The organism is Acidithiobacillus ferriphilus, from assembly GCF_028215975.1.
Lineage (GTDB): Bacteria > Pseudomonadota > Gammaproteobacteria > Acidithiobacillales > Acidithiobacillaceae > Acidithiobacillus > Acidithiobacillus ferriphilus.
The window spans coordinates 2,573,037-2,629,848 of record NZ_CP116458.1 but is presented as its reverse complement, the minus strand read 5'-3'; the positions used below and the strand labels follow the sequence as shown (position 1 = coordinate 2,629,848).

56 protein-coding genes and 1 pseudogene (2 of these 57 only partly in view) are annotated in these 56,812 nt (G+C 59.5%); 46 read left to right on the top strand and 11 right to left on the bottom strand.

Annotated features, from left to right (window positions below):
• The 5 genes in view from PJU76_RS13260 to glcF are tightly spaced (at most 10 nt apart) and all read left to right on the top strand, a layout consistent with a single transcriptional unit that may run on beyond the window.
• On the top strand, positions 1-1,033 hold the 3' end of the coding sequence (locus tag PJU76_RS13260) for a phosphoketolase family protein (protein WP_271779896.1). Its footprint begins 1,187 nt before the window's first position; only the last 1,033 of its 2,220 coding nucleotides appear in the window; the start codon falls outside the window, past its left edge; it ends in the stop codon at positions 1,031-1,033.
• A 10-nt stretch (positions 1,034-1,043) separates the two neighbouring features.
• Positions 1,044-2,375: a four-carbon acid sugar kinase family protein gene (locus PJU76_RS13255; protein ID WP_271779895.1), complete on the top strand. Its 1,332-nt coding sequence runs from the start codon at positions 1,044-1,046 to the stop codon at positions 2,373-2,375.
• A gap of 8 nt (positions 2,376-2,383) precedes the next feature.
• Positions 2,384-3,850 (top strand): FAD-linked oxidase C-terminal domain-containing protein, encoded by a 1,467-nt coding sequence (locus PJU76_RS13250; protein WP_271779894.1) that lies wholly within the window; start codon positions 2,384-2,386, stop codon positions 3,848-3,850.
• Position 3,851: 1 nt separating this feature from the next.
• Positions 3,852-4,916: a glycolate oxidase subunit GlcE gene (gene glcE, locus PJU76_RS13245; protein WP_271779893.1), complete on the top strand. Its 1,065-nt coding sequence runs from the start codon at positions 3,852-3,854 to the stop codon at positions 4,914-4,916.
• 9 nt (positions 4,917-4,925) lie between these two features.
• Complete coding sequence (glcF, locus tag PJU76_RS13240; RefSeq protein ID WP_271779892.1) at positions 4,926-6,158, top strand: glycolate oxidase subunit GlcF; 1,233 nt, start codon at positions 4,926-4,928, stop codon at positions 6,156-6,158.
• A gap of 5 nt (positions 6,159-6,163) precedes the next feature.
• Here the strand turns inward: glcF and PJU76_RS13235 are convergent, their stop codons facing one another.
• The 5 genes from PJU76_RS13235 to PJU76_RS13215 all read right to left on the bottom strand — a co-directional run bounded on the left by PJU76_RS13235 (position 6,164) and on the right by PJU76_RS13215 (position 10,631).
• Positions 6,164-6,709, bottom strand: coding sequence for a methyltransferase family protein (locus PJU76_RS13235; protein ID WP_271779891.1), 546 nt, complete (start codon positions 6,707-6,709; stop codon positions 6,164-6,166).
• A 186-nt stretch (positions 6,710-6,895) separates the two neighbouring features.
• Entirely contained in the window at positions 6,896-7,810 is a 915-nt protein-coding gene (locus PJU76_RS13230; RefSeq protein WP_271779890.1) for a CorA family divalent cation transporter, read from the bottom strand.
• Positions 7,811-7,820: 10 nt separating this feature from the next.
• Positions 7,821-8,720, bottom strand: a complete 900-nt coding sequence (locus PJU76_RS13225; RefSeq protein ID WP_271779889.1) for a CorA family divalent cation transporter — start codon at positions 8,718-8,720, stop codon at positions 7,821-7,823.
• A gap of 9 nt (positions 8,721-8,729) precedes the next feature.
• Positions 8,730-9,671: a magnesium transporter CorA family protein gene (locus PJU76_RS13220; RefSeq protein ID WP_271779888.1), complete on the bottom strand. Its 942-nt coding sequence runs from the start codon at positions 9,669-9,671 to the stop codon at positions 8,730-8,732.
• Positions 9,672-9,701: 30 nt separating this feature from the next.
• Complete coding sequence (locus tag PJU76_RS13215) at positions 9,702-10,631, bottom strand: magnesium transporter CorA family protein (protein ID WP_271779887.1); 930 nt, start codon at positions 10,629-10,631, stop codon at positions 9,702-9,704.
• 83 nt (positions 10,632-10,714) lie between these two features.
• Here PJU76_RS13215 and moaB point away from each other — a divergent pair, with 83 nt between their 5' ends.
• From moaB to PJU76_RS13090, 25 genes are all read left to right on the top strand, one after another.
• The gene (gene moaB / locus PJU76_RS13210; RefSeq protein WP_271779886.1) at positions 10,715-11,320 is read left to right on the top strand and encodes a molybdenum cofactor biosynthesis protein B; all 606 of its coding nucleotides are present in this window, start codon (positions 10,715-10,717) and stop codon (positions 11,318-11,320) included.
• Positions 11,321-11,330: 10 nt separating this feature from the next.
• Positions 11,331-11,822: a copper resistance protein NlpE gene (locus PJU76_RS13205; protein WP_271779885.1), complete on the top strand. Its 492-nt coding sequence runs from the start codon at positions 11,331-11,333 to the stop codon at positions 11,820-11,822.
• Between the two features lie 7 nt (positions 11,823-11,829).
• On the top strand, positions 11,830-13,704 hold the full coding sequence (mnmG, locus tag PJU76_RS13200; RefSeq protein WP_271779884.1) for a tRNA uridine-5-carboxymethylaminomethyl(34) synthesis enzyme MnmG: 1,875 nt from the start codon (positions 11,830-11,832) through the stop codon (positions 13,702-13,704).
• A gap of 5 nt (positions 13,705-13,709) precedes the next feature.
• Positions 13,710-14,372, top strand: a complete 663-nt coding sequence (rsmG, locus tag PJU76_RS13195) for a 16S rRNA (guanine(527)-N(7))-methyltransferase RsmG (RefSeq protein ID WP_271779883.1) — start codon at positions 13,710-13,712, stop codon at positions 14,370-14,372.
• Between the two features lie 67 nt (positions 14,373-14,439).
• On the top strand, positions 14,440-15,201 hold the full coding sequence (locus tag PJU76_RS13190) for a ParA family protein (RefSeq protein ID WP_271779882.1): 762 nt from the start codon (positions 14,440-14,442) through the stop codon (positions 15,199-15,201).
• Positions 15,198-16,046 (top strand): ParB/RepB/Spo0J family partition protein, encoded by an 849-nt coding sequence (locus PJU76_RS13185; protein WP_271779881.1) that lies wholly within the window; start codon positions 15,198-15,200, stop codon positions 16,044-16,046. Before PJU76_RS13190 ends, PJU76_RS13185 begins: the two co-directional genes overlap by 4 nt.
• Before the next feature lie 63 nt (positions 16,047-16,109).
• Positions 16,110-16,508 carry a hypothetical protein gene (locus PJU76_RS13180; RefSeq protein ID WP_226817545.1) on the top strand — a complete coding sequence of 133 codons (399 nt, stop codon included), beginning with the start codon at positions 16,110-16,112 and terminating at the stop codon, positions 16,506-16,508.
• Positions 16,509-16,510: 2 nt separating this feature from the next.
• Positions 16,511-17,260 (top strand): F0F1 ATP synthase subunit A, encoded by a 750-nt coding sequence (atpB, locus tag PJU76_RS13175; protein WP_271779880.1) that lies wholly within the window; start codon positions 16,511-16,513, stop codon positions 17,258-17,260.
• A gap of 42 nt (positions 17,261-17,302) precedes the next feature.
• Positions 17,303-17,560: a F0F1 ATP synthase subunit C gene (atpE, locus tag PJU76_RS13170; protein ID WP_064219381.1), complete on the top strand. Its 258-nt coding sequence runs from the start codon at positions 17,303-17,305 to the stop codon at positions 17,558-17,560.
• 42 nt (positions 17,561-17,602) lie between these two features.
• Complete coding sequence (atpF, locus tag PJU76_RS13165; protein WP_271779879.1) at positions 17,603-18,082, top strand: F0F1 ATP synthase subunit B; 480 nt, start codon at positions 17,603-17,605, stop codon at positions 18,080-18,082.
• Between the two features lie 10 nt (positions 18,083-18,092).
• Positions 18,093-18,632, top strand: coding sequence for a F0F1 ATP synthase subunit delta (locus tag PJU76_RS13160; RefSeq protein WP_271779878.1), 540 nt, complete (start codon positions 18,093-18,095; stop codon positions 18,630-18,632).
• Positions 18,633-18,648: 16 nt separating this feature from the next.
• On the top strand, positions 18,649-20,193 hold the full coding sequence (gene atpA / locus PJU76_RS13155) for a F0F1 ATP synthase subunit alpha (protein WP_215849589.1): 1,545 nt from the start codon (positions 18,649-18,651) through the stop codon (positions 20,191-20,193).
• Positions 20,194-20,202: 9 nt separating this feature from the next.
• Positions 20,203-21,069, top strand: coding sequence for a F0F1 ATP synthase subunit gamma (atpG, locus tag PJU76_RS13150; protein WP_064219377.1), 867 nt, complete (start codon positions 20,203-20,205; stop codon positions 21,067-21,069).
• 41 nt (positions 21,070-21,110) lie between these two features.
• Positions 21,111-22,520 carry a F0F1 ATP synthase subunit beta gene (gene atpD, locus PJU76_RS13145; RefSeq protein WP_271779877.1) on the top strand — a complete coding sequence of 470 codons (1,410 nt, stop codon included), beginning with the start codon at positions 21,111-21,113 and terminating at the stop codon, positions 22,518-22,520.
• Between the two features lie 3 nt (positions 22,521-22,523).
• Positions 22,524-22,949, top strand: coding sequence for a F0F1 ATP synthase subunit epsilon (locus PJU76_RS13140; RefSeq protein ID WP_064219375.1), 426 nt, complete (start codon positions 22,524-22,526; stop codon positions 22,947-22,949).
• Between the two features lie 131 nt (positions 22,950-23,080).
• Positions 23,081-24,448 (top strand): bifunctional UDP-N-acetylglucosamine diphosphorylase/glucosamine-1-phosphate N-acetyltransferase GlmU, encoded by a 1,368-nt coding sequence (gene glmU / locus PJU76_RS13135; protein WP_271779876.1) that lies wholly within the window; start codon positions 23,081-23,083, stop codon positions 24,446-24,448.
• Positions 24,449-24,494: 46 nt separating this feature from the next.
• Positions 24,495-26,339, top strand: coding sequence for a glutamine--fructose-6-phosphate transaminase (isomerizing) (gene glmS / locus PJU76_RS13130; RefSeq protein ID WP_271779875.1), 1,845 nt, complete (start codon positions 24,495-24,497; stop codon positions 26,337-26,339).
• Between the two features lie 177 nt (positions 26,340-26,516).
• A complete protein-coding gene (locus tag PJU76_RS13125; RefSeq protein WP_271779874.1) occupies positions 26,517-27,347 on the top strand; it encodes a TnsA endonuclease C-terminal domain-containing protein in 831 nt (276 codons plus the stop codon).
• Entirely contained in the window at positions 27,344-29,512 is a 2,169-nt protein-coding gene (locus tag PJU76_RS13120) for a Mu transposase C-terminal domain-containing protein (RefSeq protein WP_271779873.1), read from the top strand. Before PJU76_RS13125 ends, PJU76_RS13120 begins: the two co-directional genes overlap by 4 nt.
• Positions 29,493-31,151: an ATP-binding protein gene (locus tag PJU76_RS13115; RefSeq protein ID WP_271779872.1), complete on the top strand. Its 1,659-nt coding sequence runs from the start codon at positions 29,493-29,495 to the stop codon at positions 31,149-31,151. Before PJU76_RS13120 ends, PJU76_RS13115 begins: the two co-directional genes overlap by 20 nt.
• An 11-nt stretch (positions 31,152-31,162) precedes the next feature.
• Positions 31,163-32,992, top strand: coding sequence for a TnsD family transposase (locus tag PJU76_RS13110; RefSeq protein WP_271779871.1), 1,830 nt, complete (start codon positions 31,163-31,165; stop codon positions 32,990-32,992).
• Positions 32,993-33,229: 237 nt separating this feature from the next.
• Positions 33,230-34,444: an ISAzo13 family transposase gene (locus PJU76_RS13105; RefSeq protein ID WP_271779254.1), complete on the top strand. Its 1,215-nt coding sequence runs from the start codon at positions 33,230-33,232 to the stop codon at positions 34,442-34,444.
• Positions 34,398-35,930: a hypothetical protein gene (locus tag PJU76_RS13100; RefSeq protein WP_271779870.1), complete on the top strand. Its 1,533-nt coding sequence runs from the start codon at positions 34,398-34,400 to the stop codon at positions 35,928-35,930. The genes PJU76_RS13105 and PJU76_RS13100 overlap by 47 nt, the downstream gene beginning before the upstream one ends.
• Before the next feature lie 313 nt (positions 35,931-36,243).
• A complete protein-coding gene (locus PJU76_RS13095) occupies positions 36,244-36,603 on the top strand; it encodes a hypothetical protein (RefSeq protein WP_248885783.1) in 360 nt (119 codons plus the stop codon).
• The gene (locus tag PJU76_RS13090; protein ID WP_141738605.1) at positions 36,542-37,144 is read left to right on the top strand and encodes a hypothetical protein; all 603 of its coding nucleotides are present in this window, start codon (positions 36,542-36,544) and stop codon (positions 37,142-37,144) included. Before PJU76_RS13095 ends, PJU76_RS13090 begins: the two co-directional genes overlap by 62 nt.
• Before the next feature lie 34 nt (positions 37,145-37,178).
• On the opposite strand, the gene PJU76_RS13085 is transcribed toward PJU76_RS13090, so the two are convergent.
• Together PJU76_RS13085 and PJU76_RS13080 are read right to left on the bottom strand one after the other, a co-directional pair.
• The gene (locus tag PJU76_RS13085; protein WP_271779869.1) at positions 37,179-39,203 is read right to left on the bottom strand and encodes a heavy metal translocating P-type ATPase; all 2,025 of its coding nucleotides are present in this window, start codon (positions 39,201-39,203) and stop codon (positions 37,179-37,181) included.
• 286 nt (positions 39,204-39,489) lie between these two features.
• Positions 39,490-39,753 carry an SHOCT domain-containing protein gene (locus tag PJU76_RS13080; RefSeq protein WP_077272684.1) on the bottom strand — a complete coding sequence of 88 codons (264 nt, stop codon included), beginning with the start codon at positions 39,751-39,753 and terminating at the stop codon, positions 39,490-39,492.
• A gap of 413 nt (positions 39,754-40,166) precedes the next feature.
• On the opposite strand from PJU76_RS13080, the gene PJU76_RS13070 reads away from it, so the two are divergent.
• The 14 genes from PJU76_RS13070 (at position 40,167) to PJU76_RS13010 (ending at position 54,096) form a co-directional block, all read left to right on the top strand.
• Positions 40,167-40,292, top strand: coding sequence for a hypothetical protein (locus tag PJU76_RS13070; protein WP_271779867.1), 126 nt, complete (start codon positions 40,167-40,169; stop codon positions 40,290-40,292).
• Between the two features lie 151 nt (positions 40,293-40,443).
• Positions 40,444-40,797 (top strand): hypothetical protein, encoded by a 354-nt coding sequence (locus PJU76_RS13065; RefSeq protein WP_271779866.1) that lies wholly within the window; start codon positions 40,444-40,446, stop codon positions 40,795-40,797.
• 93 nt (positions 40,798-40,890) lie between these two features.
• Positions 40,891-42,201 carry a TolC family protein gene (locus PJU76_RS13060; RefSeq protein WP_271779865.1) on the top strand — a complete coding sequence of 437 codons (1,311 nt, stop codon included), beginning with the start codon at positions 40,891-40,893 and terminating at the stop codon, positions 42,199-42,201.
• A complete protein-coding gene (locus PJU76_RS13055; protein WP_271779864.1) occupies positions 42,198-43,640 on the top strand; it encodes an efflux RND transporter periplasmic adaptor subunit in 1,443 nt (480 codons plus the stop codon). Before PJU76_RS13060 ends, PJU76_RS13055 begins: the two co-directional genes overlap by 4 nt.
• The gene (locus tag PJU76_RS13050; protein ID WP_271779863.1) at positions 43,633-46,743 is read left to right on the top strand and encodes an efflux RND transporter permease subunit; all 3,111 of its coding nucleotides are present in this window, start codon (positions 43,633-43,635) and stop codon (positions 46,741-46,743) included. The genes PJU76_RS13055 and PJU76_RS13050 overlap by 8 nt, the downstream gene beginning before the upstream one ends.
• A gap of 68 nt (positions 46,744-46,811) precedes the next feature.
• A complete protein-coding gene (locus PJU76_RS13045; RefSeq protein ID WP_271779862.1) occupies positions 46,812-47,507 on the top strand; it encodes an AIM24 family protein in 696 nt (231 codons plus the stop codon).
• 57 nt (positions 47,508-47,564) lie between these two features.
• Complete coding sequence (locus tag PJU76_RS13040) at positions 47,565-48,311, top strand: cytochrome b/b6 domain-containing protein (protein ID WP_271779861.1); 747 nt, start codon at positions 47,565-47,567, stop codon at positions 48,309-48,311.
• Positions 48,312-48,439: 128 nt separating this feature from the next.
• Complete coding sequence (locus PJU76_RS13035; RefSeq protein ID WP_271779860.1) at positions 48,440-48,802, top strand: copper-binding protein; 363 nt, start codon at positions 48,440-48,442, stop codon at positions 48,800-48,802.
• A 121-nt stretch (positions 48,803-48,923) separates the two neighbouring features.
• Positions 48,924-49,232 (top strand): hypothetical protein, encoded by a 309-nt coding sequence (locus tag PJU76_RS13030; RefSeq protein ID WP_271779859.1) that lies wholly within the window; start codon positions 48,924-48,926, stop codon positions 49,230-49,232.
• A 283-nt stretch (positions 49,233-49,515) separates the two neighbouring features.
• Positions 49,516-49,668: a transposase gene (locus PJU76_RS13760; RefSeq protein WP_077272686.1), complete on the top strand. Its 153-nt coding sequence runs from the start codon at positions 49,516-49,518 to the stop codon at positions 49,666-49,668.
• Positions 49,669-50,567: 899 nt separating this feature from the next.
• Complete coding sequence (locus PJU76_RS13025; protein ID WP_271779858.1) at positions 50,568-51,944, top strand: NRAMP family divalent metal transporter; 1,377 nt, start codon at positions 50,568-50,570, stop codon at positions 51,942-51,944.
• A gap of 10 nt (positions 51,945-51,954) precedes the next feature.
• Complete coding sequence (locus PJU76_RS13020; protein WP_271779857.1) at positions 51,955-52,170, top strand: hypothetical protein; 216 nt, start codon at positions 51,955-51,957, stop codon at positions 52,168-52,170.
• Between the two features lie 152 nt (positions 52,171-52,322).
• Positions 52,323-53,153: a transporter family protein gene (locus PJU76_RS13015; RefSeq protein ID WP_215880255.1), complete on the top strand. Its 831-nt coding sequence runs from the start codon at positions 52,323-52,325 to the stop codon at positions 53,151-53,153.
• Between the two features lie 739 nt (positions 53,154-53,892).
• Positions 53,893-54,096 carry a hypothetical protein gene (locus PJU76_RS13010; RefSeq protein ID WP_163057241.1) on the top strand — a complete coding sequence of 68 codons (204 nt, stop codon included), beginning with the start codon at positions 53,893-53,895 and terminating at the stop codon, positions 54,094-54,096.
• A gap of 500 nt (positions 54,097-54,596) precedes the next feature.
• Here PJU76_RS13010 and PJU76_RS13005 read toward each other — a convergent pair whose 3' ends face one another.
• From PJU76_RS13005 to PJU76_RS12995, 3 genes are read right to left on the bottom strand one after another with little or no spacing between them, the layout of a single operon-like run.
• Positions 54,597-54,842, bottom strand: coding sequence for a glutaredoxin family protein (locus tag PJU76_RS13005; RefSeq protein ID WP_014003716.1), 246 nt, complete (start codon positions 54,840-54,842; stop codon positions 54,597-54,599).
• A gap of 20 nt (positions 54,843-54,862) precedes the next feature.
• A complete protein-coding gene (locus PJU76_RS13000) occupies positions 54,863-55,069 on the bottom strand; it encodes a CopZ family metallochaperone (RefSeq protein ID WP_054609092.1) in 207 nt (68 codons plus the stop codon).
• A 36-nt stretch (positions 55,070-55,105) separates the two neighbouring features.
• The gene (locus tag PJU76_RS12995; protein ID WP_271779856.1) at positions 55,106-55,459 is read right to left on the bottom strand and encodes a winged helix-turn-helix transcriptional regulator; all 354 of its coding nucleotides are present in this window, start codon (positions 55,457-55,459) and stop codon (positions 55,106-55,108) included.
• 343 nt (positions 55,460-55,802) lie between these two features.
• Between PJU76_RS12995 and PJU76_RS12990 the strand changes: the two genes are divergently transcribed.
• Positions 55,803-55,928 carry a hypothetical protein gene (locus PJU76_RS12990; protein WP_271779855.1) on the top strand — a complete coding sequence of 42 codons (126 nt, stop codon included), beginning with the start codon at positions 55,803-55,805 and terminating at the stop codon, positions 55,926-55,928.
• Between the two features lie 64 nt (positions 55,929-55,992).
• Positions 55,993-56,440, top strand: a pseudogene (locus PJU76_RS12985) (IS1595 family transposase); the annotation flags it as partial.
• Between the two features lie 91 nt (positions 56,441-56,531).
• Here the strand turns inward: PJU76_RS12985 and PJU76_RS12980 are convergent.
• Positions 56,532-56,812, bottom strand: partial view of a DsrE family protein gene (locus tag PJU76_RS12980; RefSeq protein WP_271779854.1) — the 3' portion only. Its footprint extends 97 nt past the window's final position; only the last 281 of its 378 coding nucleotides appear in the window; its start codon lies off the right edge, out of view — the gene reads right to left on this strand; its stop codon occupies positions 56,532-56,534.

Below are 56,812 nucleotides of genomic sequence, written 5' to 3'. Positions count from 1 at the left end.
GGGCGCGCTGGTGGCCTGGCTGGGGCAGCAGGACCCGCGCTTCGTGGTGACCAACGCCGACGGCAATGAAGCCTCGGCCATGAAGAACATCAACGATGCCCTGAAAATTCGCCACCCCACCGTGGATCCGCTGTACAACCAGCAGCCCGGCGGGCAGGTTTATGAGCCCTTGAACGAAGATGCCTGTGCGGGTCTGGCGGCGGGTCTGGCGCTCTTCGGTAGCCGTTCCCTGTGGCTGTCCTATGAGTCCTTCGCCATTAACGGCTGGCCCATTATGCAGACGGTGGCCCAGGCCATGGCCGAGCTGCGCCGCAAGACCCCGTCCACCGTCTGTATGTTCACCGCCGGTGCGCTGGAACAGGGCCGCAACGGTTGGACCCATCAGCGTCCGGAGATCGAGAATTACTTTGCCGCGCAGATGCGCAACGGCAACGTGTTCCTGCTCTATCCCACCGATGCCAATGCCATCCAGGCGGCCTACGAGTACGCGGTGAACAGTGTCAACAAGTCGATGGTGATCGTGGCTTCCAAGAGCCCCCTGCCGGTGCGCCTGACCATGGCACAGGCCCGCGCGGCGGTGCGTAAGGGGGCGGCGCTCCTGCATGATACCGGTGCAGGGCAGCGTGGCACCGTGACCCTGGCGGTGACCGGCGATATGGTCCTGTTGCCGGTTTTTGCGGCCAAGGATGTGCTGGAGACAGAGGGCTACCGGGTGCGGATCGTTTCAGTGATTAACCCCCGTCAGTTGTACCGTCCGGCGGATGTGGCCGCGCATACCGTCTCCGAAGCCGATACCGGCTTCATGGACGACGCGGATTTCCACGCCCTCTTCGCCGGGGACTGGCTGCTGGGCATCAGCGGCGGCACCTCCGGGGCGCTGGAGCCGGTGCTGCTGCGCAGCCGGGCGACACAGCGCGACGTGCTGGCCTGGTTGCGGGGTGAGACCACCGCGACGCCGGGCGAGTTGATGGCCTTCAACGGGATTACCGCCGAGACCATCGTCGGTAAAATCCACGGCTTTGACGCCGGTTAGGGACGACCGGATGAGCGACAGCAAGATCATCGTCATTGACGACGACCCCACGGGTTCGCAAACGGTGCATTCGTGCCTGCTGCTGACCCGTTGGGATACGGAAACGCTGGGCATCGCCCTGCGCGATCCGGCTCCGCTCTTTTTTGTCCTCAGCAACACCCGGGGCATGGCGGCAGCGCGGGCGGCGGCGGTGACCCGCAAAATCTGCCAGAATCTGCGGCTGGCGCTGGACCGCTTGGCGGCGACGGGGCAGGCGCTACAGCCTATTCTCGTGAGCCGTTCCGATTCCACCTTGCGCGGCCATTATCCGGTGGAAACCGATGTCATGGCCGCGGAACTGGGGCCTTTTGACGCCCACTTCCTGGTCCCCGCTTTTTTCGAGGGTGGACGCGTCACCCGCGATAGCGTGCATTACGTGCGCCAGAACGGGGTTGAAACGCCAGCCCACGAGACGGAATTTGCCCAGGATTCGGTGTTCGCCTTCCATCACAGCTATTTGCCGGATTATGTGGAGGAGAAGACCCAGGGGCGGATTCCGGCGGCGGCAACGGAGCGCCTTACGCTGGCGGATTTGCACGCCGGCTGCCTGCCGCGTCTGCTGGCGCTCAAGGACAACGCTTGTGTGGTGGTGGATGCCGTGGAACCTGCCGATCTCGCCGCTTTTGCCCGGGATTTGCGAGTGGCGGCGGCACAGGGCAAGCGCTTCCTGTTCCGTAGCGCCGCCAGCCTGTTGACGGCGCTGGCGGACTTGCCGCCGCAGCCGGTCGCGGCCACCGCTATGGCGCGACTGGTACGCGGCGGCAAACCGGGTGCCATCGTGGTCGGCTCCCATGTGCGCAAAACCACCGAGCAACTGGAGCGCCTATTGCAGGAGCCCGGTCTGGAGGCGATCGAGGTGGATGTGGATGCCTGCGCGGGCGACGCGGGGTCCAGGCAATTGCCAGCCGTTTTGCGGCGGGCGGCGGCGGCGCACGACAAAGGGTTGGACGTGGTCATTTACACCAGCCGCAGTGAGCGCCGCTTTGCCGATCAGGCTGCCCGCCTGGTCTTTGGGGAGGGGGTGTCCGCCTTCCTCATGGCCGTGGTGCGGGGCTTGCCGGAGGACCTCGGTTTTCTCATCAGCAAGGGCGGCATCACCTCCAATGATGTGCTCAGCAGCGGTCTTGCCCTGCGCATGGCGCGGGTCATGGGGCAGATTCTGCCGGGCTGCTCGGTAGTGACTTGTCCTGCTGATCATCCCCGCACGCCCAATCTGCCGGTGGTGATTTTCCCCGGCAATGTGGGGGATGCGGAGGGCCTCGCGCTCGTCCGTCGGCGTTTGCGCGGCGCGGCAATTGAGTAGCGCGTTCCATGTCTGCCCCTCCTGACAGCGCCGCCTTTCTCGCCGAACTGCGGGCGGCGCTGTCGGCGGATGCGGTATTGAGCAGCGCGGAAGAATTACGCCCCTATGAGTGTGATGGCCTCTCGGTGCTGCGCGAGTTGCCGCTCTGTGTGGTCTTGCCCACGGACCGGGAGGGCGTGCGGGCGGTCCTGCGAATCTGCCAGCGCTACGGCGTGGCGCTGGTGCCGCGTGGCGCGGGTACCGGTCTATCGGGGGGCGCGCGCCCGATCCGCGGCGCCGTCCTCCTCAGTCTGGCCCGCCTGCGTGATATCCTCGCCATCGACTTGGAAAACCGTAGCGCACGCGTCCAGCCAGGCGTGCGGAATCTTGCCATCAGCGAAGCGGCGCGGCCCTTGGGCCTGTATTACGCCCCCGACCCCTCCTCGCAGATCGCCTGCAGCATCGGCGGCAATGTGGCGGAAAATTCCGGGGGTGTGCATTGCCTGAAATATGGTCTCACCGTCCACAATATTCTGGCGCTGGAAGTGCTGACGGCGGCGGGCGAGGTCCTGCAGATCGGCAGTCAGGCCCCCGACAGCCCCGGCTATGATCTGCTGGCGCTGATGACCGGCTCCGAGGGCCTGCTCGGGGTGGTGACCGAATGCACGGTGCGCCTGCTGCCGGTGCCGGAGCATACGCTGGTGCTGCTTGCCGCCTTCACCAGCGTCGCGGCGGCGGCGGAGTCGGTCAGTGCCATCATCGCCGCCGGGATCATCCCTGCCGGATTAGAGATGATGGATCGGCTCGCCATCGAAGCCGCCGAGGATTTCGTCCACGCCGGCTATCCTCGCGATGCGGCCGCGATCCTCCTCTGCGAACTGGACGGTTCGGCCGCAGAGCTGAAAGAGCGCCGACTGGCAGTGGAGGTGATTCTCCAACGGCACGGCGCCAGTGCCATCCGCATGGCCGAGGATGCCGCGACCCGCCTGCTGCTCTGGAAAGGCCGCAAAGCCGCCTTCCCGGCGGTGGGGCGTTTGGCCCCGGACTACTACTGCATGGATGGCACGATACCCCGTCAGCGTCTCGCCGAGGTGCTGGAGCAGATCGCCGCCTGGTCGGTCGAATATGGTCTGCGGGTGGCCAATGTCTTCCACGCGGGCGACGGTAACCTGCATCCCCTGATTCTCTACGATGCCAATGCCGAGGGGCAGTTGCACGCCGCCGAAACATTTGGACGGCGCATCCTCGAACTCTGTGTGGCCGTCGGTGGCAGTGTCACCGGCGAGCACGGTGTCGGCGTCGAGAAGCTGGATAGCATGTGCGTCCAGTTCAATGCCGCCGAGTTGGCGCAACTCCATCGCATCAAAGCGGCCTTCGATCCCGAAGGCCGCCTCAACCCCGGAAAGGCCGTGCCCAGCCTGCATCGCTGCGCCGAGCTGGGGGCCATGCATGTGCATCATGGCCTGTTGCCCTTCCCCGAACTGGAGCGTTTTTGACATGGACCAGAGCCAGGCCTTACAGGCTGCCGTGCAGGAGGCCCACGCCAGATCCCGACCCCTCACCATTCGCGGCGGCGGGACCAAGACCTTCTATGGCCGGCAAGCGCTGGAATGCGACCCGCTCGACCTCAGCGGTCATCAGGGCATCGTCGACTACGCGCCCAATGAACTCTTTATCACCTTGCGCGCGGGTACGCCCTTGCAGGTGCTCGAAGCGCAACTGGCGGAAGCCGGACAGATGCTGCCCTTTGAACCCCCGTATTTCGGACCCGCCGCGACCATCGGTGGCACGCTGGCCTGCGGCTTGTCCGGTCCGCGCCGCCCTTACGCCGGATCGGCCCGCGACGCCGTACTGGGCATGCGTATCCTCAACGGCCAAGGCGAGATCCTGCGCTTTGGCGGGCAGGTCATGAAGAATGTGGCCGGCTATGATGTGTCGCGGCTGATGGTGGGGGCGCTGGGCACCCTCGGCGTCCTGCTGGATGTCACCCTCAAGGTCTTGCCCCGCCCCAGTCACAGCCTGACCCTGCGCCAGTCGGCAGCTCCCGCCGCCGCCATCCAGCGCATGAATCTCTGGGCCGGACAGCCCCTGCCGCTCTCCGCCACGGCTTATGATGGTGAACATTTGTATGTCCGTCTTTCGGGCATCGGGAGCGCCGTGCAGGCCGCACAAGCCCGGCTCGGTGGTGAGCGTCTGGCGGATGCCGAGGCGGCATCCTTCTGGGACGACTGGCGCGAGCAGCGCCACGTCTTTTTTCAGGGGGATGCGCCCTTGTGGCGCCTGGCCGTCGCCCCCGCCACACCGCCTCTGCCCCTCCCCGGCCAGACCCTGATCGAATGGGGCGGCGGCCAGCGCTGGTTGCGTGGCTTCCGTGATGCCACAGCCGTGCAGCGATTGGCGGCGCAGCACGGTGGCCACGGGACGCTGTTTCGCGGCGGCGAGCGCGGCGGCGAAGTGTTTCATCCCCTCGCGCCACCACTGCTGGCGATACAACAACGGCTCAAAGCCGCCTTCGACCCCCATACCCTGCTCAACCCCGGCCGCATGTTCGCCGCACTCTGAGGCCCGCCCATGCAAACCCAGATCGCCCCCCGCTTTCAGGACGACCCCGCTGTGGCCGAGGCCGACGCCATTCTGCGCACTTGTGTCCACTGCGGCTTCTGCACCGCCACCTGTCCCACCTACCAGATTCTCGGCGACGAACTGGATGGTCCACGCGGCCGCATCTATCTCATCAAGGAATTCTTCGCCGGGGCCCCGGCCACGGAGCATACCCTGACCCATCTGGATCGCTGCCTCACCTGCCGCGCCTGCGAAACGACCTGTCCATCCGGCGTGCGCTACGCGCGGCTGGCGGAAATCGGTCGCGAGTATATTGAAGCCGAGGCGGGCCGTCCGGTAGTGGAGCGGCTGAAGCGCCGACTGCTGCGCGCTATCGTCCCGCACCCGGAGCGCTTCCGGCTGCTGCTACAATTCGGCGATACTTGCAAAGCCCTGCTGCCGGAAGCCTTGGCGCGCAAGGTCCCGGCGCTGCCCAAACCCTTGTCGGCCAGATCCACCGCTTTGAAACCGGCCCACCAACGGCGGGTCATCGCCCTCGCCGGCTGCGTACAAAGCGTGATGAGCCCGGCGACGGGGGCGGCGCTGGAACAGCTGCTCGGCGCCCTCGGCATCGCCGCCGAGGTCCCGGCCAGCGCCGGCTGCTGTGGCGCGCTCAGCCTGCATCTCAACGCCCACGCCGAAGCGCAAGGTTACATGCGCCGCAATATCGACGCCTGGTGGCCGCTGATTGAGGCCGGGGCCGAAGCCATCCTGGTCAGCGCCAGCGGCTGCGGTAGCATGGTCAAGGAATACGGGGAGGCGTTACAAGGCGATCCGGTGTATGCCGAAAAAGCCGCCCGTGTCGCCGCCCTGGCCCGCGACCCCAGCGAATGGCTCCTGGACCAGGCCGAGGAAATTCCCTTTGTGGCTGTCGATCGCGGCACCGTCGCCTTCCACGCCCCCTGTTCCCTGCAACACGCCCAGCGTCTGCAAGGGGGGATCGAAACGCTCCTGCAACAGGCGGGATACCGCTTGACCGGCGTCCGCGACAGCCACCTCTGCTGTGGCTCGGCGGGTACCTACTCCATCCTGCAGCCCGTGCTGTCCCGGCAGTTACGCAATCAGAAGCTGGCGGCTTTGCAGACCGAACAGCCGGATTGTATCGCTACGGCTAATATTGGTTGTCAGATGCATTTGCAGAGTGGGTGTGCGACACCGGTGCGGCATTGGCTGGAGCTTTGTGCCGAGGCTCTGCGGTGGTGAGCCCGCTAAATGATCCCCGGAATGAGCCGGTAGGTGCGATAGCGGTATTCTTGATAGGCGGGTCCGAACGCGACCGTCAGGATGTGTTCTTCTTTGGCGATTCGCCAGAGGTAGACCACAATGACGGGAAGGATGATCATGACCGCGGTGGTCAAACAACCAAACGACAGCGCCAAGCCGGAAAAACACAGAAGCGCTCCCGTATAGGACGGATGGCGCACCATGCGGTACGGTCCATGCCGGATCAGTCGATGTCCCGGCTGGATGGCCAGGTCCACGGTGAAAAATCTCTTTAACGTCATGATTGCATATGACCTCAACAGTAATCCCGCCACCAGTAGCGAACAACCCAGCCGCGGCAGATATAGCGCTATATGCGGCTCATGGCGGACTTCCGCCGCCACCATACAAGCCCAGCTTCCGACGCTGGCAAAGATCGCGGTGTTGAATATGCTTGAGGAGCCACCATCCTGCCTGTTCGCATGCATGGGTGACCGGAAAAAATATTCCAGATACAGTTCCAGCAATATCCATGCGGATAGCGCCGCCAACAATAAAACCGCCGATACCGTCATTCACCACCTTCTTTGATTTTTTGCCCGGTTGGTACAACCCTAGCCATGTCCCACCATACGCCATATTGCTGCCTCAATGAACAGCTACGGTGCATCCACAGACATTGATCGTGGCTGATCGGTGGGGATCATGGCGCGGCAGCGGAAGAAATGGGATCTCTGTCAATCCAGCCGTAACCACCCCTTGCGATAAAATACCCACGCCGTCAGCACTTCCACCAGCACCAGCCCGCCGGTCACCGCCGTAAAGCCATAACGCCAGTGTGGAAAAGGCCCTAACGGCACATTCATGGCCGCGGCGCCCGGAATAAAGAGCGGAATCGTCGCGAGAATAATCAGCGCCGCCATGAATTTGAAGAGGTGGTTCACATTGTTGTGCACCACATAAGCGTAAGATTCCAGCAGCTCATTGATGGTCGCCTGATCACTGTCCACCTGATCCCGCACCTGGGACAGCTCGATGCGGGTGTCTTCATGGATTTCCATCAGGTCAGCATCCTCGGCGGGCAGGAAGTGGCCGATTTCACTGACCACGTACTCCAGTTGCAACAGGCCCAGATCCAGTGCCAGCAGGCGATCATTGATGTCCAGACCGCGATATACCACGTCATGCCGTTGCGCCTGGCGCAGATCCCGTTCCACCACGGCCATCTCCCGGGCCACTGAACGCGCTGTGGGCAGATAATTGCGCGTGACTTCGGCGATGATGCGCAGCACCAGTTCCCAGCGTTTACGTGGTTTCCGCGGATCGATCAATCGGCTCAGGAAGGGAATCTCCCGCTCGGTCAGGGTGACAAAATAGCCGGGTACGAAATACAAACTCAGAGGTACCAGCGTGAATTGTCCTGCCGCGCCCTCTTTCGGTAGCGGCATCTGGAATTGCAGAGAAATCAATCGTTCTTCCTTGATCAGCGGGCGCGATGCCTCGCCTTCCAGGCGTTTGCGCAGAAAGCTCTCGGGGATGTCCAGAGTCGCCGCCGCCTGCGTCAGCTCGTTGGCCGAGGGGGCGTCCAACGCCATCCAGCTCCGCCGGTTGGCGTTCCCGGACAGCAGACAATCGCGGGTGATGCGCATCATGGAGCTGCCCTCACATGGAAAAAAAGCCGTGTTTGCGCGCCCAGTGCGCGAACAGCCAGGTCACGCCAAAGACATAGGCGAGCAATCCGAACCAGAGATAACGCCAGTGCTCGAGGGGCAAGGGCGTCATCATGTGCCAGGGCATGATGAAAGCGATGGGCATCATGAGCAGGGCCAGCCATACCGTCATCACCTTCATCACCGTATGGGCATTGTTCTGGACAATGCCATTATAGGCATTGGTCACCGTCAGATAGCGCTCATGAATCAGATTCACGCCCTCTTCTATCCGGCGCTGCTCGCGCAGCGCCACGTCCAGCAACGGATAGACCGGTGATTCACCGGGTGTGGCACGCAGCGCATCGCGGAGAATGAGGCCGGTTTCCCGCAGGGCGATAACCAGTTCGCCGAGGTCCCGATTCAGGACCACAATCTGGCGCAGTTCGACGTTACCCATGGAGGTTTTGAGGGCCATGCGCAGCGCCTGCAAGCGTTCCACCAGCACCCGCGCCACCCGCTCGTGACTATAGATGACGTTCAGCAGCACGCGCTGCAGCACTTCGCCCATGGCGCTTTGCCGCAACTCGCCCAGCCAGTCCTGCTGCAGCGGCTGGATCAACGTTTCCTCGCCCAGAATCGCCAGACTCCGTGGCGTATGATGCAGGGTCAGGTGCGCCATCCGCGCCACCGTGCCGAACTGCGCATCTTCCTCCAGCAGCGCTACGGGCAGGCGCAGGGTTATCTCCTCATGCCGGCAACAAAGACGTTGTTCTACGCAGTGCCGCAGCGCGGCTTCCAATTGCGGACACCGACCCACCTGCTCCGGCGTCAGCAGAAAAAGCCCGTCCGCCGTATAGCGTTCGGCGGCGATCCATGCCCCTGCGCTTTTATCGTAAAACTGGCAACCCATGGCGCGCACTCAGATCCAGTCTCTCTTGCGGAAAATCATGAACAGCATCCCGGATATCGCGAATCCGCCCCCCATGAGCACCGGCCACGCATAAGTCCAATTCTGCAGGGGCAGGGGTACATTCATCCCGTAGATGCTCGCCACCGTTGCCGGGGCCGCCACGACCACGGTCCAGGCCGTGATGATTTTCAGGGTGTTGCTGATATTGTTTTGCAGCACGCCGACATAGGCATCCATCATGTTGGTAATGGTGGAGGCGTAAATTTCGGTCATGTCCCGCGCCTGCTGAAGATCGATGAGGGCGTCGGCGATGTCTTCCAGGTCGCCCTCGCCCTGTTTGAGCAGCGGCAGGCGCATGGTTTGCTGCGCGACCGAGATATTACCTTTGAGCGCCGAAGAAAAGAGGATGAGGCTCTTGTTGAGTGCGAGAAGTCGAAAGAATTCGTTGTTATTCTGAGAGTTGCGAAGTATTTTCTCGGTTGCGGCAATTTCGGTATTGATAATGCGCAGGGCGCGCAAATAGTCCCGTGCGATGGCCTGAAAAATCTCCGCCAGCAGCCCGCGCACATGCAGGGCCTTACCGCGCTGGCGCTGCCCGCGCAACTCGTTCCAGAGGGCGAGGGGCTGGGCACTGGCCGTCACCATCTGCTGGGGTAGGAGCCAGAGCCCCACGGGCAGGGTACGGAAGTGCAGTTCGGCGGCGGCCTGCATGGGGGCGGGCACCTTGAGGATGATCAGGACGATATCGCCCTCCCGCTCCAGACGCGGGCGCTCATCCTCGTCGGAAACGTCCTGAAACAGATAATCCGGCACCTGCAAATGCTTGGCGACAAAATCCAGCTCCGCGGTCGTCGGCGCCACCACCTGAATCCAGGTCGCGCTCGGTGGCCACTCGAAGTCGGCGGTGACTTTCAGTTCGGCATCCGTCTTTTCGTTAAACCAATGCAGCATTCCGCCCCCTCCGTGCGCCCTTCAGTCCGTTCATATCCAGCCTTTCCGCCTGAAAATCAGTGCCAGCCCGGTGGAAATGCTCACCCCCAGACCCAGCACGATCCAAAAAATCCAGTCCGTCTTCTGAAACGGCAGGGTCGTATTTACGCCGTAGAGGGTCGCCAGCAGGCTCGGCACATAAAAGATCATGGCCAGCACCGTCACCACCTTCAGACCATGATTGATGTTGTTCTGCACCATGCCCGCGTAGGCGTCCATCATCGACGTACTGGTTCCGGCATAGACCCGCGCCCGCTCATGGGCTACCTGCAATTCCAGCAGGGCCGTGTCGATCTGCTGGGCGGCGGGCAGATCGTCGCGAATTTCCGGCAAACGGGAAATCTTGAAGGCCGTGGCGATATTGCCGACCAGCGCCACCTCAAAGCGGGTCAGACTTTTGCTGATCTCCAGCAGGGTGAAAAAGTCGCCATTGCTCTGGGTCCAGTCCAGTTGCTGCTCGTTGTCGTGGATGGCGGCATTGAGTTGATGCAGCGCGTCTTCGTAGCTCTGCGCCAGAATCTTGAGGATGGCGGCGAGGATTTCGACGCTTTCCGGCGGGCTGGAAAGATGCTCCATCTGCGCGAAAAAAGGCGATAATGGCGCCAAATCCCGGGCCAGCACCGTGGTAATCCGGTTCCCTTGCAGGATGATGCCCAGGGGCCGTTGTTCCCAGCTATCGGCATCCGCGTCATTACCTTTCACCGGGAATTGCAATGTAATGAAGACGCGCGCGCCATCGCGGCGCAGCCAGGAGCGCTCATCGGGATCGAGGATATCCTGGGCAAAGTCCCAGTCGTCCGCCGACTGCCCCGCCCGTTGCCAGTCCGCCGGAAGCGGCGCCGTGAGATGCTGCCAGCCGCCCGCCGCCGCTTCGGGCGCCGACGCCAGGGCATGCGAATCTGCTGGCAGGGACACATCCATGATGCTCTCCAGATCAGAAGCGGGCTATTTCGGCGCCGGTGCCCGGAGTCGGCGCTTATGGAGGGCGCCGCACGCCGTGCCCCTTGGACCGCAGGACGGAGCCTTTTATACTGGACTTTCCGTCATCCTGTAAAGGGAATACCGCCGTGAGCAGTGCGCAGCAGCCACCCGAAAGCAAAGCCTTTTTACCCCTCGCCATTGCCATCCTCACCGTTTCCGACAGCCGTACGCCAGCAACCGACAAGTCCGGTGACAAAATTGCCGAACTCGCCAGTCAGGCCGGACACCGGATCGCCGTCCGCCGGATCATCGCCGACGACGCCGAATGCCTGCGCGCGCAACTGCGTGACTGGATCGCCGACCCCGCCATCGACGTGATCATCGCCACCGGCGGTACCGGCGTCACCGGCCGCGATGTCACTCCCGAAGCCCTCGCCCCCCTCGTCAGCAAGCCCATCCCCGGCTTCGGCGAACTCTTCCGCATGCTCTCCTATCAGGAGATCGGCACCAGCACCATCCAGTCCCGTGCCGAAGCCGCCATCTGCGACGGCACCATCGTGTTCCTTCTTCCCGGTTCCACCGGTGGCGTCCGTCTCGGCATGGAGGCCATCATCATCCCGCAACTGGATATCCGGCACCGCCCCTGCAACCTCAGCGAACTGCTGCCGCGCATCCGCCACGAGCACTGAGGATCTGGCCATGATCGACGACGAAAAACGGACGCGCTGGGACGCCTGTTATGCGCAACACGCCCTGCTTCTCTCCGTCGCCATTCTCCTGGGCGGTTGCGCCACTCAACCGGCCGCAACAACCCGGACGCCGGTCCCGAAGCCGGGCACCGCCCACACCCGTCATGCGACATTGGACTGGGTTGGCACCTATGCGGGTGTGCTGCCCTGCGCAGACTGCCCCGGCGTGCGTGAGATCATCACGTTACATAAAGATCACACCTATGAAATCACCACCCAATATGTGGGTCGTGATGACCAGCTTTTTCGGCGCGGGAATGTGTTCTCCTGGGTCGATGGCAACACCATCCGGCTGGAGGGCGTGAGCGCCGGGCCGGCGCTCTACCGTGTCGGCGCAAACCGGCTCACCCAACTGGGTAGGGATGGCAAAGTGATCAGAGGCCCCCTCGCGGCGCGTTTTATCCTGAAAAAAATTGCCAAAACCCGGCGGGAGCGCGGATAATCCCGGCATGCAAAATCAATTTGATGTCATCGTCGTTGGCGGCGGTCACGCCGGGACGGAAGCGGCCGCCGCCGCCGCCCGTCTCGGCGTGCGCACACTCCTGCTCACCCAGAACCTCGACACCATCGGCCAGATGTCCTGCAATCCGGCCATCGGTGGTATCGGTAAGGGGCATCTGGTCAAAGAGGTCGACGCCCTCGGCGGCATCATGGCCCTCGCCATCGATCAGGCGGGTATCCAGTTCCGCACACTCAACGCCAGCAAGGGTCCGGCGGTACGCGCCACCCGCGCCCAGGCCGACCGTGGCCTTTACAAAGGCGCGGTGCGGCGCCTGCTCGAAGACCTCCCCGCCCTGCAACTGTTCCAGGGCATGGTCGGCGATCTGCTCATGGAGGGTGATGCGCTCGCGGGCGTCGTCCTCGAAACGGGATTGGTGCTGCGCGCACCCCAAGTCGTCCTCACCACGGGGACTTTCCTCGGGGGCCGGGTGCACATGGGTGACCAGAATTACGCCGCTGGCCGTGCCGGCGACCCGCCTTCCAACGCCCTCGCCCAGCGCCTGCGCGCGATGGCCTTTCCGGTGGCGCGCCTGAAGACCGGTACGCCGCCGCGCATCGACGGTCGCAGCATCGACTACAGCGTACTGGAGGCGCAGCCCGGCGACACTCCGCCGCCTGCCTTCTCCTTTATGACCCAGCGCATCGCGGTGCCTCAGCGCGCCTGCCATATTACCCATACCAACATTCGCACCCACGAGATCATCGCCGCGAATCTGCATCAGTCGGCCATGTATGGTGGCCACATTCAGTCGGTGGGCCCGCGTTACTGCCCGTCCATCGAAGATAAGGTCGTGCGCTTCGCCGCCAAGAATTCCCACCAGATCTTTCTGGAGCCGGAAGGCCTCGATACCCACGAAGTTTATCCCAACGGCATCTCCACCAGCCTGCCCTTTACCGTGCAGGTGGAACTGGTGCGCAGTATGCGCGGTCTGGAGAACGCCGTTCTCCTGCGTCCCGGTTATGCCATCGAGTACGACTACCTCGACCCTCGCGACCTCCATCTCAGCCTCGAAAGCCAGCGCCTGCCCGGTCTTTTCTGTGCGGGCCAGATCAACGGCACCACCGGCTACGAAGAGGCCGCGGCGCAGGGGCTGCTCGCCGGACTCAACGCCGCCCGCCGCGCCCGTGACCTCGCGGCGTGGACGCCCGGCCGCCATGAGGCTTATCTGGGGGTGATGGTGGATGACCTCGTCACCCGCGGTCTCGACGAGCCCTACCGCATGTTCACCAGCCGCGCCGAGTATCGCCTGCAACTGCGCGAAGACAACGCCGACCTGCGCCTGACCCCCCATGGCCGGGCGTTGGGGTTGGTAAATGACGCGCGCTGGACGACCTTCAGTACCAAGCAGGACATCGTGCAGGCGGAGCGCCGCCGCCTTGCAGGCCTGCGCATCCACCCCGGCAGCGTCAGCGCCGGGCGTATCGCGGCGAAGACGGAGCAGCCCCTCTCCCGCGATGTTAGCGCCTTCGAACTCCTCCGCCGCCCCGACTGGGATTACGTCAGCCTGCTCAACGCCCTCGAACTGCCTCTTTGTACGGATGCCCAGGCCCGGGAGCAACTGGAGATCGAATGCAAATACGCCGGCTACGTCGCCCGCCAGCACGATGAGATCACCCGCGCCGCGCGCTGGGAGGGCACGGATATCCCCGCCGACATGGACTACGCCGCGGTGCGCGGCCTCTCCGCCGAAGTGCTGCAGCGTCTCGCCCGCCAGCGGCCCCAGACCATTGGCCTGGCCAGCCGCATCCCTGGTGTCACCCCGGCGGCCATCTCTCTACTCCTGATCCACGTGAAACGTCGTGGTCTGCAGCAGGCCGGCTGATTCCGATGGCCAAGCCGGAGCGATCTCCGCAGGTGTTGCGCGCCCGTCTGGATGCCGGACTGGCGGCCCTCGGCCTCGACCATGTTGAGGCCGAGCAGCGTAATCTGCTGGTCCGCTATCTCGCTCTCCTGCAGCGCTGGAATGCGACCCACAATCTGACGGCGGTGCGCGATCCCCTGGAGATGGTGCCCCGCCATTTGCTGGACAGTCTGGCGGTGCTACCCTACCTGCCGGCGGGCGCGGTGGTGGATATCGGCAGCGGCGCCGGATTGCCCGGTATCCCCCTGGCCATTTGCCGCCCGGCGCAACCGTTTACTCTGGTTGAACCGGCGGCCAAGCGGGTAGCCTTCCTCCGCCATGCCGTCGCGGACCTCGGCCTGGCCAACGTGCAAGTCGCTCCACAGGGCAGCGAAGACTACCACCCCGATTCCCTCCCGCAAGTCATTGTCAGCCGCGCCACCGCGCCCCTTGTCCGTCTCGACGCCATGACCCGGCACTTGCAGGGTCCGCACACGCGGGTGCTCGCTCAGAAGGGTCCGGGTGTCGAGGCGGAGTTGGCCGCTTGGCCGCGTGCCGCGACCCTCCGCATCGCTCGTCAGGAACTCGCTGTTCCCGACCTGCCGCTCCGTCTGCTGCTTTCCTGGGAGGTGTCCGTAACCACGCCCTAGCCCCTTGCGCCGCTACGGGGTACTCTAAGGGCAACCACTGTCGAAGATGGAAGTCCATCCAGTCATCATGCGCACTGTCGCTATTGCCAATCAAAAGGGAGGGGTGGGTAAGACCACCACCGCCGTCAACCTGGCCGCCGGACTGGCCCAGGTGGGCAAACGCGTCCTCCTGATCGATCTCGATCCCCAGGCCAACGCCACTACCGGCCTTGGTCTCGGCGGCGGCGCGACGTCGACCATTTACCACGTCCTCCTCGGCGAATTGCCGCTGAGCGCGGTGCTGCTGAACGCATCTCCGGCGGGTCTCTCTCTCGCACCCTCCAGCCCCGATCTTGCCGGGGCGGAGGTTGAGCTTTATGGCCGCCCCAACCGTGAGCGGTATCTTAAAAATGCGCTGGCCCCAGTGAACGACTTCGAATACGTGCTGATCGACTGCCCGCCCGCGCTCAATATGCTGACCATTAACGCACTGGTCGCCGCAGGTAGCGTGCTGATTCCCATGCAGTGCGAATATTACGCCCTCGAAGGCCTGGCCCAGTTGCTCGGCACCGTGCGCCGGGTGCGTGCGCAACTCAATCCACACCTCGAAGTGCATGGCCTGCTGCGAACCATGTTCGACATGCGCAACCGCCTCTCCTCCGAAGTAGGGCTGGAGCTGGAGCGCCATTTCCCGGATAAACTCTATCGTACGGTGGTTCCCCGCAATATCCGCCTGGCCGAAGCCCCCAGTTTTGGCCGCGCCGCTTTGGAATATGATCCGGCCTGTGCCGGGTCGCAGGCCTATCAGGGTGTCGCCGCCGAGTTTTTACGTCGCGAGTGGGTGGAGTGAAGCGGGTCGGACTCGGGCGCGGACTGGACGCCCTCTTCGCCAGTGAAGGGAGCGCGGGCGGCGCTATGCGCGAAATTCCCGTTGATCTGCTGCAACGCGGCCGTTATCAGCCACGCGGTTTGATCAGCGAGGAGTCTCTGGAAGAGCTTGCCGCCTCCATCCGCAGTCAGGGGGTGGTGCAGCCCATCGTTATTCGGGCCATCGGCGGCGGTCGCTACGAAATCATTGCCGGCGAGCGCCGCTGGCGGGCCGCGCAGTTGGCTGGCCTCAGCCATATCCCCGCGGTGATCCGGGAGTGCAGTGACGAACAAGCCCTCGCCATCGGCATTATCGAAAATATCCAGCGCCAGGCCCTTAATCCCCTGGAAGAAGCCCAGGCCCTGCAACGCCTGCTCGACGAGTTTGGCCTCAGCCACGAAGCGCTGGCGGAATCTCTGGGTCGTTCCCGGGCCGCCATCAGTAATCAGTTGCGCCTGCTGCGCCTTTGTCCAGATCTCCATCCCCATGTCGAAAATGGCGCCCTCAGCGCGGGACACGCCCGTGCCCTGCTGACCTTGCCGGACGGGCGCCAGGTGCGGCTTGCGGAAAAAGTCGTCCGTGAGGCCCTGAGTGTGCGGGCCACCGAGCGACTGGTCCAGGCCGAGGGCCGGGCCAAAGCACCCAAGGCCGAGCCGGACCCCAATATCGCCGCGCTTTCTGCCCGGATTAGTGCGCGTCTGGGGCTGTCCGTCGAGCTGCGTGCGCAAGGGCGGGGCGGCGAGTTACGGATTCGCTGGGATGATCCGGAACAGGAGGCGGGGCTTTTTCAGCTCCTGGGCGTGTCGCTCGATGATGATGAAAGCTGATATTCCTCTCTTGACGGGCTGCACCAGCCTGTTTAGACTCTGCGCGTATTCGAGACCCGCCCATTGAAAGAACAAGAAAAACAAACGGGGATGGTGAATTTTTCGTCCTATGTTGGGCGAGTGACTGCAACAGTGTTGACGTTGGCCCTGCTGCTGGCCGCCATAGCGGCTTGGCGCTGGGGGCGAGAAGCCGCCTACGCAGTACTCTTTGCCGCATTTTTGAGCGTGATCAACATGCTCATTTTGGGTGGACGCCTTATCGCGCTCCCCGCCTCCACGCAACGCGCTGCACAGCGCTTGGGCGGAGCGGTGTTGCAGCGCTGGATTATCACCATCCTCGGACTGATTTTTGCGATATTCTGGTTGCACCTGCCGGTTGTCGGGCTGGTCGCCGGATTCTTGCTGACCCATTTCGTATTTTTGGCATTTCTGGTGCGGGAACGTTCCAGGCAAAGGAGTTAAGCGTGGCATCAGGCGATATCGCCCATCACCTCGTAAACTGGTCCATCGGCGAAGGCTTCTGGACCTTTAATCTCGACACCATCGTCATGGGTTGGGTCATGGCCGCCATTCTGGTCATCACCGCCATGGTGGTTGGCGCACGTTTGCAGGCCAGCGTCCCCAGCGGGATGCAGAATTGGCTGGAGGGCGTGGTCGATTTCATTGACGACCTGGTGCAAGGCAGTTTCCCTGTTAAGGATCCTTTGATCGCGCCCGTCGCGATAACGGTTTTTCTCTGGATTCTGTTGATGAACAGCCTGGATGTTATCCCCGCCTACCTACCCGGTATGATCGCGCACTGGTTTGGGATCACGGAGTTCCGCATCACCCCGACCGTCAATCTGAATACGACGCTGGGCGTGGCCATCGCGATCTTCCTGCTGATGGTGGCGACCAATCTGCGCGTCAAGGGGTTCTCCTACTTCAAGACCTATCTGACCCATCCCTTCGGTATCTGGCTGGCGCCGGTGAACATCATCATGTCGCTGATTGAAGAGATCACCAAGCCGTTGAGCCTTGGTCTGCGACTTTTCGGCAACATGTTCGCCGGTGAGCTGGTCTTCCTGCTGCTGGCCATGCTGCCCTGGTGGGGCGAGCTGGTTATGGGCGAAGTCTGGTCCTTGTTCGAAAGTTTGATCATCATCCTGCAGGCGTTCATTTTCACCGTGCTGACCGTGGTTTACCTCGGCATGGCGAACATGCAGGATCATTAACAAGTTTATTATTCCACTTTGCGACACTTGTAAGGAGTTATCATGGACGCACATACCATCATCGTTGCTGCTACTGCCATTGCCGTAGGTATCATTTTTGGCGCCGCTGGTCTGGGTTCCGCCATTGGCTGGGGTCTGATCACCTCAAAGACCATTGAAGGCATCACCCGCCAGCCGGAAATGCGCCCGCAGTTGCTGGTGAATACCTTCATCTTTGCCGGTTTGATGGAGTCTTTCCCCTTCATTATTCTGGCCTTCGGCTTCTGGTTCCTCTTCGCCAACCCGTTCCTGGTGGGTTGATGCTGGACTGGCTGAGCCGGCCCACTTGCAAGTGAGGTAGTCATGAATCCGGTAGGTATTAATGGAACACTGATCATTCAGTTGATCACCTTCGTCATCCTGGTGGCGTTGTTGTACAAGTATATGTACGGTCCTCTGCGCAGGGTCATGGACGATCGTCGTGCGAAAATTGCCGATGGCTTGGCAGCGGCGGAACGCGGTAAGGAAGAAATGGCCCTGGCGCAAAAGCGGGCGACAGAACTGCTCCGTGAAGCCAAGGAAAAGGCGGTGGAAATTATCGCCAACGCCGAGCGTCGTGGTGTGGAACTGCGCGAAGAGGCCCAGAGTAAGGCGCGGGAGGAGGCCGATCGCATCATCGCCGGTGCGCGCGCTGAAATCGACGTCGAAACCAACCGGGTGCGTGAAGTGTTGCGCGGTCAGGTGGTGGACCTGGTGGTCGATGGCACCCAGCGCATCTTGCATCGGGAAATCGACGATAAGACGCATCGCGACATCATCGACCGTATGGTCGGCCAATTGTGAGGAGACTCCCATGGCCGATCTGATCACGGTGGCGCGCCCCTACGCCGAGGCGCTTTATGGTTTGGCGAAAGAGAGCGGCCAGGAACAGGCTTGGGCGGATGCTCTGCAGGTGCTTGCCGCGATGATCGCGGATGCGCAGGCGCAGGCTTTTCTGAGTGATCCCGAGCGTGCCGACGCCGAAAAAGTGGCGCTGCTCAGTGCGGCGCCAGTGAAGGTGGATAGCAAGGCTTGGGAGGCATTCCTGGCCCTGTTGATCCACCATGATCGGTGGCCCGCGACGGCCGAGATCGGCACGCTTTTCGGTGAAGCCCTGCGGCACGCAGAGGGCATTGTCGACGTTCTGGTCACCAGCGCCGTCGCCCTGGATGCCAATCAGAAGACGACCGTGCAATCGGCGCTGGAGCGCCGTTTTGCCGGTCGCCAGGTCGCGTTCCGGGAATCGGTGGACGCCGCTTTGATTGGTGGCCTAGTTATTCATACGGGTGATCTCACCATAGATGCCTCCGTGCGTGGACAAGTGCAGCAACTTGCCCGAACCCTTCGCAGCTAAGTCTTGAGGAAATAGTATGCAACAACTGAATCCATCGGAAATCAGTGAACTGATCCGCGCACGGATCGCCGGCTTCGAAGGCCGTGTCGAAACGCGCTCGCAGGGCACTATCATCAGCTTGAGTGACGGTATTCTTCGTATTCACGGTCTGGAAGACGTGATGTATGGTGAAATGCTGGAGCTCCCCGGCGGCCGCTTCGCGCTGGCCATGAACCTGGAACAGGATAACGTCGGCGCGGTAGTGCTCGGCGAGTTCTCCGGCCTCGAAGAGGGCGGCGTCGTCAAGTGTACGGGCAGGGTCATGCAGGTTCCCATCGGCAAGGCGCTGCTGGGTCGCGTGGTGAACGCCCTGGGCCAGCCTATCGACGGTAAAGGCCCCATCGAAACTGAGGAATACGACGTTCTCGAAAAAATCGCGCCCGGCGTGGTCGAACGGCAAAGCGTTGATGAGCCCATGCAGACGGGTATCAAGGCGATTGACGCCATGGTGCCAATCGGCCGTGGTCAGCGTGAGTTGATCATTGGCGACCGTCAGACCGGCAAGACCGCGGTCGCCGTCGATGCCATCATCAATCAGAAAGGCAAGGATGTGCAGTGCATCTATGTCGCCGTCGGTCAGAAGGCTTCGACCGTCGCTGGCGTGGTGCGCAAGCTCGAGGAGCACGGCGCGATGGAGTACACCACGGTGATCGCCGCCAACGCTTCGGAGTCCGCCGCCATGCAGTATCTGGCGCCTTACGCTGGCTGCACCATGGGCGAATACTTCCGCGACCGCGGTATGAATGCCCTGATCGTGTATGACGATCTTACCAAGCAAGCCTGGGCCTATCGCCAGATCTCCTTGTTGCTCCGCCGGCCGCCTGGCCGTGAAGCCTATCCGGGTGATGTGTTCTACCTGCACTCCCGTTTGCTGGAGCGCGCGGCGCGCGTCAACACCGATTTCGTCGAGAAATTCACCAACGGTGCAGTGAAGGGCAAAACCGGTTCTTTGACCGCTCTGCCCATCATCGAAACCCAGGCGGGTGATGTCTCGGCCTTCGTGCCCACCAACGTGATTTCCATCACCGATGGCCAGATCTATCTGGAAACCGACCTCTTTAACTCCGGTATCCGTCCGGCTATCAATGCCGGTTTATCGGTATCGCGGGTGGGTGGCGCGGCGCAGACCAAGATCATCAAGAAGCTGGGCGGCGGCATTCGTCTGGATCTCGCGCAGTATCGCGAACTGGCGGCCTTCGCGCAGTTTGCTTCGGATCTGGATGAAATCACCCGCAAGCAGATCGAGCGCGGCAAGCGTGTCACCGAATTGCTGAAGCAGGACCAGTTCTCGCCCATGTCGGTGGCCGAACAGTCGGTGGCGCTCTTCGCCGCCAGCAGTGGTGCGCTGGATGATGTCGAAGTGGCCCATGTGCGGCCTTTCGAAAAGGCACTCCTGGCTTACCTGCACAGCAATGACAAGGACTTGATGGCCGGGCTTGAAGAGAAAAAAGAGCTGACGGACGACTTCAAGAAGCGGCTCGACGCGGCGATCAAGCAGTTCAAGTCCAGTTCGACGTACTAGGAGAGCAGCATGGCCAATGCCAAGGAAATCCGCGGACAGATCAAGAGCGTTAAAAACACGCGCAAGATCACCCGCGCCATGGAGATGGTGGCTGCGAGCAAGATGCGGCGCGCGCAGGAGCGGATGCGCGCCGCCCGTCCCTATGCGGAGAAAATTCGTGAGGTATTGGGACATCTGGCGCAGGCGCATCCCGAGTACGAACATCCGTTGATGCAGGTGCGTCCCATCAAAAAGGCGGGCTTTATCGTGGTGACCACGGATCGTGGTCTCTGTGGCGCGCTCAATGTGAACGTGCTGCGCAATGTCGTTCACAAGATGCACGACCTCCACGAGCAGGGCATCAGTTCTGATCTCGCGGTCATGGGTAACAAGGGGCTGGGCTTCCTGCGGCGCCACGGCGCCCATCTGGTCGCGGAGCTCAACGGCTTGGGTGACAAACCGCATCTGGCCGATATGATCGGACCCATCCGGGCGATGGCGGACGCTTACGCTAGGGGTGAGGTCGACGTGGTGTACCTGGTCTCCTCCCGCTTCGTGAATACGATGTTGCAGCGGGCTACGGTCGAACAGTTGCTGCCGGTCGAAAAGCCTGAAGTACTCGCGGAGCCACGCGCGGAGATGTGGGATTACATCTACGAGCCCGAAGCCCGTCCGGTATTGGATCGCTTGTTGCAGCGCTATGTGGAATCAGTGGTGTATCAGGCGGTCATCGAGCATCTGGCCTGTGAGCAGAGCGCGCGTATGGTTGCCATGAAAAACGCCTCGGATAACGCCAAGCGCATGGTGGGCGACCTGCAGTTGGCCTACAACAAGGCGCGCCAGGCAGCCATTACTCAGGAAATCGCAGAGATCAGCGCCGGTGCGGCGGCGGTCTGACGATTGTGCACAGCATTTTTGGAATTTTTGAGGGTTAAATCATGAGCGAAGCGGTTGCTAAAGAAAACGCCGTCGGCCATATCGTCCAGGTGATCGGGCCGGTGATCGACGTGGCCTTTCCTCGCGGGCAGGTCCCGGAGATTATGGAGGCTATCGTGGTCAGCGACAAAAACCTGACCATCGAAGTGCAGGCCCAGTTGGGTGACGGCGTGGCGCGCGGTATTGCCATGGGTCCCAGCGAAGGCCTGAAGCGCGGTCTGGCCGTGAAACGTACCGGTGCGCCCATCAGCGTGCCGGTGGGTCACGGCACGTTGGGCCGCATCATGGACGTCCTCGGTGACCCCGTGGATGGCAAAGGTCCGGTACAGGCGGAGGAGCGCAAGGCCATACATCGTCCGGCACCGGCATTTGACGAGTTGGCGGCGAGCACCGAAGTGCTGGAAACCGGCATCAAGGTCATCGATCTGGTCTGTCCTTTCGCCAAGGGCGGTAAGGTCGGCCTCTTCGGTGGCGCGGGTGTGGGCAAGACGGTGCTCATGATGGAGCTGATCCGCAACATCGCTATCGAGCACACCGGTTACTCGGTGTTCGCCGGCGTCGGTGAGCGCACCCGTGAAGGCAACGACTTCTACCATGAAATGACCGATTCCGGCGTGTTGGACAAGGTCGCGCTGGTTTACGGGCAGATGAACGAGCCGCCCGGCAACCGTTTGCGCGCCGGCCTGACCGGCCTGACCATGGCGGAGCATTTCCGTGATGAGGGCCGCGACATTCTGATGTTTATCGATAACATCTTCCGCTACACCCTGGCCGGTACCGAAGTGTCGGCGCTGCTTGGGCGTATGCCTTCCGCCGTGGGATATCAGCCGACGCTGGCCGAAGAAATGGGCAGGTTGCAGGAGCGTATCACCTCGACCAAGGTGGGCTCCATTACCTCTGTGCAGGCCGTTTACGTGCCTGCGGACGACCTCACCGATCCGTCTCCGGCGACGACCTTTGCCCACCTGGACGCCACGGTGGTGCTGTCGCGGCAAATCGCGGAGCTGGGTATCTACCCCGCCCTTGATCCACTCGACTCCTTCAGCCGTCAGCTCGACCCGGCGATTGTCGGTCAGGAGCACTACGATGTGGCCCGTTCCTGCCAGAAGACGCTGCAGCGCTATAAGGAATTGCAGGATATCATCGCCATTCTCGGTATGGACGAGCTGTCGGAGGACGACAAGCTGCTGGTCTCCCGGGCGCGCAAAATCCAGCGCTTCCTGTCGCAGCCCTTCTTCGTCGCGGAAGTGTTCACCGGCAGCCCCGGTACCTATGCCTCATTGAAGGAGACGATCCGCGGCTTCAAGGCGATCGTGGCCGGTGAGTACGATCATCTGCCCGAGCAGGCCTTCTACATGGTAGGTACCATCGACGAAGCCCTTGCCAAGGCCCAGAAGCTGCAGCAAGGCTAAGCCATGGCGATGACCATAGATGTGCAGGTCGTCAGTGCCGAGGGCAGCATCTACTCGGGGGTCGCCGATATGGTGGTGGCCCCCGGCGAGATGGGCGAACTCGGCATTCTGCCGCGCCACGCACCGCTGCTGACCGGGCTGCGTCCTGGTGAGTTGCGGATTATACATGGTGCGGAGACGGAGTATCTCTTCGTCAACGGCGGCGTGCTGGAAATTCAACCGCACCTGGTGACGGTGCTGGCCGACTCGGCGGAGCGCGCGACGGACATCGATGAGGCCAAGGCCATGGCGGCCAAGCAGGCTGCTGAAGCCCGGATGGCCGGCCAGGCGGATCGGATGGAGTACGCGGCGGCTCAGGCGGAATTGCTTGAGCAGATCGCGCGTCTGAAGACGGTGCAACGTTTGCGGGAACAGGGACTGCTGCGCTAACGCTCCGGCGAGATCGCATGCTGGTTCAGACGTATCATACAGACCCCAGTCGCCATCAGGCCGCTGGGGTTTATTTATGGTAAGGCAGTTGGGCCGGAATGTTGGCGGATTTTGCGGAGGTGAATAGCGCTATGTTGACGGATATCGTAATACTCGCCGCCGGGCAGGGGACGCGTATGCGCTCCGGCCTGCCCAAGGTGTTGCAAGCGCTCGGGGGCAAACCAATGCTCGCCCACGTGCTGGCTACAGCGGCGCAGTTGTCGCCACGGCGTATCCATGTAGTGACCGGTTTCGGCGGCGATGCCGTGCAGGCCGCCTTCCCTGACGCGCAAGTGATCTGGTGGACCCAGGCGCAGCAGCTCGGCACCGGCGATGCGTTGAAATCCGCATTACCCGGCCTCGCGGGAGCGGAACGGGTATTGGTGCTGTACGGCGATGTGCCGCTCTTGACGGCCGCGACACTGCGCGAGTTTCTCCAGCAAACTCCGGCATCAGCACTTGGGCTGACGACCGCATCGCTCAGCGCACCCCATGGTTACGGGCGGATTCTCCGCGATGCGGACGGCCAGGTGCAGGGTATCCGTGAGCACAAGGACTGTCAGCCGGACGAAAGGGTCATCCGCGAAGTAAATCTTGGGATGATGATATTGCCGGTGGCGCCTCTGCAGGGCTGGTTGCAAGGACTGTCTGCACGCAATGCCCAGGGCGAGATGTACCTGACGGACGTGGTGTTGGCAGCACGGGCGGATGGCTACGCCGTCTGGCCCTTTACGCTGGCGGATGCGACCGAAGCCCTGGGGGTGAATGACCCCATGCAGTTGGCGGATCTGGAGCGCGTGTTTCAGCGGCAGCAACTGCGTGCTCTGCAAATGCGGGGATTACGGGTGGCGGATCCGGCGCGGATAGACATCCGTGGTGAGGTCACCTGCGGCCAGGACTGCTGGGTGGATCCCAACGTCTTGTTTGTTGGCGAGGTGCATCTGGGTGATCGCGTACGCGTGGGTAGCGGTGCGATTTTGCAGGATGCACGGATTGGCGACGACGTGGAGATTTTGCCCTACAGTCTCATCGAAGGTGCGCGAATTGCCGCCGGGGCGCGGATTGGACCTTTTGCGCGGATTCGCCCCGGAACGGAGATTGGCGAAGCCGCGCATATCGGTAACTATGTCGAGGTAAAGGCCTCAAAAATTGGTGCCGGCAGCAAAGCCAATCACCTGAGCTATATCGGCGATGCGGAGATCGGTACTGGAGTGAATGTGGGCGCGGGCACGATTACCTGCAATTATGACGGTGCCAACAAGCACCGTACCATTATCGGCAATGATGTGTTCATCGGTTCGGATAGTCAGTTGGTGGCGCCGGTGAACGTTGGCGATGGCGCCACCATCGGTGCGGGCAGCACCATCACCAAAGAGGTTCCAGCGGGTGGTTTGACGCTGAGCCGCAGTCCGCAGCGTACTATTCCGTATTGGCAGCGGCCACGGCGTGAGAAAAAGTAGCGCCAGGTAGTATCGGCATCGTCTTCGCTTACAGGGGAGCAGAATTATGTGCGGGATTGTCGGTGGAGTGAGCCAAACAGATTTGGTCCCCATGATTTTGGAGGGGCTGCGGCGTTTGGAGTATCGCGGCTATGATTCGGCCGGCTTGGCGATCCTGGAAGAGGGGAGACAAGGCGCGGATTTGCTGCGGGTGCGCAGCGTGGGGCGCGTCGCCGAACTGGCTGCCGCCGTTGCCGAGCGTGGCTTGCAGGGTCAGGTGGGCATTGGCCACACGCGCTGGGCCACCCATGGCGGCGTCGCCGAATGCAACGCACATCCCATGATCTCCCATGAGCAGGTCGCTGTGGTCCATAACGGCATTATCGAGAACTTTCATGTCTTGCGCGCGGTTCTGGAAGCGGCGGGGTACACCTTCACCTCCGAGACCGATACGGAGGTCATCGCGCATCTGGTACACCATTATCGGCGGAGCGCGCCAGACCTGTTCACGGCGACCCGCTTGGCGGTGGGTGATCTGCGCGGCGCTTACGCCATCGCGGTGATCTCAAGCAGCGATCCGGAGAGCGTGTGCGTGGCACGGATGGGCTGCCCGCTGCTGCTGGGCATTGCCGATGACGGGCATTACTTCGCCTCGGATGTGGCGGCCCTGCTGCCGGTGACTCGGCGTGTGCTGTATCTGGAAGATGGCGATGTGGCCTTACTGCAGCGGGAGACCTTGCGGATTACGGATCAGGCCGGAGTGCCACGGCAGCGTGAAGAACATTGGAGTCAGCTCAGTGCGGCGGCTGTAGATCTGGGACCTTATCGCCATTTCATGCAGAAAGAAATCCACGAGCAACCCCGCGCCTTGGCCGACACCCTGGAGGGCGCGCTGAACAGCCAGCTCGATCTGGTGGATCTCTGGGGCGCGGACGCCGCGGACGTTTTCCGGGATGTGGATAGCGTACTGTTCCTGGCTTCCGGCACCAGTCACTACGCGACACTGGTGGGGCGCCAATGGCTGGAAAGCATTGCCGGGATTCCGGCGCAGGCCGAACTGGGGCACGAATATCGTTACCGGGATTCCATTCCGAACCCGCGCCAGTTGGTGGTGACTCTCTCGCAATCCGGCGAAACGCTGGATACTTTCGAGGCCCTGCGTCGTGCCAAGGATCTCGGCCATACCCGCACGCTGGCCATCTGCAATGTCGCGGAGAGCGCCATTCCGCGGGCGTCGGCGCTGCGCTTCCTGACCCGGGCCGGTCCCGAGATCGGCGTGGCCTCGACCAAGGCGTTCACCACCCAGTTGGCGGCACTTTATCTGCTGGCCCTGTCCCTGGCCAAGGCGCAGGGGTGTCTGCACGATGCGCAGCAGGCTGATCATCTGGATGCTTTGCGGCAATTGCCGGGCAGTGTCCAGCACGCCCTGAATCTGGAGCCGCAGATTCAGGGCTGGGCGGCGCGCTTTGCCAGCAAGGATCATGCACTTTTTCTGGGGCGTGGCCTGCACTACCCCATCGCGCTGGAAGGGGCGCTCAAGCTTAAGGAAATCTCCTATATCCATGCCGAGGCTTATCCCGCGGGCGAGTTGAAGCATGGCCCCCTGGCCCTGGTGGACCGCGACATGCCGGTGGTGGTGATCGCGCCCAATGACCGTCTCCTCGAAAAGCTGGCGGCCAACATGCAGGAAGTCCACGCCCGTGGCGGTGAGCTTTATGTATTCGCTGATTCGGACAGCCACTTTAACGCCAGCGAGGGCGTGCATGTGCTGCGTCTGCCGCGTCATGCCGGTTTGCTCTCCCCCATCGTCCACGCTATCCCGGTGCAGTTGCTGGCCTATCACGCGGCCTTGGTGAAGGGTACCGATGTGGACCGGCCGCGTAACCTCGCGAAGAGCGTGACGGTGGAGTGATGGGGCATCCATCGGCGCGAAATTTTGTTAACGGACAAAAAAGTATCATCCCGGACAAAATAGTTTCATCCTGAACAAAAAAGTATCATCCCCGACAAAAAAGTATCATCCTATATTTTCAGCTTTAGAGTGAAGGTGTATGCTGACTCACAGATCATCGGGTTGGGGATACCTGCTATGGCTCGTCGGCGTTACGCGTTTGATGAAGGCAAAATCGCGCGCTTCCAGAAAGAAGGGCGAGGGCGAGGCCGCGGTACAAGCTACAAGCCGTGGCTGACCATACAGGATGTGGCCTCCCATGGCCGCTCACATCGAATTGCCGGAATCAAGACCGGCCGAGTACACCACTTCCTCTCCGACATTGAGCGGGATGCTTTTTACCAGTTTGACTGGGCGGATACCGTTACGGACATCCGCGAGCAGTATCCCCTCGACCGTGAATACACCCGCCGTATTGCCGCGGATCTCGATATAAAGCATCCGCGAGACGCCGCTACGGAAATAGTCATGACTACAGATTTTTTGGTCGATATCGCTTATGAAGGGAAGCTGAGGCAGTTGGCCCGTGCCGTCAAGCCCGCCAGCGAACTCGAAAAACCTCGCGTCATCGATAAGTTGGAAATCGAACGGCGCTATTGGGTACAGCAGGGCGTGGACTGGGGAATCATCACTGAGCGAGACATCCCCGAAGCAATAGTCACCAACATTGCATGGCTGCATCCCTATATTACCCTTGACCAATTGACTGCGCCTTACGAAGGTTACTACCAAGAAAAGGCACGTTTGCTGTTGCGGGCACTCCCGTCCCATCCCGCAACCACCTTGAGGCAATTCTGCCTGGCTATGGACCAGAAACTTGCTATGCATGTGGGCGACAGTCTCCTGCTTATCCGTCACCTCTTGGCACGGAAGGCGATTTCCTGTCCCATGGATACGGCTATTACGGACGCCTGGCCATTGCGTCAATTTCAGGTGCCCACGGATGAATCCAGGAGGGCCAGCGGATGAAGGATTTGTCTGTGAATCTTTTGCTGGAGTTTCCGGAGGAACACCGAGTTGAGCGTGTGCTCTGGATTGATCCGGGAATGCGGGGCCTATATGCCATCGACATTCGCGATGCCAATGCCCTGCCAGAATTCTACCAAGCGGAAGAAATAGAGAAGATGCGCGACGCCGGCGAGTGGCGTGTGGTTGAGAATGACCCATGGCTACTCGCACTGGCGGATGAAAACATATCAGAGATCTACCGGGACAAACGCGATTCCGCTTGGGAGACGATTCGTCCGCTGATTTTTGATCAACCGGCCATTTTCGATGCCATTGCCCGTAGCGAAGCGGTTAAAAGGAGCATGGAAGAATCTGGAGTAACCAAGCAAACGATTTACCGTTTTCTGCGCCGGTATTGGCAGCGCGGCATGACACCCAACGCTCTGCTCCCTGATTATGCGCGGTGTGGTGGGCGGGGCAAAGACAAATCCGTTTCTGAAAAAAAACGCGGTCGCATTCCTGATCGAGATGGTCTGGGGGTCAACGTGACGTCAGAGATGCGGCAGCTATTTCGCGCCGTTGCCACAAAGAAGTTCATCACCAATAGTCAGTTGGATTTTCGGGGTGCCTACGACGAGCTGATCGCCGATAATTTTTGCGAACGCGTCATCAACGAACACACCGGTCAGCAGGAACTGGTTCCGCAAAAAGATATTCCCAGCTTGCGGCAATTCCGCTACTGGTATGAGAAGGATAACGACGTCTTCCGTCTGGATCGTATACGCCGCACCCCCAGAGTATATGACAAGGATATGCGGGCAATCCTGGGATCCTCCACGGCCGAAACCGTTGGCCCGGCATCGCGTTATCAGATTGATGCCACCATCGCGGACGTATACCTGGTTTCCAGATACGACCGCACCATGATCGTGGGGCGACCCGTACTCTATATCGTGATAGACATCTTCAGCAGAATGATTACGGGCGTATACGTGGGCCTGGAAGGTCCGTCCTGGGTCAGCGCGATGATGGCGCTGACGAACGCCGTAACGTCAAAAGTGGCCTATTGCCGTCAGTTCGGTGTTGATATTCAGGACGCGGATTGGCCGTGTCAGGCCATGCCCGACGTATTGCTGGGCGATAAGGGAGAAATTGCGGGCAAGACCATAGAGACGCTCATCAAGAATTATCAGGTGCACGTCGAGAATGCCGCACCGTACCGTGCGGACTGGAAAGGCATCGTGGAACAGCGGTTTCGTTTGCTTCCCGCGCGTTTCAAGGCCTTTACGCCGGGCTTTGTTGCTCCGGATTACCAAGAGCGCGGCGCCAGGGACTACCGGCTCGACGCGACTCTCGATATAGACCAGTTCACCCGCATCATTCTCTACTGCATCCTGTATTACAACAATCAGCACCCGCTCAGTGAATATGAAAAGTCACCGGATATGATCGCCGACCGGGTGCCGGCAATTCCTTGCGAGTTGTGGGAGTGGGGTGTTGCCCATCGTAGTGGCAGCTTACGCGCATTCGCGCCGGAAAAAGTCCAGTTGAGCTTGATGCCGAGCGACGATGCGACCGTCACCGCTACAGGAATCCGCTATGCGACCTGCTTTTACACCTGTGAAAAAGCGATGGAAGAGCACTGGTTCGAACGCGCACGCCAAAAGGGACGCTGGAAAGTTCGAATCTCCTATGATCCTCGCCACATGGACGAGATTCATCTGCACGAAGACGTCAAGCGCGGGAAATTTATCCCCTGCACGCTCACGGAGAAAAGCCGTCATCATAGGGGTCGAATGCTATGGGAAATTCTTCAGGTAAATGGCGAAGAGAGGCGAAGCCAAAGGACTCATGAGCCGCAAGCCCTTCGTAGCCGCATCAACTTGAATGAAAAAATTAAGGGGATCGTGAATGAGGCGGAAGCCATGCGATCGGAAGCACCTCCACCCTCTGGCGGCGCGCGTCAGCAGACAGGAAACATCCGCGAAAATCGTAGCAAGGAGAGTCAGGAAAACAGAAAGCGGGAGGCTTTCAGGATGCTTCCTCCCAGTGAGGAAGCGCCGGGAACTGCGGCAGTGCTGCCTTTTCCCAAAACAAAAGAGGCCGACGATTATCGTCTCCCCGGGATAGCGGATATTATGCGCGGGCAACGGGAGGATCAGGGTGATGACGACCACGGCGGATGAGGACCTCACGTTGCCCGAATATCGGGATAACCCCTTTATCGCGAAATTGCCGCCTCCCATGTCAACGCATGACGCCTTGCTGGCCATGGCGGCTCCACCCGCCTTCAACGCGGCGGAGCGCGATTATCCCGCGCATCTGCGCGCCCATTGCATCTCGCGGCTTAAAGGCTATTTTGAGCCGCTGGAAACCCACCTCAGCCTGGAAGCAAAATTTGGCCTTCTGATCCGTCAAGGTTATCTGTGCCGCAACCCCACCACGGCTGACTATACCCGCCGCGTCCGGGAAGGCGCTACCCGGGTATTTGAAAAGGATCTCATGGCCGGCGGACGTTCTGTCCGGTCAACCGCGAGCAGTTTTGCGCTGATTGGATGTTCCGGCATTGGCAAAAGCTACGGCATGGCCAGAATATTGGAGTTATATCCGCAAAAAATTCACCATGCCGAGCCCCGCAGTCTCGACCAGGTGGTTTGGCTCAAGCTGGATAGTCCGCACAAGGGGTCGCCCAAGCAGCTTTGCATCAACTTCTTTCGGAGCATGGATGACTTGTTGGGCACGCGTTATAGCGCGCAATTTGGGAGTAGCCGGCGATCTGTCGATGAGATGATGGTGCATATGGCGCATGTCGCGAACCTGCACGCATTGGGTGTGCTGATTGTCGATGAAATCCAGCACATTCGGGAAGCGCCAGGTACTGGGGCCGAAGCGCTGTTGAACTTCCTCGTGACTCTGGTGAACACGATTGGTATCCCGGTGATCCTCATCGGCACGATGGGCGCGCTGCCCCTGTTGCAGGGAGACTTCCGGCAGGCACGTCGCGCGAGCGGTCTGGGGAGTCTGGTTTGGGAGCGCATGGAGAACGAGCCGACCTGGAATTACTTTGTCGAGCGAATGTGGACCTACCAGTGGACGCGGGAGATATCGCCGCTCACCGACGAAGTCCGTAAGGTGTTATATGAAGAGAGTCAGGGGATTGTGGACGTGTTGATCAACCTCTTCATGATGGCGCAACTGCGTGCCATTCAGCTCGGGGTTCTGAACCGTCGCCCTGAACGTATCGACGCTGGTCTGCTGCGGCAGGTGGCTAGTGAGCACATGCGGCTTATCGCGCCCATGATCAATGCGTTGAAACGTGGGGATCGCGAGGCGATCGCACAATATGATGATATCCGCCCCATGCAGGACCAGGTTCTGCAGGTGTTCAGCGACGCGCTGAGTTGCATGCCAGGGCAACCTGTCCTCGCCACCCGCTCTCCGGTGGCTTCGGCCACGACCGGAAAGGCGGCAAGCACGAATCTGGATGTGCGCGGCATCCTTCTGCCTATCTTGGCGCAGCTCGGGTTGGCTGGGGACATCGCGGAAATCCTGGTGGCGGAAGCCGAAGCAGAGCATCCGGGCCTGTCCGCGCTAGATCTCGTGGGCATTATTACGGCTAAATTACGTGATCGCGCACCTGCCAATTCCTCTAAGAAACCGCGCAAGTCGACTACAATCGCTACTAAAACCGCGAAAACACCCCTTCCCGTGGATGCGCAGGACCTCCGGACGATCATCTCGGCCAAAAAAGAGGGCGTATCCGCTTACGACGCATTGCTTGCGGCGGGCGCCGTTAAACCGCCGATGGCCGATCTCGCGAGCTGAAAAAGCCGCCCGTGTTGGCCTATTTCCCGGAAATTTATCCCGACGAACTGTTATACAGCGCGCTTGCGCGTTATCATCGCCACGTTTGTTCCAGAAGCCCGAAACACACCCTGTATGATCTCTTTGGTGAAACCGGGGTGCGGGCGACGGCGGGCTTGCAAAGCCATGTGGCGGCGTTGAGCCAAAGAATACCGGCCGATCGCGGACTCGGTCCGGAAAGGCTGACCAAGGATTTTACCCTCTACCGTTATTACACGGCATTCGAGCCGAAGTCAGTGGGACAATCCGTACTGGCGTCATTAGTGGACGGGCCGGCGGATGCCGTGCATGTGCGTCTGGGTATTGCGGCGAGCGCGATTTCGGCTCCGGCATACTTACGGTATTGTCCCATCTGCCTTGGCGAGATGTTGAGCCGCTATGGAGAAGGATATTGGAGGCGCAGCCATCAACTCCCCGGCGTTCTGGTTTGTCCGGATCATGGCGCGGCCCTGGCGGACAGTGCGGCCTCTCAAGGTGCCAGTAACCAGCACGAATTCATCGCCGCAGATCAAAAGAACTGTTCGCCGGTGGCGGCACTCCCTTCTTGGGCGAGTAGCCCGCGCCAAGTGACGCTGTTGCAAGAGATCGCCAAGCGGAGCGCGGCGTTGCTCGATCATCCGCCAGTGCGCTCCCGCTTTCGTGATTGGGGTGCGTATTATCGGAGCGCAGTGATTGATCGCGGCTTCGGCAAAGGCAAGGAGAATGTCGCTCAGAACCTTCTCAGGGAAGCAATTTTAAGCCTGTTTGAACCAATAATCGACCTTATCCCCGGTGGTCTCGGCGGCGATTGGCCTACGGCCATGGTACGGAAACACAGAAAGGCATTTCATCCGTTGCGGCATGTTCTATTCCAGATTTTTTTGGACAAACGGTCGCCGCAGCGGCGGCCGGCACCCCCCTTCGGCAAGGGACCGTGGCCCTGCTTCAATCGTCTGGCAGACCACTATGGGCAGAATGTGATCCACGAGATCGTTGTTCGCCATGATCAGGATCGGGTGATTGGTCGATTTTCCTGCGCCTGCGGATTTGTGTACGGTCGAGAGGTGGGATCAAGGAGTTCGCCGCGCATTTTGGACTTTGGCCCCCTACTGGATGATCAAATCCGGCAGAAAGTGGCGGAGGGCCTGGGACTCAGGGCGGTAGCCGGATATCTTGCCATTGATCCGGGGACGGTGAGGTTGCACGCCTCCCGACTCGGGTTGAATGTGCCCTGGAAGCCCTTAGCCGCACGACATTCCCGAACATTGGTGCCAGACCGGGATGCCATAAGAACACGGTGGTTGGACGTGCAGCAGAATTACGCTGATTTGTCACGTCGGCGACTGGCGCTCCTGCTACCCAAAGAACACGCATGGTTGTACCGCCATGACAGGGAGTGGCTGGAGCAACATTCACCAACGGCACTGCACAAGAAATGGTCTGATCAGCGTGTGGACTGGGAGACATTGGATCGTAGCATGGCGATCCAACTGCGTAAGGTCGCGCGGGAAATCACTCGGGAGGTTCCGCCGCAACGCGTTACCCAGGCGGCTTTGGAGCGCAAGTTGGGGCGACCGCGTTGGATGTCAAAACGGCAGACAAAGCTGCCTAAAAGTATCGGCGTGCTTGGCGAGGTCACGGAGACTATTGATGCGTTTCGTCTGCGCCGCATTGCTTGGGCTGTCTCGGAATTGGATCGCCAGGCGTTGCCTGTGCGATCGTGGCGGGTACGCCGCTTAGCGGGGCTGCCTTCGATAGCTTCACCGAGCGTAGAAACCGCCTTGGCTGCATTGGAAATAATGGCTGGATCCTCTGAGGTATAAATTGATCAGAATAGACGTATTACGCAAAGTGCCTGAAGATTTGACGCTACACTGGCTGGTTGGAGTCGAACAAGACGATAAAAAGGGGTGGCGGGTACGTATAGTCACCTGCGGCGTGTCGTCAGGCAAATTTGCCATGTGGAGCGTACCTATTGGGCTGTTCCCGGTGCTGGCACTCGGTTAGGATCCATTAGTAAATAACTTGCACTTTTTATGCGGCAGGCATAGCCTTGCGGCATGGAAGCAGACGCACTGATAGCAGCTCGACACCGAGCGCTCGAAGGGATACTGGATGAGCGGCAAAGACGACTGCATGCGGCGGTAGAGGCGAAGGTGCTAGGCCATGGTGGCGTCAAACGGGTTAGCGAGGCGACGGGGGTCGCGCGAGGTTCCATTCTGGCGGGTCTCAAGGAACTCAAGGATCCAGAGAATACACTCCCCAAAGGCCGGGTTCGTCGGCCCGGTGGTGGGCGCAAAAAACTGGTAGATCGTGATCCAGACTTACTGGCCGCGTTGGAGCGTTTGGTGGATCCTGCGGCACGGGGCGATCCCCAGTCACCCCTGCGCTGGACGTGCAAGAGCCTCAAGCAATTGGCACATGAACTGGGCGAACAAGGGCATCGTATTAGCCATGTTTCCGTGGGTATTCTGCTCAAGGAGTTGGGATACAGCCTGCAAGGCAATCGAAAGACTCTGGAAGGCACTGACCACCCGGATCGGGATGCGCAATTTCAGTATATTCAGGAAAAGACGCAGCAGGCATTGGATGCTGGACAACCCGTGATTTCGGTGGACACCAAGAAAAAAGAGCTGGTCGGCAACTACAAAAATGCCGGTCAGGAGTGGCGGCCACAGGGAGAACCGGAGGCGGTTCAGGTGCACGACTTCGTGGATGCAGAACTGGGGCGAGCTAATCCCTACGGGGTTTACGATCTCGCCCAGAACGCGGGCTGGGTAAGCGTAGGCACTGATCATGATACGGCAAGTTTTGCGGTAGCGACTATCCGGCGCTGGTGGTTGGGCATGGGTCAACCCCTTTACCCCGCCGCCAAGGAGCTGATGATCATGGCCGACGGTGGCGGCAGCAACGGATCGCGGGTGCGTCTCTGGAAGCTGGAGTTACAAGGACTTGCGGACGATTTGAATCTACCGATCCGAGTATGCCACTTCCCGCCGGGCACGAGCAAATGGAACAAGATTGAGCACCGCTTGTTTTCCTATATCAGCATGAATTGGCGGGGGCGGCCTTTGGTGAGTCACGAGGTCATTGTCAATTTGATCGCTGCCACCACCACGAGCAAAGGGTTGAAAGTACGTGCCGCCATTGACCCCACACCCTACCCGAAGGGAATCAAGGTCACTGACGCTGAATTCGCTGCCATTCAGCTTGATCGCGATGATTTCCATGGAGAGTGGAATTACGTCATCTCACCGAAAAGAAAATGCACGTAATTTATTAACGACTCCTTATCGCTTCTCCGAAGGTAAGTTGCTCCCGATAACCTACGGCGAATATTCGGAAGCGATTATTCCCAATCTGGCGGCGGGAGAGGAAATCAACTCGTCCGACATTCCGCCGGAATTATATTCGTTCGAAGGCAAATCACAGGGGGTGCAGCGGCTCCTGCGTTATCGAGTGGGTCAGGTGGAGTATTTGCTCCCGACCATGGAGCTCATCCGTAGCCTGTTCCTGCATAATAAAACGCTTGCCAATCATATTATGCAGCCTGGGGGCATTATGACACTCTTCAGGCCGGTCGAACCTGGGTTTCATCCTCGCCTGCAGCTCGATTATACCCAGCAAATGCCGGTGAGATCACTCAAGAGATCATTTATCTTGGAATTTTCTTGGCTGGCGGTGGATCCTGATGGGCAACGCGCCTGGGACAGTGTCTACGAACGGACATTCAAACAAAAGTATATGACCTTTGATCCTCCCGATTTGCATGACTGTGGAATTAAGTTTCGTGGAGTGCGGAAAGGAAATCAGTGGCTTATCTTAGAAATCTCCGAGTTCACGGGGAAGAGGGTACCCTGTGACGTTTTGTATTTTTCTCATCCGTCGCTGGGGAAAACGATCACGGTGCGGATGCCAAAAAGTCAGCCCAAAAGGCGTGGGCCAGACGGTGGTCCGTCATCCGGTGACGTTCCTGTCATAGACACGGTAGGTTCGGGTAGTAGGACGGATGTTCATCAGCCACCCCTGCCGATATTGACCAGAACCAGCATTTTTGACCGGGAAATCGAAGTGCGTCGGGTGGATAAAAAAGATCGGGTACGTGTTATCAGGCGTAGAAACAAGGGTGCCGCGGACACCAGTGAAAATGGGGGAAAGACCCGAAAATATCGGGGAAGTGGAAAAACGCCACCGCCTAAAGTGAGCGTTTCCCCTGAGTCTCTGCACGACGATCTCCTGCCCATGGAGTTTCAGGTGCTTGCGGTCGAGAAAGGTGAAGGTACGGACGATCTAAGGCGATTGATGCAGGTGATCCGTACCATGGCGAACGGGTTAAAAGATGTCCGTATTTTGACGGCGCTGTGCCGGCTTGAAACCGGGCAGGCCTTTTCCATGGTCGGAAGGCGCCAAAGATTATGCCTGGTTGCCGTATTTTTTCAGGAAAAGGCGTTCCCGGTGGTGTTGCTGGATGTGGAGCATAGTAACAAAATGGCTTTGTCTACGCTGCTGCTGCGATTCAAGGGTGGTATCGGGCTTCGAGATATCGAAAACCATATCCTGTCGATTCTCCACCGGCTGGATTGTCGGGGAGGGCGTTGGGACGTTACGGAGAGTGAAGGCGACCAGCTTGCCCGATATGAGCGGCTGCGGAAGGTGATGAGACCTGATCCGGGAGGTAATGAGCAACAACAGAATGGCGTTTGGGCGGAAAAGCTGAAGAAAAAGATCTTTGAGTTTCCTGGCCCATTCGCTTCCACGTAGTGATGAGTATCGCGAGGCTTTCGTGCCCCCAGGCGGTGGTTACCGAAGAAGGCGGATCGTGAAAAGCTCTCCATCCTCAATTAGCTGAGGCTCGGTGCCATTGTGTTCCCTCCCCGATGCATTTGATGAGGGTTGGCAGCTATATCTTTCGGCATTCAGCACCCGGTAAAGGATGTCAAAGTCGAAAAGGGCGGTGCGGCGACTGGTGCTCATCGCCGAATCGTGGGTTGTTGAGTCGGTCTGGAGGCCTTGCAGGTGATTCGGCTGACCAACGGGCAGTCACTGGAGTTTATTCTGGCCGTGCCTGCGCGCTTTGCCCGCCGCCGAGTGGCGCCCGCCCTTCATTGTCGTCACTGATGTAGGGCGATCTCTGGATCTCTACGCGGAGTTCACTCGTTCCGGCGGCACCTACGTCCCCTATCCCGATCCCGGCCATCACCGTATCCGTTTGCAGGACCTGCGCGATCCCGTCGTAGTCCAGCGTTTACGCCAACTCTGGAACGACCCGGACAGTCTTGATCCCAGTCGCCATGCCGCCCGCGTCACCCGCGCCATTGCTGACCGCCAGCGGTGCTGCTCCCGGCGCGGATCGGACCGCGTTCACACGGGATATGGGCGAAGCCTTGGAGCAGTACTATGCCGTGGCGGCGGCTCAGGCGCCTTCCTTCGCTGAAATCGTGAACCAGTTCAGCCGATTGGGTCAGCGTTACAAGCTCCGAATACTGCGCCAGTTCTTGTTCGCTTTCAGGGCCTTTATCATTGTGGAGTCGGTGGCGCGCGACCTGGATGCTCGTTTCAACATGCTTGCCACCTTACAGGCCTTTACGCCGCACTTGCTTGCGCGGCAATTCCTCCCCGACATGACAGAAGCCTTTCCCGGCGCCTATCGGGCGCTCTTCACTTTGCGCCGGGCCCTGACAAGGTTGCCTGTTTCACTCACCCGTGCGTTACAGCAGTTGGCTAAGGGTGAACTGACCGTAACGGTTGCCAACGCGCCTATGGAAGAGATCCCGCAACACCTTGATCGCGCCAGCAACCGCCTCAGCCTGAGCCTGATCATTGCGGCCGTTATCATCGGGTCATCCCTGGTCATGGCCTTCCACACCGGTCCCCACTATCTGGGGATTCCGCTCCTGGGCCTCCTAGGCTATTCGGTGGCCAGCGCACTCGGCCTGTGGTGGGTGATAGCGATCCTGCGTTCGGGGAAGTTCTGATCAGCGACATGCTGACTGCTTCCCGACCCATGCGCTAGGCGGTGAGCCGAACCTTCTGAAGGAGCTTGGCGTTGACGGCGACGATCACGGTGGAAACGGACATCAGGGCCGCCCCCACCGCCGGGGAAAGCACCAGGCCAATGCTATAAGCCACTCCGGCAGCAAGGGGGATCGCCACGATGTTGTAGCCGGCGCCCCACCACAGGTTCTGGACCATCTTGCGATAGGTGGCGCGGGAAAGTTCCAGGATGGCCACCACATCCCGAGGATCGGAACGGACCAGCACGATGTCCGCCGACTCGATGGCGACGTCCGTACCCGCCCCGATGGCGATCCCGACGTCCGCCTCCACCAGGGCGGGCGCATCGTTGACACCGTCGCCAACCATGGCCACGCGCAACCCCCGCGCCTGCACTGCCTTGATCTTCCCCGCCTTTTGATCCGGCAGCACTTCGGCGAAATAATCGTCAAGCCCCATTTCCTGGGCTACCCAGCGGGCCACCGCTTCCGAGTCCCCGGTCAGCATCATCACCTGTACGCCCATCCCCTTCAGCCGCGCGAGTGCTTCCCGCGATTCCGCTCGAATGATATCGGCCAGCGCGACCGCCCCTGCCGGTTTCTCATCGACGAGCAGGTATACCACCGTTTTGCCCTGGGATGCCAAGGCCCCGATCCGCTCATCGCTGACATCGAGGCCGTGCTCCTTGAGATAGCCGGGACTTACGACTTTCACGTTGCGTCCTTCCACGATGGCTTGCGCGCCCTTCCCGGGGATGGCCCTGAATTCCTTGGGAGACTCGAAGCTTATGCCCCTCTCTTTGGCATCTGCCACGATGCCGGCGGCGATGGGGTGCTCCGACTGACTTTCGAGGGCCGCGGCGAGCCGCACGACCTCGTCTTCGGCGTATCCGCCCAGCACGACCACATCCGTGACGCCGAACCGCCCCTCCGTCAAGGTCCCGGTCTTGTCGAACACCACCGCCTGCAGTTGGCGCGCCCGCTCAAAAGCAGACCGGTCCCGGATAAGCAGCCCATGCTGCGCCGCCATGGCGGTGGACACGGCGACGACTAGCGGAATCGCCAGGCCCAGGGCATGGGGACAGGCAATCACCATAACGGTCACCATGCGGGCCAGGGCAAACTCGAAGTGCTGGCCAAGGACCAGCCAAGTGGCAAGGGTAAGCCCCCCGACACTCAACGCGGTAAGGGTCAGCACCAGGGCCGCGCGGTCGGCCAGGTCCTGGGTCCGGGAGCGGGACTCCTGTGCCCGGCGCACCATCTCGATGACCTGTGAAAGATAGGTTTCACTGCCGGTCTTGTGGACCTCGACGGTGATACTCGACTCTCCGTTGACCGAACCGCCGATCACTTCGTCGCCGCCCCCCTTCTCCACGGGCTGGCTTTCGCCGGTGAGCATGGCCTGGTTGACGGTGGTTCGCCCCTCGACGATCAGACCATCTGTAGGGATTTTTTCGCCGGGCTTCACCAGCACCCGGTCACCGCGCTGCAGATTGGCGACCGGCACGTCTTTCATACCGTCCGGGGCCACGAGATGGGCCTCGGAAGGCATCATTTGCACCAGTTTTTCTAGTGCGCCGGATGCCCCCATGACCGATTTCATCTCGATCCAGTGGCCGAGCAGCATCACATCGATCAGCGTAGCGAGTTCCCAGAAGAACACTTCGCCTTGAACCCCGAACACGACGGCACTCGAGTAAAAATAGGCCACGCTGATGGCCAGGGCGATCAGCGTCATCATGGCTGGCTTGCGGGTTTCGAGTTCGGCAAACAGCCCCTTCAGGAAGGGCCAGCCGCCGTAGAAATACACTCCACTCGACAACGCGAAAAGCACATAGGACGACCCCGTAAAGGCAAGAGTAGCCTCCAGTCCCAGCAGATGCTGGATAAGCGGCGACAAAAGGAGGATCGGAATCGTCAGGGCCAGCGATACCCAAAACCTCCGCCGGAAATCGGCGATCATGGCGGCATGGTTGTGACCGCCGTGCGCACCGGGATGAGCGGTACCCATCCCTTGTTTCTGATGTCCCGAATGGTCCATAGAGTCCTCTCCTTTTACCGCCGCAGGGCCTTACAACGCCGGTTGCCGATTTCCGACCTTAGTGCGCGTTGTGCCTGATTCCATAGGTTAGCTATGGTAATGGGACAAACGTCCGATGAGCGGCGGAGCAAAAATAGAATGTCACACCCTATACACGGCTACGCCTCGGCATCTGGGGATGCACATCCATGCCGCAGACTGGATCCTTAACCAACGAGACAAGCTTTCCAGCGCTGCCCCACCTGTTGGTAGCGCATCCGGACCAGCTTCGGCGGATGGGGAAGCGCTATTGTTCCAGGTCGCGGCGCCTTTCCAGGTACTCATCCCTTCCAATTTCCCCACGAGCATAGCGCTCGTGGAGTACATCCAGCGCGGTGGTTTTCTCGCCACCCCGACTCCCGTGACCTGGGAAGGCCCGCACCAGCGACACGATCCCCGCAACAATGCCAAAAATCAGCAAGAGGCAAAGCAAACCCCAAAACAGGATCATGAATGCCGACCCGACCCAGCCGTAACCATTGAAAAAACCACCCATCATATAAGGCCACATTTTCTGTTCCTCATCGTGCTCGCTACACCATGGACGCAGAACTAACTCTCGCCGATAACCAGCTCACTTAAGGCTTCAGTGTAGTAGGCAGTGTCCACTTATTCCATCTTCTTTCAGGCTATCCAATGGATGGGGCCAGCCATCGGCGTCCTGGCGACTGAGGATTGGTCTGCGGCAAGATCTTCGGCCACCCGTACCTTTGCTGCCAATGGCCTTCCCCCCGTTGACCGTTAGATATCGCTTCAGCCACCTCTGCCTCGCGGTAACTTCGGTCCACATGTTGGTAACGGCGCCACACATAGATTGCCCAGATGCGATAGCGTTTCTCGCCGATCATGGCAACAGCCTCTTCCTTGTGTTCCTCCAAGCGCCGGACCCAGTGGGTGAGGATTTGGGCGTAGTGGGGGACAGAAGTGTTTCACGTCCAGGATTTCAAGGTGCTGGCCGGCCATTTCGAGGACCACCCGCCAGAGATGGGGAATCTCGCCGTCGGGAAAGACTTGCAAACACCGACGGTTGGGGCGGTAAAAAAACCGTAGATAAGGGGCACGTCAGTAAGGGCGGGAAGCGCGGCACTCAGTCGCGGCAGCATTGACATTTGATGGCCGTTGAGTTTTGATGACTAAACTAACGTCTCGAGATTGGGGTACTGTGCGCGTTTTTCGCTCGTTCGTTCGCCGGATAGCCTTTATGGCCCTGCTTCTACTGCTGCCTTGGATGGTGGCACCCGTAGACGCGGCTCCGGCGCTGTGCGCCCTGTCGATGACAGGGGTAGCCGCACATGGCACACAAATGCCGCGTTGCGAACAGGCCCTTGGTGCTCCGGCCCCGCAGCAAGGCTCTTGCCTGACTGCTTGCTGCCACCACGATATGATGGCGCCGGTAGCGGAGAGTGCCCACAACATCACCCCCGCCATGTCGGCTCTCGCCGTTTCCGTTGCATCCTGGATTACTCTCTCTTCTCCTAAGCCCGTTCCACACTTTCTCCGCGTTGCGGCCCACACTGGTCTTCCCCCACTCTCCGCAGTTCGTTTTCTCATTTAGCCTCCCGCCTGAATCCGCAGTCCCGCGCACATAGTCGCGCCGGACAGGAAATTCGCGTCTTCGGCCCTAACTCGGGCCGTATGTGGAGGCTATATGAGCGATGTGCAAAGAAGTTCTGGAAATAAATATTTTCTAAAGTGGGTTGCGGCTATTTGCAGGGGCGCGGGGCCACTCTCCCTTCCCGCCATGCTGATGATGGTGTTCAGCCCTTATGCCAGTGCCGCCCCATTGAGCCTGCAGGGTGCTGAGGCTATTGCCCTGCGGCAAAACCCCGGTCTCGGCGCCCTAACCCAGAAGATCGCGGAATTACGGCATAAAGCCGTGGCGGTAGCCCAACTGCCCGATCCGCATCTTGGTCTCGGTGCCGTGAACCTGCCCATCAACAGCTTCTCCATGAACCGGCAGCAGATGAGCATGCTGAGCGTGGGCCTGAGTCAGACTTTTCCCTCCTTTGGCAAATTAGGGCTGGAAGGACAACAGGCGGGAATGGAAGCGCAGATGGCGAACTTCACCCTGCGCGGCCAGTCCGCCGAGTTGGTGTTGTTGTTGCGCCGCGCCTGGCTGCAAGCCCTTTATACCGAAGATGCCGTGGCAACGGTCCAGCATCAGGAACAGTTGGAGGCCGAGAGTGTGCAAGCGGCACTGGCGCTCTACCGGTCCGCTCAAGGGTCACAGGCCGAGGTACTCCGTGCCCAACTGGCGCGCGACAGTTTGGCCAATGACATCACCAAATTGCAGGCAGAGCAGGCAAGCGATCTGGCGCAAATCGCCCAGATTCTGAACCTGCCGGAACCGCCGTCCATAGAAAAGCAATGGCCGAATCTGCCGCCACCACCCACTCTTGCCGAAATGGAAACCCGACTATCCGGCCAACCCCTTCTGCGGACCGCCCAGGAGCAAACGCGTGTCGCGCAAATGGGCGTACAGATAGCCAAGCGGGGCTATTGGCCGGAGGTCACGGTCAGCGTCAGTTATGGTCAGGATTTCTACCCCGGCAGCCCCAACTGGCTGTCAGCAGGGGTTAATCTGAGCCTGCCCATTTTTCCGGGAGATCGCCAGGACCAGGATGTCGCCGCAGCCCGGGCCAAGGCCTTGCAGGCGCAATATCGCTACGACGATCAACATCTTGCATTGACCCAGAAGACGCGCGCCACCTTCGCCCGTTACATAGCCCTCAAGACCCAGTTGGATCGGACCGATCAACGCCTGCTACCCACCGCACGGAATGCCTTTTCCGCAACGCTCGCCGCCTACTCGGCGGGGCGTGCCGGACTGAACGCGGTGTTGCGCACCCAGAAAGACGTGCTGGACTACGCCCTGACCCGCCTGCAATACCGCCGCGACCTGGCCATCAGCGCCGCAGAACTGGATTTCCTCACCACTCAAGGAGAGATGCAACCATGAAGTCACGCAACTGGATTATCGGCATAGGTCTGCTCGTCCTTGGCGTAGCCCTTGGGGCGGGTGCGGCGTGGTGGCTGCGGGTCCCTGCCGCGGCACCGAGCGCCAACGTCGCAGCAACCTATCCTCAGGAAAGTACCCCCAAGGGACGGCACATCCTCTACTGGGCCGCCCCCATGAACCCCAAGATTCATTCGGATCACCCGATGAAGGACAGCATGGGGATGGCGTATATCCCGGTCTATGCCTCCAGTCCGAACGCGCAAAAGGGGTCCAGCCTCAGCATCAATCCGCGCCTGGCGCAAAACCTGGGGGTGCGTCTCGTGGATGTGCAGCGCCGTCAGATGGGCCACGCCATCCACACCGTGGGCACCCTGGCGGTGGACGAGAACCGGGTCTATTCCGTCACTCCGCGTTTCTCCGGCTGGGTGACCCGCTTGAACGTCCGCGCCGTGGGTGACCCCGTGCAGCGCGGCCAGGTGCTCGCCGAGATATATTCTCCCGAGCTGTATAGCGCCCAACAGGAATATCTCATTGCCCGCCGCCAGGGTGGAGCGACGGAAGACCCGGCATTGCTGGCGGCAGCCAGGGCGAAATTACGGCTGCTGGGCATGCCGGAAGGCCAGATCGCGGCGCTCGCCCTGCGCGGCACGGCGGAGCGGGACGTGCCGCTCATGGCGCCCGCGTCCGGGGTGGTCGAAACCCTCAACGTGCGCCAGGGTGGTTACGTCTCGCCGCAGACGAATGTCTATGCAATCGCCAATCTCGACCGGGTATGGGTCAATGTGGCGCTCTACTCCTATCAGTTGCCCTGGGTACGGATCGGCAACCCCGTGCGCTTGCATCTGCCCGCCTATCCCGGCAAGACCTGGGAAGGACGTTTGAGCTTCCTCTATCCGACCCTCGACCCCAAAAGCCGGACGGTGACGGCCCGGCTGAGCTTTCCTAATCCCGGGGGAAACCTGCGCCCCGGCACCTATGCCGACGCCACTATTCTGGCCAGCCCCGAGGAGACCCTGGCGGTCCCCAGCAGCGCCGTACTGCGTACCGCTCAGGGGGATTATGTGATGCTGGGTGAGGATAATGGACATTTTCTGCCGGTCCAGGTTGCTCTGGGGCCGGAGGCCGACGGCTGGGTGGCCATCAACAAGGGACTCAAGACGGGTGACCGGGTAGTGGAAAGTGCCCAGTTCCTGCTCTATTCCGAATCCCAGTTCCAGTCCGTCAAGGCCCGTATGTTAGGGGGCAATACGGCGTCCACCACGAGTGCCGCGCCGGGCATAGGGGTTTCCCAGCCGCAGAACATGACTCAGGGCCGGAAATCCTCTGCACTGGCCGCTCCCGCCGGGAATGCTGGTGCCCCGCCAACGCCACCGGCCTCATCCGGTCCGAGCGCCATGGCCGGGATGAACATGGGTCAGGGGGGCAAATCCCATGATTAGAGCGATCATGCGTTGGTGTATGGAAAACCGCTTGCTGGTCATGATCGCCGTCCTGGTGTTAATCGTCGGCGGTACGTTGGCGGTGATCAATATTCCCCTGGAGGCTATCCCCGACATCTCGCCCACCCAGGTCATCGTCAAGACCTCCTACCCTGGTCAGGCGCCGCAGATCGTTCAGGATCAGGTGACCTACCCCCTGGAGACCACCCTGCAGGAGGTACCCGGTGCCCAGGCCGTGCGCGGCTACTCCATGTTCGGGGACTCCTATGTTTACGTCCTCTTCAAAGGGGGCACCAGCATCTATCAGGCCCGCAACCTGGTACTCCAATACCTGAGCCAGGTGCAGTCCAAGCTGCCGCCGGGGATCACGCCGGCCCTGGGGCCGAACAGTTCGGGGGTGGACTGGATCTTCGAGTATGCCCTCACCGACCCCGGCGGGACCTTGAATCTGGCCCAGCTCACCACCTTGCAGAACTGGTTTCTCAAGTACGAACTACAGGCCATCTCCGGCGTCGCGGAGGTGGCCACGGTAGGGGGCATGGTGCAGGAGTACCAAGTGGTGGTGGACCCCCAGAAACTCCTCGCCTATCACCTGACCCTGCCGGAGGTAGAAGCCGCCATCCGCGCCGCCAACGGGGAGACCAGTGGCTCGGTGGTGGACATGGGGGAGGCGAGTTATATCGTCCGCACCTCGGGTTACATTCGCTCCCTGAAAGATCTGGAGGATGCGTCGCTGGGGGTGCGCGACGGCGTGCCCATTACGCTGCGGGAGGTGGCCCGGGTGCAGTTGGGCCCGCAGTTGCCCAATGGCATCGCCGATCTTAACGGCCAGGGCCAGGTGGTGGGCGGTATCGTGATGATGAACCAGGGCGGCAACGCCTATGCTCTCATCCATCAGATCGAGCGCAAGCTGAAGGACATCCGGCCCTCCCTGCCCAAGGGGGTGCAGGTCGTCACCACCTACAGCCAGGCCCCGCTCATCCAGCGCAGCATTCATACCCTGACCGGCAAGCTGCTGGAAGAGTCCCTGGCGGTAGCGCTCATTTCCCTGCTCTTCCTGCTGCGTGCGCGTTCGGCGCTGGTGGCCCTCGTCGCCCTGCCGCTGGGAATACTGGCCGCCATCCTTATCATGTGGGGCATGGGTGTCCCCGCCAACATCATGTCCCTGGGCGGCATTGCCATCGCCATCGGCGTGATGATGGATGCCCCCGTGGTCATGATCGAAAACATGCACAAGCACCTGGAGCAAACCCCCGGTGTCGATCCCTGGGCGGCGGCGATGGCGGCGGCGGAGGAGGTCGGTCCGGCACTGTTTTTCTCGCTGATCATCATCGCCGTTTCCTTCCTGCCGGTCTTCGCCCTGGGCGGCGAGGAGGGCAAGCTCTTCGCGCCCCTCGCCTTTACCAAGACCTTTTCCGTGGCGGCTGCCGCCATGCTCTCCATAACCGTGGTGCCCATTCTCATGGCATGGTTCATCCGCGGTCGCATCCGCCCTGAAAACAAAAACCCCCTGAATCGGGTCCTGGCTTTCCTCTACCGACCAGTCATCCACGGTGTCCTGCGCGCCCCCTGGATCATTTTGGTCCTCGCCCTGCTGCTCACGGCCACCCTCTACTACCCCTGGAACCGCCTGGGGTCGGAATTTATGCCGCCGCTGAACGAGGGGACGCTGCTCTATATGCCGGTCACTCAGGACCCGGCGGTTTCCATCGGCGAGGCCGCCACGCTCCTGCAGCAGACGGACCGCATCCTCAAGACCTTCCCCGAAGTGAAAACGATCTTCGGCGAGGCGGGACGGGCACAAACGGCGACGGACCAATCGCCCCTGTCCATGTTCGATACGGTGGTGAATTTAAAGAATCCCGACCAGTGGCCAGCCGGGATGACGATGCAGAAGCTGCAAAGCAAGATGAACAAAGCCATGAGTATTCCCGGCCTGTCGAATATCTGGACACAGCCGCTCAAGGGACGGGTGGACATGCTGACTACCGGTCTACAGACACCACTAGGCATTAAAATCGGCGGAACGGATCTCGATACCCTGAACCGCCTGGGGCAGGAACTCCAGACCGTCCTGCGCAAGGTACCCGGCACCCAGAGCGCCTATGCGGCACAGGTCACCGGCGGCCGCTACATCGTCGTTCACACCGACCGCGCCAAGGCCGCCCGCTACGGTATTTCGGTGGCGGATGTGAATCGTCTCGTGGAAACGGCCATTGGGGGCAAGGTCCTGACTACCGCTGTACAAGGGCTGGAACGCTTCCCGGTGGATCTTCGTTACCCCCGGGAGCTGCGCCAGTCCCTGTCCACCCTGATGGAAAGCCGCATCGCCACGCCCAGTGGTGCCCAGATTCCTCTGGCCCAGGTAGCCGATCTCCGCATCGAGGGCGGGCCTGCCATGCTTACCAGCGACAACAGTCGCCTGAACAGTTGGATCTATATCGACCCGAAGCCTGGCACCAACATCGGTGCCTATGTACCCCGCGCCAAAGCGGCCATTGCGAAAGCCGTCAATCTCCCAGGAGGTTATACCGTCTCCTGGGTAGGCCAGTATCAGGTCATGGAGCAGGCCGCCAAGCGTCTGGAGCTGGTCATTCCCGCCGTCATTCTGCTGATCGCCCTGCTCCTCTACTTCAACTTTAAAAACTGGGTGGAGGTGGCCATCATCCTGCTCACCCTGCCCTTATCTCTGGTCGGTGGTTTCTGGCTCGTCTATTGGCTGAATTACAAGCTCTCGGTGGCGGTGGCGGTGGGTTTCATTGCCTTGGCGGGAGTGGCGGCGGAATTCGGGGTGGTGATGCTTCTCTACCTGGACCAGGCCCTCCTCCGGCGGCAGGCCCGTGACAACTTACGGAATTGGCACGATCTTCGGCTGGCCGTCATTGAGGGAACCATGCTGCGCCTGCGGCCATTGGCCATGACCTTGACCCTGGTGGTGGGTGGCCTCTTACCCATCATGTTCAGTCATGGCGCCGGCGCCGATGTGATGAAGCGCATTGCCGCGCCCATGGTGGGCGGAATGTTTAGCGCCGCGTTACTGGCGCTGCTGGTGATTCCCGCCCTTTATGCGCTGTGGCAGAAACGGCGATTGGGCCTGCGGTGATGATGGCGCGCGAAGTGCAGAAGGAGAAGTTCGTGGCAACACTAACGAAGCGTAGGCGTGGAGGATCGATGATGGAACCGAAATTATTGACATCGGCGAAGGTGGAAGGTGGGGGGCATGCTGGGATCCGCTTCCGTTTGGAAGGGGAATTAACCCCGATATTGACGTTGGACTTGGACCCTTTGAGTTTTGTGCTTTTCGAGCATCACACCCTATTGTGGAAAGACCCGAAAACCGTCATTTCGGCCACGTCGCCAAAAACCGTACGAAGTTTCTGGGACCATCCGTCGTGGCTGATGATGGCATCCGGCCCCGGGTCACTGAGTCTCAGCCGGGATTGCGTCGGCAAGATATTCGGGGTGAACCTGCATGACGGAAATACCTTGTTGGCACCCGCCCCGCACTTTCTGGCGGCGAGCGGCGCGGTCCACATTGAGAGCTTCTCCGGCGGAAGCGACGGACCTTGGGTTACCGGGGACACCGCGCCAAGCGTTGATCGCTTTTCCGTGGCGGGCGACGCGAAGGGGTTGGTTTGGTTGCACGGTCACGGTGATGTCTGGGAGCTCACGCTGGCAAAAGGGGAGTCTTTGGACCTGGATCCGAAGGCATGGATCGCTCGTGATCCCTCGATCCAATGGGAACCTATCGGACTGGGATCGCTTTCTACGGATATGGCTGCAGGAGCGAACTGGGGCATATGCCGCGCACAGGGCCCCGGGACCATCTGGATGCAAAGCGGCGGAGTCGGCCCTGCGCGATGGTGAGGGCTGTTCCACGGATATTTGTGGCCTGGTCAATGATACGCAGATCCTGGAGGAAGTATGAAATCGACAACGGATAACCGTTATATCCTGCACCCTGTCTGGGACCCGCTGCTGCGGGCACTGCATTGGTGGATGGCGCTTGCCATGATGGCGCAATTCACCTCAGGTGCGACCCTCCTGGCCTTGGGTAACGACATGTCTGACACCCTGATGGGGAAGATCGACATCATCCATTATGTCGGCGGCTATGCTTTCGCCGCCGGGCTGGTGGTGCGCATCCTCTGGCTCTTTGTCGGCCCGCCGACGGCGCGCTGGCGCGACCTCCTGCCCCTGACGCCAGCCCAGCGCCGCATCTGGCGGGAAACCCTCGCCTGCTATCTGAGCGGCTTCCGCCGCCCGATTTCCCCTTATCGGGGGCATAACGCTTTCGCTGGCCCCGCCTATCTCGCCTTTTTCCTGATTGCCGTGGCGCAGATCGCCTTGGGAATCAGCCTCTCACTTATGCCGGATAGTGAAGCGATGAACTCCCCTTTGATGGTGATGCATGAATGGGGTTTCTTTCTGCTGCTTGCCTTCGTCATTGTCCATGTGGCGCTCGTGATGGCGCACGAGATCGCGGGTCGCCACGGTTTGATCTCCGCCATGATCCACGGCCACAAGGGATTCACCGAGTCGGAACACCAAGCCCTTCTTACCGATTGGAACGCTGGGATCAGTGTCCAGGCGGACCCGAGCGGCGGGACGGAAGGGCTGGACGATATTACTTCAAATAACAGAGATGTCACGAAAATCAGGCATGAGTGATGGATAGGCGAGTGGTATGGACGCGCAATTTCGCCGTGGGCGGAAAGGAGGGACACCGGAAATTATTGCCATAACCAAGTGCTTAAACTTTGATAAACGAACAGTTCAACAACAGCAAGGAGACGAACATGAAACGTTTTTATCTCACCCTCATCCTGGCGTGTTCGGCGGCGGCCACGCTTCCGGCATATGCGGCCACAGGCAACATGCCGGGTATGGACAATATGCGCACCGTGTCGGGCCAAGCGACCAAGGCCCAAACCTTCATGGGGCAGGGCAAAATCAACAGCATCAGTCCTGATGCGAACTCGGTCAACATTGCCATGGGCCCCGTCAAGGCCCTTGGCTGGCCCAGTATGTCAATGAATTTCCTGCTCCAGAACACGGCTATGCTCAACGGCCACAAGAGCGGAGAAGTGGTGAATTTCAATTTTGAAAAAGATACCGCCGGGGGGTACATCATCACCAAGATCACGCCGGTCAAACAATGAAAATACGGAGTAATCCTGTAATCCGGCCAAATCGGCCCATCGGGAAATGCCACTGGGATCGAGTTATATCATCCACTGGATCTCTACTAAATTTATCTGAATCAATACAGGAGGATTTACCATGACACTGGGAGCATCCCACCAAGACATATGCAAAGAAAGTCAGATCATGACAATCAGACTTCGCCATGCTGCCCTACGGGGGTTTATGATGACGATCCTTTTGATCGCGCCATTATCTGCCTATGCACGCGAAGATCATTCGCCACTCAATCCAAGGTATGAAACAAAAATACTAACAGACAAAGCAGAATATTACACGTACACCATGATTGTAGAGATCAAGGATGGTCGCTGGAAGGAAGTCGTTAAGGACGCCCAAAAAGTTGCCGAAATCGGCAAGCAAATACAGGCAATAAACGCTTATTGATCTGACCACGGGCGCCATCAGAACTTCGTGACAGGCAGGAGCGCTAGCATCTGCCGGTTGGATGGCTTGGTGTAACGGGATGACGCTTTTGTGGGGGACGGTCGGGCGGAAACACACTGGACGGGCACGGACTACTTGCGGTACTACTGCAGAACCGCAAGCCCACCGTCATCGGGTAAAGGCTGCGCGGGATACAGCCAGCGGTGCGCTGTCGCTTGTTGGCGTAAGGCAAAATCACCATCTGGGGTATCCATTTAACCGGAGTTGGGCGTAAGCTGAGCGGATGGGAAGTCCTCGCGCCAGTATTCACTACCCAAAGTCTCTTGGGGAATTTCAGGCTTGGTTCCTGACGAATGCTGATTGTCTTGACTACCTGGAATGGTTGAGATGGCCTTCCGGTATTATCTGCCCGGCGTGCGGGCATCCAGGTGGGTGACGGCTTCAGGATGGCAGGTTCGTGCGAACTCTGGAGCTTGCCGCCAACCATGAGCCGGTGCGCTACCATGATCTTGTCATGGCTGGTCACCCAAAGGCTGTTCCGCCCAATCTGCCGAGAAAACGCGGACATCCGCCCAGCCCTGGAACGACCTTTGCCGAACCGCCCTTGGAGGCAAATCGCTAACTCCGGTTAAATGGATACCCCGGATCACCATAACGGATTTTAGAGCTATTTTGGTGAGGTATTCGGGTATATATTCGTCGAACAGCCGGTACAGAGGTTACGCTACCGCCAGGTACAGTAAACTCAAGGGATACCACAAAGGGCTAATTGCTGTGAAGACAAAAGCTGTGAGATCGCCAATGTCGGTGTCTTACTAGCCGCCAGCAGCATTTACCTGCTTGCCTCGCGCTGGCCGGACATCATCGTCGGTGCCCTTATCTCCGGCGTGTTTCTCAGCTCCGCGTTTAATGTCCTGCGGCAATCCTTGCAAGCGCTACGTGCGCCCGTTTCATCCCGTTAAACCGTGCAGCGGTTCGGCTTGCACGGACAAGCCGTGACCGAAAGAAATCAGTCAACAGCTTTGGACAAGGGGTTAACCCGGTTTTAAGTTCCGTTGCTCCCTAAACCCCAATAGCAAAAACCCATGGTTGACATCTCCGTTTTCTGCCGGTACAAAGGCTCCTGAATTCTTCACACAGGAGGGCCAGCGACTTGGACAGTGACCCTAGTTGCTTTCACAAAGCACCGTTGCAGTTCGTAGATCGGGTCATCCTGGCATAGTTGCTGTTGCCATCACCCGGTCCTCGGGTGATGGAATATTTCCATTCGTTATCGTTGTTTTGTGCGCGCCGCCGTGAGTGCGTCCCAGTCGCATGCCTGCAAAGGAGCATACGATGGCGACAGAAGTACAAACCAAAAATATCACTGAAATGCTGGTATCCCTTCCCGAGGATCAGCGCCACCGGGTGGCTGACCGCTGGCGGGTCCACCAGCAACGGGAAGCATTGATTCAGCGCCCTTCCTTTTGGAAACGCCTCTGGCTCTTTCTCACCCTGATCGGCCCTGGCATCCTGGTCATGATCGCGGATAATGATGCTGGTGGGGTGATCACCTACGCCCAGACCGGTGCTGCCTACGGTATCGGCTTTTTCATTCCGTTTCTCATCCTCATGGTCCCGGTGGCCTATGTGGTGCAGGAGATGACCGTCCGTCTTGGCGCAGTGACACATCGTGGACACGCCGAAATGATCTGGGGTCGTTATGGCCCTTTTTGGGGCGCCTTTTCCCTCTTCGATCTGGTCGTCGCCAACATCCTTACCCTCGTTACAGAATTCATCGGTATCACCATAGGGATGAAGATGTTTGGCGTGCCCGCTGTTTGGAGCGCATTGGGCGGCTTTCTCATCGTTGCCGGGGTGCTTTTATTTTTGCGCTATCACACATGGGAACGGGTGGCACTTTGGATTGCCGTTGGCAACTTGATTTTTGTGCCGCTGGCCATTGCCTCCCATCCGCACTGGAGGCAGGTGGTAACCGCCCTGGGGAACTGGCACATCCCTGCGGGTATCGCGGTAAGCGGCTTTGTTTATGTGATTCTCGCAAACCTGGGCACGACGATTGCGCCATGGATGCTCTTTTTCCAGCAATCGAGCGTGGTAGACAAAGGGCTGACAGAAAAAGACATAGCGATTGGCCAGGCCGACACCGCCATTGGCACCATTTTGATGGGGCTAGTAGCCATTGCATTGGTCACGCTGACAGGTTCTTGGGTGTATGGGTTGTCCGGCGCGGGAAATTTCGGAATACACCGTATCATGGCAGCTCTTGCACATAGCCCAATCGGGTCTGTCGGCACCGCACTCTTTGGACTGGGACTGGTCGAGGCCGGTCTGATTGCCGCCATCGCGATTACCGCAAGCACTTCCTGGGCCGTGGGCGAGGCGCTTAAACTGCCGCGAAGCATCAATTTACGGCCTCAACATGCACTCCCATTCTACTTATCTGGGCTTCTAGGTACGGCTTTGGCGGCCTTGACCGTCCTGATTCCCCACGCCCCTTTAGGGTTCTTGAACCTCACCGTTCAAGTGGTCGCTTCCATCTTCATGCCAGCGGCGATGATGTTCCTGCTGCTATTGCTGAACGATCCTGAAATCATGGGTCAGCATGTGAATCGTCCTTGGCAGAATATGGCGGCATTCAGCATTGTGGGTTTACTGATGGTCGCCGACGGTCTCTATGGATTTACGGTGGTTTTCCCTCACGCACTTTAGGAGACGGCACATGCAAAATAAAAACTATTATCCTGATTCCAAGGAAACCTCAGATGTCTCTGACGGCTTTGCAAGCTTTCTTCTGGCAGAAGGAGGCGGGGAGTTGGCCCCATTATCCCGTGCACCCGTTCAAGGTGCGGTGAAAATCGCGTTTTGGGGGCTGCGGCTCTACATCGTCGCCATGCTGATACTGGTGTCGATTGGTTTTACCCGCGGGATGCATTGATTAGGGTACAGATTCATTGAGGAGGTGCCACAACTTGGGCAGTAAACAGAAACATTGTTTTTCGGATATTCATTCACGAGAAATGGTCTGCTGTTGAGCATACCCGCTGATCCGTGGGAGTGTCCTGGCGGGCATTTGCAAAAGGTACAAACATGAACAAAATAAATGTGTTCCCTATTACCGCCTTGCTGGCAACGCTTATCATGAGCACCCAAGCCGTACGTGCAGATGATGCCATCCAAAATCCCTGCACCGGGCCATCCGCATTGCTCGCCCTGCTAGATCGGCCCACTGTGTCTGACAGCGCCTGTGTGGTGCAAGACGGCCAAGCCGTACTGGAAGCAGGTTACCAACACGCCAACCTTACGGGAGCCGGAGGCGGCACTGCCGATAATTTCCCCGAGGCGGAATTGCGCTTTGGCCTACCGGGCAACAACGAATTCGTCCTGCTGCCGCCCAACGACAACGTCCAACGCACTCCCTCAGACAGTACATATTTCCAGGGATTCTCCGCTACCACGGTCGGCATCAAGCACGAGTTGGGCTACACCAAACACTGGTTGGGAGCCGTGGAAAGTTTGTTTACTCTGCCCTCCGGAAGCCCGGCGTTTGGCAGCCGGGGGACAGGAGTAGCCTTTAACGGCATCGTTACCTATGCCCCAAGCGACGACACCGGGATATCCTTGCAATTGGGCGTCACATCCCAGACCAATCCCGCGCTCGCCGGAGGTGGTCGCTTCACCAGCATCAATCCGGATATCACCTTCACCTGGTCACCTTTGTGGAATCTGCAGTTCTACGGCGAGGCATACGGACAGAGCCGCACGGGGCCGGGCTTGGGGTCCGGTTTTGATGCGGACGGCGGTGTGCAGTACCTGCTGACCCCCTACTGTGAGGTAGACCTCGAAGAAGGTGCGCGCTTGAGCGGAAACCTAGGTGGATTTACCCATTACTTCGGGGCAGGGATGGGTTTCCTGTTCTAATCCGTTAGGGTCCTTAAACAAAAGGGTATCAGATGTCCTGACAATGCAGCCGCCCCTCCCTCGTCGTAACAAGGCATTGCAAAGCAATGGGGGTGCGACAATTTGCCGCATGTAACCGTATCCGTATCAGCTGTAAGATAATATGCCTTGGGACGAGGAATGAATCTGGTGTCTGTCAGCGATAAACAGCGCGGCCTAACTTTAACACTGTCTTTGGTATCGTGCTGAGGTGAAGGTTAAATTCCAGATCCAACCTGGGAGGTGGACGGTCCTGCTACTGTGGCCAAATATGCTGAACTCCTTCAATAACCCAGGTGTGCAAAGCGAATTTTCGATCAACTGATGGGCATCATACCGATGGTCGCTGGTCTTTTACGGTCAAGTAACATCTTCCGATGCTGGATCTGTGGAGCGGGCGGGAAGGGACCCACATCCATGCTCCAAGCTGCCAGGATTCTGGATGTACAGTGTTCACAGTGTAGATAATACCGGAACCCTCCCCGTGGGGCGCTGTGCGCACGCAGTGAATATCCAAAGTGCGTTGGGGGTGGCGGTGTTCGTCGCGTCGGTTACCCTCCATCAGCCATGCAACCACCTGACATGCGCCAGCTTGCATCATCGTAGTCCATCTCGATAGTTAGCCCCATCGAGGTAGTTAAACTATCCATCACTGCACATGATAGCGCTTGAGCCAAGAGTGAGAGCGACTGATCGCATGATAATTGAAAAGGACACCGTCATGAATAAGCTCCTCGTCGCGCTGTTCGTAATAACCGCCCTTGCAGGGTGTTCGCGTTCCGATGATCTGGATGATAGCCATACCGTGAAATGGTACATGGCGCACGATGCCGCCGCCTACCCCTCTTTTCTTGTTGGTTTTTTGGGGTCGGCGAATTCAAATAATAACCACCCGCCCTCTGCGCCCAGGAAACCTGAAGCGTAAAAGACCTCGTAAGGTGTCTAGTATCACAATGCCAACCCCATCCCCGGCGACGCAATGCATAGTGGAGCCCAGCACCTGCCTCCAACGTGTCGAGACATACCTCTCGTGCAACCCAGGTAGTGGCTCTCGACAACCCAATACGTACAGGAACGCGCCGAGCGGTCCCGTAGCAATACAAAGCCCCACTTGAGAACCTTGGACTCTGGTGTGGCGCGAATATCAACCGCAACAAACAGTACTGATAACGCGGTAAGGATAAACCACAAAAGCATCACGCCATTAAACATTTCCCCTCCTCCTGCGCCCATCCCCTTGAGCCACGCCCAAGTGATCGTTGCCGACAGATAGCACTTACATCTGGATCTGGAGCATCTCCAACCACCTTGCCCGAGTCAGAAGGCGCAATATTAAACGAGGAGAAGCATCCAGCTTGCTCTACGGTCCATCCTATGACCGTTTGTAGTCATTCATGTGCTTTTATCCCCATGTTCAGTAAAGTTTTAGGTCCCGGCCAGCAATTCATCAAGCCGTGGCTTCTGATGAGCAAATGTTCCCCATAACGCCTCGCCAGCGATCACCGTGATTGGCGCGACCCGCACTCCGTAGCGTGATTTGGCTTCCTCAGCCACGCCGGGAGCAGTCACGTCACGTTCCTCGTATGCGACATCGTGTTCCTTGAGGTAACGGCGCACGGCGGCGCAGTCGGGGCAGCCGGGACTGGTGTAGAGCAGTACCGGATCAGACATGACGGTCGGTGTGCGGGGCTTCAGCCCCGCACCTCCGCCTCATAGCCTTCTTCCTTGACCGCAGCGATCAATGCGGCGGTGCTCGCCTGACCATGCACTACAGCTTCTCCTGGCGTGAGAGTGACGTCCGCTTTTTCAACGCCGGGAACGCCTTCCAGCGCCTTCGTCACGGCCCGCACGCAATGCTCGCAGGTCATGCCGGTGATCTTCAGATTGATATCGCTCATGGGTTTTCTCCTGCAATGACAACTTGCGTACAACGCCTACAACGGAGACGTCATGAGAGCCGCGTCACTATATCTGTCAATCATCTGCTGTTGCACACCCCATTCATGCATTGCCAGCAATACCGGCCACAAGCTTTCACCTAAAGGGGTAAGAGAGTATTCAACCTTAGGTGGGATCTCAGCGTAAACCAATCTACTGATAATGCAGTGTTTCTCCATCTCACGCAGTTGTTGAGTAAGCATTTTCTGGGTAATACCTGGGATTCCACGATGAAGCTGTGAAAACCGCCTGGTTCCTTTAAATAGTTCCTGTAAAATGAGCACCTTCCAACGTCCACCAATGGCTTTCAATGTTATATCAACAGCACACGGCTCATTTTCGATTTCCATAGATCCCTCTCGCGGTTGTGCATCACTGTACAAACGATACCAGAAAGTAACTAACTATATTTTAGATCGTAGATATGAAATTGGTGTCTACTTCACATAAAGCATAATAGGGTTCATTATCCATGTAGTCAACCAAGAGCCATTTACGTCAAATTTGCACAAAGCTGAATGAGCTGCAATGCATGCTTCCGTAAGACCAAAGGTGGTTTATGGATAAAAAGTGACGCTTCTGGTGAAATGATGGGAAAAATACGCATAAACATCGCAGCAAGTGGCGATTAAGTATGGATCACCAACAGTTGAAGTAGGTTATGTGGTATTTTATACTTACAGGAGGCTTTACATGTTTATGATTGATTATAAAGAATTTGCATGGCAATATTGGTTTATAACTGCATGTTTTCTTACTGCGGGTATAGCAGGTGTTACGTCCCGCAATAAATTAGGTGCTTTATCCCAAGCTATTTGAGGTCGAAACGGAGGGGTTATCCCACGGTCTTTCGGCAAGAACACGCATCCAGATAGGAGCGACTCTGGTGCATTGGTTTTTGGCCATCTATCTGATGGTCTGCGACAAGGATGAGATATCCGCTCTGCGTTTGCCCAAGCAGATCGGCGTTTCCTGGATTACTGCACATCGCATGCTGCGCAAGATGCGCCACGCTATGCCCGACCGAGATAGTATCTATCGCCTGGGTGGCGTAGTGGAGGTGGACGACGCTTTCGTCGGTGGGAGAAGGTCCGGAGGAAAGTGTGGTCGGGGCGCGGAAGGCAAGACTCCGATCCTGGTGGCCGTCGAAAGCCGTGGCAAGAAGGCGGGCTTTATCACCATAGAGTCACGGGAAAATATCTGCAGAGAACCTGGATGAGTTCGTCTATCGCTTCAACCGGCGATTTTGGGAACCCAAGTTGCCAATGCGTCTGCTCAATGCGTGTATGGACCATATGCCCATCCGCCTGTCCGCTGAGAATAGTTCATAGGCATGTTGTTTAATCACTGATTACCCCTTGTGCAACCAGTGATTAAATTTAAGGTTAATGGTTGCAGTTTAGAATGAGAGATATCTATCTGTTACCAAGTAAAAACACGTCCAGCAGCACCCAATGCGGGCAATGCGGCACTAGGCGTTAAAAGAGGCAGATCCTTTGCCAAGTCTCCAGTCGTCATACCATTGAGCTCGAGCGACTGGAGGCAGCCGATGATTCGCACCCCATTGTCTTCGGCCAACTTCATAAAGTCAGCAACACTTTTCCCGCCTGCCATTGGAAAGATAGTCTCGGCTTTACCTTTAGCCAATAATTCTGTTGCAGGTCCTGTAAAGTACATGATCACATCCTGCTCAGATGCCGCTG

What these genes read in the sequence shown, in the direction of transcription:
- PJU76_RS12990 (WP_271779855.1), top strand. Translation starts at nt 55,803, where the DNA reads ATGTTTATGATTGATTATAAAGAATTTGCATGGCAATATTGGTTTATA.
- glcE (WP_271779893.1), top strand. Translation starts at nt 3,852, where the DNA reads ATGGACCAGAGCCAGGCCTTACAGGCTGCCGTGCAGGAGGCCCACGCC.
- PJU76_RS13065 (WP_271779866.1), top strand. Translation starts at nt 40,444, where the DNA reads ATGGCCCTGCTTCTACTGCTGCCTTGGATGGTGGCACCCGTAGACGCG.
- PJU76_RS13090 (WP_141738605.1), top strand. Translation starts at nt 36,542, where the DNA reads ATGGGCGAAGCCTTGGAGCAGTACTATGCCGTGGCGGCGGCTCAGGCG.
- PJU76_RS13060 (WP_271779865.1), top strand. Translation starts at nt 40,891, where the DNA reads ATGAGCGATGTGCAAAGAAGTTCTGGAAATAAATATTTTCTAAAGTGG.
- PJU76_RS13045 (WP_271779862.1), top strand. Translation starts at nt 46,812, where the DNA reads ATGATGGAACCGAAATTATTGACATCGGCGAAGGTGGAAGGTGGGGGG.
- PJU76_RS13220 (WP_271779888.1), bottom strand. Translation starts at nt 9,671, where the DNA reads ATGCTGCATTGGTTTAACGAAAAGACGGATGCCGAACTGAAAGTCACC.
- PJU76_RS13230 (WP_271779890.1), bottom strand. Translation starts at nt 7,810, where the DNA reads ATGATGCGCATCACCCGCGATTGTCTGCTGTCCGGGAACGCCAACCGG.
- PJU76_RS13115 (WP_271779872.1), top strand. Translation starts at nt 29,493, where the DNA reads ATGACGACCACGGCGGATGAGGACCTCACGTTGCCCGAATATCGGGAT.
- PJU76_RS13035 (WP_271779860.1), top strand. Translation starts at nt 48,440, where the DNA reads ATGAAACGTTTTTATCTCACCCTCATCCTGGCGTGTTCGGCGGCGGCC.
- rsmG (WP_271779883.1), top strand. Translation starts at nt 13,710, where the DNA reads ATGGCCAAGCCGGAGCGATCTCCGCAGGTGTTGCGCGCCCGTCTGGAT.
- PJU76_RS13005 (WP_014003716.1), bottom strand. Translation starts at nt 54,842, where the DNA reads ATGTCTGATCCGGTACTGCTCTACACCAGTCCCGGCTGCCCCGACTGC.
- PJU76_RS13160 (WP_271779878.1), top strand. Translation starts at nt 18,093, where the DNA reads ATGGCCGATCTGATCACGGTGGCGCGCCCCTACGCCGAGGCGCTTTAT.
- PJU76_RS13250 (WP_271779894.1), top strand. Translation starts at nt 2,384, where the DNA reads ATGTCTGCCCCTCCTGACAGCGCCGCCTTTCTCGCCGAACTGCGGGCG.
- atpF (WP_271779879.1), top strand. Translation starts at nt 17,603, where the DNA reads ATGAATCCGGTAGGTATTAATGGAACACTGATCATTCAGTTGATCACC.
- glcF (WP_271779892.1), top strand. Translation starts at nt 4,926, where the DNA reads ATGCAAACCCAGATCGCCCCCCGCTTTCAGGACGACCCCGCTGTGGCC.
- PJU76_RS13080 (WP_077272684.1), bottom strand. Translation starts at nt 39,753, where the DNA reads ATGTGGCCTTATATGATGGGTGGTTTTTTCAATGGTTACGGCTGGGTC.
- PJU76_RS13015 (WP_215880255.1), top strand. Translation starts at nt 52,323, where the DNA reads ATGAACAAAATAAATGTGTTCCCTATTACCGCCTTGCTGGCAACGCTT.
- PJU76_RS13050 (WP_271779863.1), top strand. Translation starts at nt 43,633, where the DNA reads ATGATTAGAGCGATCATGCGTTGGTGTATGGAAAACCGCTTGCTGGTC.
- PJU76_RS13000 (WP_054609092.1), bottom strand. Translation starts at nt 55,069, where the DNA reads ATGAGCGATATCAATCTGAAGATCACCGGCATGACCTGCGAGCATTGC.
- PJU76_RS13105 (WP_271779254.1), top strand. Translation starts at nt 33,230, where the DNA reads ATGGAAGCAGACGCACTGATAGCAGCTCGACACCGAGCGCTCGAAGGG.
- PJU76_RS13125 (WP_271779874.1), top strand. Translation starts at nt 26,517, where the DNA reads ATGGCTCGTCGGCGTTACGCGTTTGATGAAGGCAAAATCGCGCGCTTC.
- mnmG (WP_271779884.1), top strand. Translation starts at nt 11,830, where the DNA reads ATGCAAAATCAATTTGATGTCATCGTCGTTGGCGGCGGTCACGCCGGG.
- PJU76_RS12995 (WP_271779856.1), bottom strand. Translation starts at nt 55,459, where the DNA reads ATGGAAATCGAAAATGAGCCGTGTGCTGTTGATATAACATTGAAAGCC.
- PJU76_RS13225 (WP_271779889.1), bottom strand. Translation starts at nt 8,720, where the DNA reads ATGGGTTGCCAGTTTTACGATAAAAGCGCAGGGGCATGGATCGCCGCC.
- PJU76_RS13025 (WP_271779858.1), top strand. Translation starts at nt 50,568, where the DNA reads ATGGCGACAGAAGTACAAACCAAAAATATCACTGAAATGCTGGTATCC.
- PJU76_RS13055 (WP_271779864.1), top strand. Translation starts at nt 42,198, where the DNA reads ATGAAGTCACGCAACTGGATTATCGGCATAGGTCTGCTCGTCCTTGGC.
- atpD (WP_271779877.1), top strand. Translation starts at nt 21,111, where the DNA reads ATGAGCGAAGCGGTTGCTAAAGAAAACGCCGTCGGCCATATCGTCCAG.
- glmU (WP_271779876.1), top strand. Translation starts at nt 23,081, where the DNA reads ATGTTGACGGATATCGTAATACTCGCCGCCGGGCAGGGGACGCGTATG.
- glmS (WP_271779875.1), top strand. Translation starts at nt 24,495, where the DNA reads ATGTGCGGGATTGTCGGTGGAGTGAGCCAAACAGATTTGGTCCCCATG.
- PJU76_RS13085 (WP_271779869.1), bottom strand. Translation starts at nt 39,203, where the DNA reads ATGGACCATTCGGGACATCAGAAACAAGGGATGGGTACCGCTCATCCC.
- PJU76_RS13205 (WP_271779885.1), top strand. Translation starts at nt 11,331, where the DNA reads ATGATCGACGACGAAAAACGGACGCGCTGGGACGCCTGTTATGCGCAA.
- PJU76_RS13120 (WP_271779873.1), top strand. Translation starts at nt 27,344, where the DNA reads ATGAAGGATTTGTCTGTGAATCTTTTGCTGGAGTTTCCGGAGGAACAC.
- PJU76_RS13140 (WP_064219375.1), top strand. Translation starts at nt 22,524, where the DNA reads ATGGCGATGACCATAGATGTGCAGGTCGTCAGTGCCGAGGGCAGCATC.
- PJU76_RS13020 (WP_271779857.1), top strand. Translation starts at nt 51,955, where the DNA reads ATGCAAAATAAAAACTATTATCCTGATTCCAAGGAAACCTCAGATGTC.
- atpA (WP_215849589.1), top strand. Translation starts at nt 18,649, where the DNA reads ATGCAACAACTGAATCCATCGGAAATCAGTGAACTGATCCGCGCACGG.
- atpE (WP_064219381.1), top strand. Translation starts at nt 17,303, where the DNA reads ATGGACGCACATACCATCATCGTTGCTGCTACTGCCATTGCCGTAGGT.
- PJU76_RS13100 (WP_271779870.1), top strand. Translation starts at nt 34,398, where the DNA reads ATGGAGAGTGGAATTACGTCATCTCACCGAAAAGAAAATGCACGTAAT.
- atpG (WP_064219377.1), top strand. Translation starts at nt 20,203, where the DNA reads ATGGCCAATGCCAAGGAAATCCGCGGACAGATCAAGAGCGTTAAAAAC.
- PJU76_RS13190 (WP_271779882.1), top strand. Translation starts at nt 14,440, where the DNA reads ATGCGCACTGTCGCTATTGCCAATCAAAAGGGAGGGGTGGGTAAGACC.
- PJU76_RS13030 (WP_271779859.1), top strand. Translation starts at nt 48,924, where the DNA reads ATGACACTGGGAGCATCCCACCAAGACATATGCAAAGAAAGTCAGATC.
- PJU76_RS13760 (WP_077272686.1), top strand. Translation starts at nt 49,516, where the DNA reads ATGGGAAGTCCTCGCGCCAGTATTCACTACCCAAAGTCTCTTGGGGAA.
- PJU76_RS13040 (WP_271779861.1), top strand. Translation starts at nt 47,565, where the DNA reads ATGAAATCGACAACGGATAACCGTTATATCCTGCACCCTGTCTGGGAC.
- PJU76_RS13010 (WP_163057241.1), top strand. Translation starts at nt 53,893, where the DNA reads ATGAATAAGCTCCTCGTCGCGCTGTTCGTAATAACCGCCCTTGCAGGG.
- PJU76_RS13215 (WP_271779887.1), bottom strand. Translation starts at nt 10,631, where the DNA reads ATGGATGTGTCCCTGCCAGCAGATTCGCATGCCCTGGCGTCGGCGCCC.
- PJU76_RS13255 (WP_271779895.1), top strand. Translation starts at nt 1,044, where the DNA reads ATGAGCGACAGCAAGATCATCGTCATTGACGACGACCCCACGGGTTCG.